This is a genomic window from Pantoea sp. E2023-21 (assembly GCF_051302795.1).
Taxonomy (GTDB): domain Bacteria; phylum Pseudomonadota; class Gammaproteobacteria; order Enterobacterales; family Enterobacteriaceae; genus Pantoea; species Pantoea ludwigii_A.
The window spans coordinates 2233877-2291547 of the sequence record NZ_CP195344.1; the positions used below are offsets into that span (position 1 = coordinate 2233877).

The 57671-nt window shown below is 52.8% G+C and carries 56 protein-coding genes, 5 tRNA genes and 1 other annotated feature (2 of these 62 running past the window's edge); of the genes, 12 read left to right on the forward strand and 49 right to left on the reverse strand.

Annotated elements, in window-relative coordinates; genetic code table 11:
• Window positions 1-881, reverse strand: the 5' portion of a protein-coding gene (gene rluD / locus ACRQ84_RS10515) for a 23S rRNA pseudouridine(1911/1915/1917) synthase RluD (RefSeq protein ID WP_064737987.1). It extends 100 nt beyond the left edge of the window; the window shows 881 of its 981 coding nt (coding positions 1-881); it begins with the start codon at window positions 879-881; its stop codon lies off the left edge, out of view.
• Window positions 882-1011: 130 nt separating this feature from the next.
• Here rluD and bamD point away from each other — a divergent pair, with 130 nt between their 5' ends.
• The 4 genes from bamD (at window position 1012) to pheA (ending at window position 3762) form a co-directional block, all read left to right on the forward strand.
• Window positions 1012-1752, forward strand: a complete 741-nt coding sequence (gene bamD / locus ACRQ84_RS10520) for an outer membrane protein assembly factor BamD (RefSeq protein WP_064737988.1) — start codon at window positions 1012-1014, stop codon at window positions 1750-1752.
• Window positions 1753-2028: 276 nt separating this feature from the next.
• The gene (gene raiA, locus ACRQ84_RS10525) at window positions 2029-2355 is read left to right on the forward strand and encodes a ribosome-associated translation inhibitor RaiA (protein ID WP_007893325.1); all 327 of its coding nucleotides are present in this window, start codon (window positions 2029-2031) and stop codon (window positions 2353-2355) included.
• 96 nt (window positions 2356-2451) lie between these two features.
• Window positions 2452-2576, forward strand: a sequence feature (Phe leader region).
• The gene (pheL, locus tag ACRQ84_RS10530) at window positions 2453-2500 is read left to right on the forward strand and encodes a pheA operon leader peptide PheL (RefSeq protein ID WP_100703679.1); all 48 of its coding nucleotides are present in this window, start codon (window positions 2453-2455) and stop codon (window positions 2498-2500) included. Its footprint overlaps the feature before it by 48 nt.
• Window positions 2577-2598: 22 nt before the next feature.
• Window positions 2599-3762, forward strand: coding sequence for a bifunctional chorismate mutase/prephenate dehydratase (gene pheA, locus ACRQ84_RS10535; protein ID WP_064737989.1), 1164 nt, complete (start codon window positions 2599-2601; stop codon window positions 3760-3762).
• Window positions 3763-3794: 32 nt separating this feature from the next.
• Here the strand turns inward: pheA and tyrA are convergent, their stop codons facing one another.
• The gene (gene tyrA, locus ACRQ84_RS10540; RefSeq protein ID WP_064737990.1) at window positions 3795-4916 is read right to left on the reverse strand and encodes a bifunctional chorismate mutase/prephenate dehydrogenase; all 1122 of its coding nucleotides are present in this window, start codon (window positions 4914-4916) and stop codon (window positions 3795-3797) included.
• A 6-nt stretch (window positions 4917-4922) separates the two neighbouring features.
• Window positions 4923-6002: a 3-deoxy-7-phosphoheptulonate synthase gene (locus ACRQ84_RS10545; RefSeq protein WP_061719955.1), complete on the reverse strand. Its 1080-nt coding sequence runs from the start codon at window positions 6000-6002 to the stop codon at window positions 4923-4925.
• A gap of 287 nt (window positions 6003-6289) precedes the next feature.
• Between ACRQ84_RS10545 and ACRQ84_RS10550 the strand changes: the two genes are divergently transcribed.
• Window positions 6290-6811, forward strand: coding sequence for a GNAT family N-acetyltransferase (locus tag ACRQ84_RS10550; protein WP_483816010.1), 522 nt, complete (start codon window positions 6290-6292; stop codon window positions 6809-6811).
• A 56-nt stretch (window positions 6812-6867) separates the two neighbouring features.
• On the opposite strand, the gene rplS is transcribed toward ACRQ84_RS10550, so the two are convergent.
• The 5 genes from rplS to ffh all read right to left on the reverse strand — a co-directional run bounded on the left by rplS (window position 6868) and on the right by ffh (window position 10380).
• Window positions 6868-7218, reverse strand: a complete 351-nt coding sequence (gene rplS / locus ACRQ84_RS10555) for a 50S ribosomal protein L19 (RefSeq protein ID WP_007893316.1) — start codon at window positions 7216-7218, stop codon at window positions 6868-6870.
• A 42-nt stretch (window positions 7219-7260) separates the two neighbouring features.
• On the reverse strand, window positions 7261-8025 hold the full coding sequence (trmD, locus tag ACRQ84_RS10560) for a tRNA (guanosine(37)-N1)-methyltransferase TrmD (RefSeq protein WP_064737992.1): 765 nt from the start codon (window positions 8023-8025) through the stop codon (window positions 7261-7263).
• A gap of 35 nt (window positions 8026-8060) precedes the next feature.
• Window positions 8061-8609, reverse strand: a complete 549-nt coding sequence (gene rimM, locus ACRQ84_RS10565) for a ribosome maturation factor RimM (RefSeq protein WP_483816011.1) — start codon at window positions 8607-8609, stop codon at window positions 8061-8063.
• An 18-nt stretch (window positions 8610-8627) separates the two neighbouring features.
• On the reverse strand, window positions 8628-8876 hold the full coding sequence (gene rpsP, locus ACRQ84_RS10570; RefSeq protein ID WP_007893313.1) for a 30S ribosomal protein S16: 249 nt from the start codon (window positions 8874-8876) through the stop codon (window positions 8628-8630).
• Between the two features lie 142 nt (window positions 8877-9018).
• Window positions 9019-10380, reverse strand: coding sequence for a signal recognition particle protein (gene ffh, locus ACRQ84_RS10575; protein WP_008108995.1), 1362 nt, complete (start codon window positions 10378-10380; stop codon window positions 9019-9021).
• A gap of 167 nt (window positions 10381-10547) precedes the next feature.
• Between ffh and ACRQ84_RS10580 the strand changes: the two genes are divergently transcribed.
• Both ACRQ84_RS10580 and ACRQ84_RS10585 read left to right on the forward strand, forming a co-directional pair.
• Window positions 10548-11342, forward strand: a complete 795-nt coding sequence (locus tag ACRQ84_RS10580) for a cytochrome C assembly family protein (RefSeq protein ID WP_064737993.1) — start codon at window positions 10548-10550, stop codon at window positions 11340-11342.
• 10 nt (window positions 11343-11352) lie between these two features.
• The gene (locus ACRQ84_RS10585; protein ID WP_064737994.1) at window positions 11353-12639 is read left to right on the forward strand and encodes an HlyC/CorC family transporter; all 1287 of its coding nucleotides are present in this window, start codon (window positions 11353-11355) and stop codon (window positions 12637-12639) included.
• Between the two features lie 53 nt (window positions 12640-12692).
• Here the strand turns inward: ACRQ84_RS10585 and luxS are convergent, their stop codons facing one another.
• The 15 genes from luxS to tam all read right to left on the reverse strand — a co-directional run bounded on the left by luxS (window position 12693) and on the right by tam (window position 23491).
• Complete coding sequence (luxS, locus tag ACRQ84_RS10590; protein ID WP_007893307.1) at window positions 12693-13208, reverse strand: S-ribosylhomocysteine lyase; 516 nt, start codon at window positions 13206-13208, stop codon at window positions 12693-12695.
• A 149-nt stretch (window positions 13209-13357) separates the two neighbouring features.
• The gene (gshA, locus tag ACRQ84_RS10595) at window positions 13358-14962 is read right to left on the reverse strand and encodes a glutamate--cysteine ligase (protein ID WP_483816012.1); all 1605 of its coding nucleotides are present in this window, start codon (window positions 14960-14962) and stop codon (window positions 13358-13360) included.
• Window positions 14963-14993: 31 nt separating this feature from the next.
• A complete protein-coding gene (locus ACRQ84_RS10600; protein WP_064737996.1) occupies window positions 14994-15422 on the reverse strand; it encodes a YqaA family protein in 429 nt (142 codons plus the stop codon).
• Entirely contained in the window at window positions 15419-15985 is a 567-nt protein-coding gene (yqaB, locus tag ACRQ84_RS10605) for a fructose-1-phosphate/6-phosphogluconate phosphatase (RefSeq protein ID WP_483816013.1), read from the reverse strand. Before yqaB ends, ACRQ84_RS10600 begins: the two co-directional genes overlap by 4 nt.
• Before the next feature lie 242 nt (window positions 15986-16227).
• Window positions 16228-16304 (reverse strand) — tRNA-Arg (locus ACRQ84_RS10610).
• Window positions 16305-16348: 44 nt separating this feature from the next.
• Window positions 16349-16425 (reverse strand) — tRNA-Arg (locus ACRQ84_RS10615).
• Between the two features lie 55 nt (window positions 16426-16480).
• Window positions 16481-16557, reverse strand: a tRNA-Arg gene (locus tag ACRQ84_RS10620).
• 85 nt (window positions 16558-16642) lie between these two features.
• Window positions 16643-16719 (reverse strand) — tRNA-Arg (locus tag ACRQ84_RS10625).
• A gap of 8 nt (window positions 16720-16727) precedes the next feature.
• A tRNA-Ser gene (locus ACRQ84_RS10630) sits at window positions 16728-16820 on the reverse strand.
• Between the two features lie 305 nt (window positions 16821-17125).
• The gene (gene csrA / locus ACRQ84_RS10635; protein ID WP_004155916.1) at window positions 17126-17311 is read right to left on the reverse strand and encodes a carbon storage regulator CsrA; all 186 of its coding nucleotides are present in this window, start codon (window positions 17309-17311) and stop codon (window positions 17126-17128) included.
• 249 nt (window positions 17312-17560) lie between these two features.
• Window positions 17561-20188 carry an alanine--tRNA ligase gene (gene alaS / locus ACRQ84_RS10640; RefSeq protein WP_483816014.1) on the reverse strand — a complete coding sequence of 876 codons (2628 nt, stop codon included), beginning with the start codon at window positions 20186-20188 and terminating at the stop codon, window positions 17561-17563.
• Between the two features lie 135 nt (window positions 20189-20323).
• Window positions 20324-20839, reverse strand: coding sequence for a regulatory protein RecX (locus tag ACRQ84_RS10645; protein ID WP_176973523.1), 516 nt, complete (start codon window positions 20837-20839; stop codon window positions 20324-20326).
• A 115-nt stretch (window positions 20840-20954) separates the two neighbouring features.
• Window positions 20955-22025 (reverse strand): recombinase RecA, encoded by a 1071-nt coding sequence (recA, locus tag ACRQ84_RS10650; protein ID WP_064737999.1) that lies wholly within the window; start codon window positions 22023-22025, stop codon window positions 20955-20957.
• A 92-nt stretch (window positions 22026-22117) separates the two neighbouring features.
• Window positions 22118-22612 carry a nicotinamide-nucleotide amidase gene (gene pncC, locus ACRQ84_RS10655; RefSeq protein WP_064738000.1) on the reverse strand — a complete coding sequence of 165 codons (495 nt, stop codon included), beginning with the start codon at window positions 22610-22612 and terminating at the stop codon, window positions 22118-22120.
• Window positions 22613-22714: 102 nt separating this feature from the next.
• Entirely contained in the window at window positions 22715-23491 is a 777-nt protein-coding gene (tam, locus tag ACRQ84_RS10660) for a trans-aconitate 2-methyltransferase (protein ID WP_064738001.1), read from the reverse strand.
• 167 nt (window positions 23492-23658) lie between these two features.
• Between tam and ACRQ84_RS10665 the strand changes: the two genes are divergently transcribed.
• Entirely contained in the window at window positions 23659-24546 is an 888-nt protein-coding gene (locus ACRQ84_RS10665; protein WP_483816015.1) for a dihydrodipicolinate synthase family protein, read from the forward strand.
• Between the two features lie 32 nt (window positions 24547-24578).
• Here ACRQ84_RS10665 and ACRQ84_RS10670 read toward each other — a convergent pair whose 3' ends face one another.
• Together ACRQ84_RS10670 and mltB are read right to left on the reverse strand one after the other, a co-directional pair.
• Window positions 24579-24914, reverse strand: a complete 336-nt coding sequence (locus ACRQ84_RS10670; protein WP_064738003.1) for a zinc ribbon domain-containing protein YjdM — start codon at window positions 24912-24914, stop codon at window positions 24579-24581.
• Between the two features lie 85 nt (window positions 24915-24999).
• Window positions 25000-26082 (reverse strand): lytic murein transglycosylase B, encoded by a 1083-nt coding sequence (gene mltB / locus ACRQ84_RS10675; RefSeq protein WP_483816016.1) that lies wholly within the window; start codon window positions 26080-26082, stop codon window positions 25000-25002.
• A gap of 365 nt (window positions 26083-26447) precedes the next feature.
• On the opposite strand from mltB, the gene mutS reads away from it, so the two are divergent.
• Complete coding sequence (gene mutS, locus ACRQ84_RS10680) at window positions 26448-28991, forward strand: DNA mismatch repair protein MutS (RefSeq protein WP_483816017.1); 2544 nt, start codon at window positions 26448-26450, stop codon at window positions 28989-28991.
• A 110-nt stretch (window positions 28992-29101) separates the two neighbouring features.
• Here the strand turns inward: mutS and ACRQ84_RS10685 are convergent, their stop codons facing one another.
• The 15 genes from ACRQ84_RS10685 to cysG form a co-directional block, all read right to left on the reverse strand.
• Window positions 29102-29848, reverse strand: a complete 747-nt coding sequence (locus ACRQ84_RS10685) for a GolD/DthD family dehydrogenase (RefSeq protein WP_483816018.1) — start codon at window positions 29846-29848, stop codon at window positions 29102-29104.
• Between the two features lie 26 nt (window positions 29849-29874).
• A complete protein-coding gene (locus ACRQ84_RS10690; RefSeq protein WP_483816019.1) occupies window positions 29875-31182 on the reverse strand; it encodes an MFS transporter in 1308 nt (435 codons plus the stop codon).
• A 371-nt stretch (window positions 31183-31553) separates the two neighbouring features.
• The gene (gene rpoS / locus ACRQ84_RS10695) at window positions 31554-32552 is read right to left on the reverse strand and encodes an RNA polymerase sigma factor RpoS (protein ID WP_007893257.1); all 999 of its coding nucleotides are present in this window, start codon (window positions 32550-32552) and stop codon (window positions 31554-31556) included.
• Window positions 32553-32600: 48 nt separating this feature from the next.
• Window positions 32601-33722 carry a murein hydrolase activator NlpD gene (gene nlpD, locus ACRQ84_RS10700; RefSeq protein WP_196762307.1) on the reverse strand — a complete coding sequence of 374 codons (1122 nt, stop codon included), beginning with the start codon at window positions 33720-33722 and terminating at the stop codon, window positions 32601-32603.
• Window positions 33723-33888: 166 nt separating this feature from the next.
• Window positions 33889-34515: a protein-L-isoaspartate(D-aspartate) O-methyltransferase gene (locus ACRQ84_RS10705; protein ID WP_064738009.1), complete on the reverse strand. Its 627-nt coding sequence runs from the start codon at window positions 34513-34515 to the stop codon at window positions 33889-33891.
• Complete coding sequence (surE, locus tag ACRQ84_RS10710; RefSeq protein ID WP_483816020.1) at window positions 34509-35270, reverse strand: 5'/3'-nucleotidase SurE; 762 nt, start codon at window positions 35268-35270, stop codon at window positions 34509-34511. Before surE ends, ACRQ84_RS10705 begins: the two co-directional genes overlap by 7 nt.
• Window positions 35251-36294: a tRNA pseudouridine(13) synthase TruD gene (gene truD / locus ACRQ84_RS10715; RefSeq protein WP_483816021.1), complete on the reverse strand. Its 1044-nt coding sequence runs from the start codon at window positions 36292-36294 to the stop codon at window positions 35251-35253. The genes surE and truD overlap by 20 nt, the downstream gene beginning before the upstream one ends.
• On the reverse strand, window positions 36291-36773 hold the full coding sequence (ispF, locus tag ACRQ84_RS10720) for a 2-C-methyl-D-erythritol 2,4-cyclodiphosphate synthase (protein WP_064738119.1): 483 nt from the start codon (window positions 36771-36773) through the stop codon (window positions 36291-36293). Before ispF ends, truD begins: the two co-directional genes overlap by 4 nt.
• Window positions 36773-37489, reverse strand: a complete 717-nt coding sequence (ispD, locus tag ACRQ84_RS10725; RefSeq protein WP_483816022.1) for a 2-C-methyl-D-erythritol 4-phosphate cytidylyltransferase — start codon at window positions 37487-37489, stop codon at window positions 36773-36775. The genes ispF and ispD overlap by 1 nt, the downstream gene beginning before the upstream one ends.
• Window positions 37490-37492: 3 nt before the next feature.
• The gene (gene ftsB / locus ACRQ84_RS10730; protein ID WP_007893240.1) at window positions 37493-37810 is read right to left on the reverse strand and encodes a cell division protein FtsB; all 318 of its coding nucleotides are present in this window, start codon (window positions 37808-37810) and stop codon (window positions 37493-37495) included.
• 171 nt (window positions 37811-37981) lie between these two features.
• Window positions 37982-38302, reverse strand: coding sequence for a DUF3561 family protein (locus tag ACRQ84_RS10735; RefSeq protein ID WP_008104547.1), 321 nt, complete (start codon window positions 38300-38302; stop codon window positions 37982-37984).
• A 55-nt stretch (window positions 38303-38357) separates the two neighbouring features.
• Window positions 38358-38963, reverse strand: a complete 606-nt coding sequence (gene cysC / locus ACRQ84_RS10740) for an adenylyl-sulfate kinase (protein ID WP_064738013.1) — start codon at window positions 38961-38963, stop codon at window positions 38358-38360.
• The gene (gene cysN / locus ACRQ84_RS10745; protein ID WP_483816023.1) at window positions 38963-40390 is read right to left on the reverse strand and encodes a sulfate adenylyltransferase subunit CysN; all 1428 of its coding nucleotides are present in this window, start codon (window positions 40388-40390) and stop codon (window positions 38963-38965) included. Before cysN ends, cysC begins: the two co-directional genes overlap by 1 nt.
• A 10-nt stretch (window positions 40391-40400) precedes the next feature.
• Window positions 40401-41309: a sulfate adenylyltransferase subunit CysD gene (cysD, locus tag ACRQ84_RS10750; RefSeq protein WP_007893231.1), complete on the reverse strand. Its 909-nt coding sequence runs from the start codon at window positions 41307-41309 to the stop codon at window positions 40401-40403.
• 9 nt (window positions 41310-41318) lie between these two features.
• On the reverse strand, window positions 41319-42734 hold the full coding sequence (cysG, locus tag ACRQ84_RS10755; RefSeq protein ID WP_483816024.1) for a siroheme synthase CysG: 1416 nt from the start codon (window positions 42732-42734) through the stop codon (window positions 41319-41321).
• A gap of 248 nt (window positions 42735-42982) precedes the next feature.
• On the opposite strand from cysG, the gene ACRQ84_RS10760 reads away from it, so the two are divergent.
• A complete protein-coding gene (locus tag ACRQ84_RS10760; RefSeq protein ID WP_064738016.1) occupies window positions 42983-44005 on the forward strand; it encodes an aminopeptidase in 1023 nt (340 codons plus the stop codon).
• Window positions 44006-44014: 9 nt separating this feature from the next.
• The gene (locus ACRQ84_RS10765) at window positions 44015-44299 is read left to right on the forward strand and encodes a YciI family protein (RefSeq protein WP_483816025.1); all 285 of its coding nucleotides are present in this window, start codon (window positions 44015-44017) and stop codon (window positions 44297-44299) included.
• A gap of 64 nt (window positions 44300-44363) precedes the next feature.
• On the opposite strand, the gene ACRQ84_RS10770 is transcribed toward ACRQ84_RS10765, so the two are convergent.
• The 3 genes from ACRQ84_RS10770 to cysJ are packed head-to-tail and all read right to left on the reverse strand — an operon-like array spanning window position 44364 to window position 48621.
• Window positions 44364-45098 (reverse strand): phosphoadenylyl-sulfate reductase, encoded by a 735-nt coding sequence (locus tag ACRQ84_RS10770; protein WP_483816026.1) that lies wholly within the window; start codon window positions 45096-45098, stop codon window positions 44364-44366.
• The gene (cysI, locus tag ACRQ84_RS10775) at window positions 45095-46819 is read right to left on the reverse strand and encodes an assimilatory sulfite reductase (NADPH) hemoprotein subunit (protein WP_483816027.1); all 1725 of its coding nucleotides are present in this window, start codon (window positions 46817-46819) and stop codon (window positions 45095-45097) included. The genes ACRQ84_RS10770 and cysI overlap by 4 nt, the downstream gene beginning before the upstream one ends.
• On the reverse strand, window positions 46819-48621 hold the full coding sequence (cysJ, locus tag ACRQ84_RS10780; RefSeq protein WP_483816028.1) for an NADPH-dependent assimilatory sulfite reductase flavoprotein subunit: 1803 nt from the start codon (window positions 48619-48621) through the stop codon (window positions 46819-46821). Before cysJ ends, cysI begins: the two co-directional genes overlap by 1 nt.
• Before the next feature lie 297 nt (window positions 48622-48918).
• On the opposite strand from cysJ, the gene queD reads away from it, so the two are divergent.
• Window positions 48919-49278 carry a 6-carboxytetrahydropterin synthase QueD gene (gene queD / locus ACRQ84_RS10785; protein ID WP_064738021.1) on the forward strand — a complete coding sequence of 120 codons (360 nt, stop codon included), beginning with the start codon at window positions 48919-48921 and terminating at the stop codon, window positions 49276-49278.
• Window positions 49279-49332: 54 nt separating this feature from the next.
• On the opposite strand, the gene queE is transcribed toward queD, so the two are convergent.
• From queE to rlmD, 6 genes are all read right to left on the reverse strand, one after another.
• Window positions 49333-50004, reverse strand: a complete 672-nt coding sequence (queE, locus tag ACRQ84_RS10790; protein ID WP_483816029.1) for a 7-carboxy-7-deazaguanine synthase QueE — start codon at window positions 50002-50004, stop codon at window positions 49333-49335.
• A 150-nt stretch (window positions 50005-50154) separates the two neighbouring features.
• Entirely contained in the window at window positions 50155-51453 is a 1299-nt protein-coding gene (gene eno / locus ACRQ84_RS10795) for a phosphopyruvate hydratase (RefSeq protein ID WP_064738023.1), read from the reverse strand.
• A gap of 75 nt (window positions 51454-51528) precedes the next feature.
• A complete protein-coding gene (pyrG, locus tag ACRQ84_RS10800; protein WP_064738024.1) occupies window positions 51529-53166 on the reverse strand; it encodes a glutamine hydrolyzing CTP synthase in 1638 nt (545 codons plus the stop codon).
• A 241-nt stretch (window positions 53167-53407) separates the two neighbouring features.
• On the reverse strand, window positions 53408-54199 hold the full coding sequence (mazG, locus tag ACRQ84_RS10805; protein ID WP_483816030.1) for a nucleoside triphosphate pyrophosphohydrolase: 792 nt from the start codon (window positions 54197-54199) through the stop codon (window positions 53408-53410).
• 95 nt (window positions 54200-54294) lie between these two features.
• Window positions 54295-56526 carry a GTP diphosphokinase gene (gene relA, locus ACRQ84_RS10810; RefSeq protein WP_483816031.1) on the reverse strand — a complete coding sequence of 744 codons (2232 nt, stop codon included), beginning with the start codon at window positions 56524-56526 and terminating at the stop codon, window positions 54295-54297.
• Window positions 56527-56558: 32 nt separating this feature from the next.
• Window positions 56559-57671, reverse strand: the 3' portion of a protein-coding gene (gene rlmD, locus ACRQ84_RS10815) for a 23S rRNA (uracil(1939)-C(5))-methyltransferase RlmD (RefSeq protein WP_483816032.1). 204 nt of this gene lie beyond the right edge of the window; the window shows 1113 of its 1317 coding nt (coding positions 205-1317); the start codon falls outside the window, past its right edge — the gene reads right to left on this strand; it ends in the stop codon at window positions 56559-56561.

A 57671-nucleotide genomic window follows, 5' to 3' on the forward strand; every position in this document is an offset into this window, starting at 1 on the left:
TCAATACCGGTAATCGGATGATAGAGACGTAACATCGTGGCATGCAGCGCCTGGCGATCAAAACCACGGAGTGTTGTGATGAAAGCTTCAGATGCCCCTTTTGGCGGACGTGGACGGCCACCGTAAAGCGGATCGCCCACCAGCGGATGATTGATATGGGCCATATGCACACGAATCTGATGCGTACGACCCGTTTCAAGGCGTAAACGCAAACGCGTATGTGCACGGAAGTGCTCCATGATGCGGTAATGCGTAGTCGCCGGTTTACCCATAGGATGTACCGCCATATGCGTGCGTTTGGTTGAATGGCGCGCCATTGGCTGATCCACAGTACCACCCGCAGTCATGGTGCCGATGGCGACCGCTTCATATTCACGCGTAATTTCACGCAGCTGCAGCGATTCAACCAAGTGCGTTTGTGCAGGAACGGTTTTCGCTACCACCATCAAGCCGGTGGTGTCTTTATCCAGACGATGAACAATGCCTGCGCGAGGTACGTCAGAAATCGGTGGATAGTGATAGAGCAGTGCGTTAAGCACTGTGCCATCCGGATTCCCTGCGCCTGGATGTACCACTAAACCACGGGGTTTGTTGATTACCAGAATGTCGTCATCTTCATAAACAATGTTGAGTGGGATGTTTTGCGCTTCCCAGCGTTGCTCTTCTTCGATCTCAGCATCAATCGAAACATGCTCACCGCCAAAAACTTTTTCTTTTGGTTTATCGATGATAGTGCCGTTGACGCTGACTCGGCGCTCAAGAATCCATTCTTTTATGCGAGAACGTGAATAATCAGGGAACAATTCTGCCAAAGTCTGATCTAAGCGTTGTCCAAGCTGTGCTTCGGACACCGTTGCGGTGAGTTGAACTTGTTGTGCCATATACAGCTTCTTCGTTAACGTTGGGTTTTCACGGCGATGCCGTTTAATATAATGTGCTATCGTACCTGGTCATAACTGGGAGCTATACGGACAGCTTCTGCTACAACACTTTGAGGATAATCATTTCGTCATGACGCGTATGAAACATCTGGTGGCTGCTGCCACACTGAGCCTGAGCCTGGCGCTTGTGGGTTGTTCCGGCTCATCGGATCCAGTCCCGGACAGCCCGCCGTCTGAAATTTACGCCACGGCCCAGCAAAAGCTGCAGGACGGTAACTTTAAAGCGGCGATTAAGCAACTGGAAGCACTGGATAACCGCTATCCATTTGGTCCTTACTCACAGCAAGTACAGCTGGATTTGATCTACGCGTATTACAAAAATGCCGATCTGCCACTAGCGCAAGCCGCTATATCTCGCTTTATGCGTCTGAATCCAACCCATCCGAATATCGACTATGTCATCTATATGAAAGGTCTGACGGATATGGCGCTGGATGACTCTGCATTGCAGGGCTTCTTCGGTATCGATCGTTCCGATCGTGATCCGACGCACGCTCGTGATGCTTTCCGTGACTTCTCGCAGTTACTGCGCAGTTATCCAAACAGCCAATATGCTGCGGATGCACAGAAACGTTTAGCATTCTTGAAAGAGCGCCTGGCGAAGTATGAACTCTCGGTGGCGCAATTCTATACCAAGCGCGGTGCTTATGTCGCTGTTGTTAACCGCGTGGAAACGATGATGAAGGATTATCCGGATACTGAGGCGACTCATGAAGCGTTGCCGTTGATGGAAAATGCTTACCGCCAGCTGCAATTGACGGCTGAAGCCGACAAAGTGGCAAAAATCATTGCGGCGAATAATCAGTCCTGATTATTACATCCACAAAAAAGCAGCCTATATGGCTGCTTTTTTTATGTCACTTTGTGGGTAACTCAGTAATTTTACTGATTTATCATCATTATTATCCCATCAATCATGCGCCCTTCCTCTCTCGTCTTCAAGAGTTTCGCACCACTTTCCCAGCCTTTCTCACAATTAAGCGGCATTGACAAAAAGTGACATTTCAATGTGATCTAGATCACACATTTTCTTGATATCCGCGGTATGCTGGTCCTACCCAGACGGAAATGACAGAGAGGTTTAACTATGATTCTGAACATTACCAGCAAACAAATGGAAATCACCGAGGCCATCCGTAACCACGTTGAAGAGCGCCTCGCCAAGCTGGAAAAATGGCAAACACATCTGATAAACCCTCACATTGTGTTATCGAAAGAGCCGAAGGAATTTGTGGCAGACGCCACCATTAATACGCCTAACGGAACGCTGGTTGCCAGCGCGAAACATGATGATATGTATACGGCCATCAATGACTTGATTGCCAAGTTGGAGCGACAACTCAATAAAGCGCAACATAAACCCGAAGCCCGTCGCGCCAACAGTAGTGTTAAAGATTTCATGCCTACGGAATAAACATACATCTTTAGTAACGCGCCTCCGGGCGCGTTTTTTATTGACAGCTTTAAATCACTGCGGTTACTCTCAAGCCACTTCATTTATGGAACCAACCATGAAACATCTACCGTTCTTCTTCGCATTCTTTTTTACCTTCCCCTGATTGGGAGGCGATTCGTCATGTGAAAATGAATGCGAAGACGAACAACAAAGCCTCCCAAATGGGAGGCTTTTTTATTGGACATTTTACAGGTGAGCCCTATGAATCCCGAAAATCCGCTGCTGGCCTTACGCGATAGGATCAGCGCCGTTGATGAAAAACTCTTAGCGCTTTTATCAGAGCGTCGCACACTGGCCGTTGAAGTTGCTCAGGCAAAACTGGCAACGCATCGTCCGATCCGCGACGTTGAGCGCGAACGTGCTCTGCTGGAAAATCTCATTTCTCTGGGTAAAAGGCATCAGCTAGATGCGCACTACATCACGCGTTTATTCCAGTTGGTGATTGAAGATTCGGTTCTTACCCAGCAAGCACTATTGCAAAAAAACCTCAACCATCCGCATGCACATGCACCACGCATTGCATTCCTTGGACCGAAAGGTTCTTATTCACACCTCGCGGCGCGTAAATATGCTACCCGACATTTTGATTCGATGGTTGAGTTAGGCTGTTTGAAATTCCATGACATCATTCATCAGGTTGAGAGCGGCCAAGCGGATTACGCAGTAATGCCCATTGAAAATACCAGCTCGGGTTCGATCAATGACGTTTACGATCTGCTTCAGCAAACCACGCTATCGATTGTGGGTGAACTGACCATTCCGATTGAGCACTGTGTACTGGTAAACGGCAGCACCGACCTACAGCAAATCGACACGGTCTATAGCCATCCACAACCCTTCCAGCAGTGCAGCCAGTTCATTAATCGCTTCCCGCAGTGGAAAATTGAGTACACAGAAAGTACCGCCGCGGCGATGGAAAAGGTAGCAGCGATGAATTCACCAAAGGTTGCCGCATTGGGTAGCGAAGCAGGCGGTGAGCTGTATGGATTGCAAGTGCTAGAACGTAATCTGGCCAATCAACAACAGAACCATACGCGCTTCATTGTGCTGGCCCGTAAAGCGATTGAGGTTTCCAGCCAGGTTCCGGCGAAAACGACTCTGATTATGGCGACTGGCCAACAAGCTGGCGCATTGGTTGAGGCGCTGATGGTATTACGTAACCACGGTCTCATCATGAGTAAATTGGAAAACCGTCCAATCAACGGCAATCCATGGGAAGAGATGTTTTATATTGATGTGCAAGGCAATCTGCAATCAGAGAGCATGCAACTGGCATTAACGGAGTTGAGCGGCTTAACCCGTTCATTAAAAGTTCTTGGCTGCTATCCCGGCGAGAATGTGGTGCCGGTAGAGCCACGCCTCTAAGCAAAAAGGCATCCTCAGGGATGCCTTTTGTTCTATTGCCGGCTGTCGTTCGCCGATCGCAGCATGCTTCTGCTTTCTACCAGGAAGCGCTTAGCGTAATCACCAAACCAATGTTCGACGCGTTCGAAGCTATCGATGAAGGCTTGCTTATCGCCCTGCTCGAGCAGTTTGATCGCATCGCCAAATCGCTGGTAGTAACGTTTGATCAGCGCCAGATTACTCTCTGAGGACATGATGATGTCCGCGTAAAGTTGTGGATCCTGCGCGAACAGGCGCCCAACCATTGCCAGTTCAAGGCGGTAAATTGGTGAAGATAACGCCAGCAGCTGATCCAGATTGACGTTCTCTTCCGCCAAATGCAGTCCGTAAGCGAAAGTCGCAAAGTGACGCAGTGCCTGAATAAATGCCATATTCTGGTCGTGCTCAACGGCACTGATACGATGCAGACGCGCGCCCCAGACCTGAATCTGCTCGAGAAACCATTGATAAGCTTCCGGCTGACGGCCATCACACCAAACTACAACCTGCTTAGCCAGGCTGCCGCTATCCGGACCAAACATCGGGTGCAAGCCCAGAACCGGTCCGGTGTGCGCGGCTAACATCGCCTGCAGAGGGCGATTCTTCACCGAGGCCAAATCGACCAGAATGCAATCCTCTGGCAACTTAGGTAACTCACCGATAATTTGCTCTGTCAGATGGATTGGCACACTGATGATCACCATGCCCGCATCTTTCAACAGTTCGTCTGAGCGATCCCAATCGCCTTTATCCAGAATCCGCACCTGATAACCAGAAAGCGTAAGCATCTTTTCAAACAGACGCCCCATCTGGCCACGACCACCTACAATCACCACCGGACGCAGCGTCGGACAAAGCGTTTTGAAGCCTTTGTCATTTTCATGCGCATAAGATTCACGCATCAAGCGACGCAATACATCTTCAATCAAGTCTGGCGACACGCCAATGGCTTCAGCTTCCTGGCGACGTGAAGCCAACATGCTGGCCTCACGCTCAGGTACGTAAATGGGTAAACCGTAGCGGCTTTTAACTTCACCCACTTCGGCCACTAGCTCAAGTCGTTTTGCCAGTAGCCCAAGCAGGGCTTTATCTACTTCATCTATTTGATCGCGTAGCGCGGTCAGTTCAGCCACCATGACTCATTACACCTCGTGTGACAGACGCGCCGACAGCACTCCCTGCAGATCCTGATGGATTTCACGCAGCAAAGTTTCTGTAGTTTCCCAGTCAATACAGGCATCAGTAACGGATACACCATATTTCATTTCGCTGCGTGGCTGTTCAGAAGACTGGTTGCCTTCATGAATGTTGCTTTCCAACATCAGGCCAATGATGGAACGGTTTCCATCTTTAATCTGCGCGATAGCCGATTCGGCTACGCCAGGCTGGCGGCGATAGTCTTTGTTAGAATTACCATGGCTGCAATCTATCATTAAGGCCGGGCGCAGTCCCGCTTTCAGCATCTCTTTTTCACACTGCGCGACATCTTCAGGACCATAGTTGGGTGCTTTTCCACCGCGTAAAATCACATGTCCATCTGGGTTGCCCTGCGTTTGCAACAGACAAACCTGACCGGCCTGATTGATGCCAACAAAGCGATGTGGCATTGCGGCGGCGCGCATAGCATTGATGGCGGTGCCGAGACTGCCATCGGTGCCATTTTTAAAGCCAACCGGCATTGAAAGACCCGATGCCATTTCACGGTGAGTTTGTGATTCAGTAGTACGTGCACCGATCGCAGACCAGCTAAACAGATCGCCCAGGTATTGTGGACTATTAGGATCCAGCGCTTCGGTCGCCAGCGGTAAACCCATCTCAACAAGATTAACCAGCAGCTGACGCGCGATATGTAGCCCAGCTTCCATATCAAATGAATTATTCATGTAAGGATCATTGATTAACCCCTTCCAGCCGACGGTGGTTCGAGGTTTTTCAAAATAAACGCGCATAACGATGTACAGCTGATCCTTCAACTGTGCAGAGAGTGATTGCAACTGACGGGCATAGGCAAGTGCGGCTTCGGTATCGTGAATCGAACAAGGGCCACAAACCACCAACAGGCGCGGGTCGCGGCCCGCAATAATGTCGGCAATGGTTTGGCGAGAAGACGCAATTTGCGCTTCTTGCGCCGCAGTGAGCGGGAATTTGGCCTTCAGCTCTTGCGGGGTAATTAAAATCTGTTCGTCGGCGATATGCACATTGTTCAGCGCGTCTTTTTGCATGATTGCGATCCTTTTTACTCGTATATGCGGTTTGGGATCCTCACTGAGGATGACGCTTACTTTATCACACCCTGTACAGCTTGCAATCCACATATGTACACTTTTGTTACCATAAGAATAAAAAGGCACTTAATATAATATAATATTGATTAATATCATGATGTTAACAAAATACACCACCACAGCAAAATGTAAACTAATGATTACACCCCATCGCATCTCGCTAATGATTTTTGCCCTCAGTCCAGCTAACATTCTGTTATTCATTATTTTTCAGGGATCGTGCGATGCCTATTCCACTTATAACACTGCGTCCTTTTACATTGCAGGATGTAGATGCTTTTACCCAAGCCGTAAATGAATCAGTGAGCAGCCTACAACCCTGGTTGCCTTGGGCACATGAGAACTATCATCCTGATGAAGCAGCCCGCTGGATCGATTTCACACGTATACAACGCAGTAACGGTGAGGCGGAAGAGTTCGCCATTGTTGATGGTAACGATCGACTATTGGGCGGTGCGGGTATTCGCTTTGCAAAGCAAGCAGACGAATGGAGTGCGTTAGGGTATTGGGTACGCAGCGATACGCAGCGCCAGGGCGTGGCGACGCGCGCAGTCGCGCAGTTGGTCGAATTTGGCTTCAAATATCCACACATTAACCAGCTGGAAATTCTGGCAGCAGAAGAGAATTATGCCAGCCGTGCGGTTGCCTTACGCAGCGGCTTCACGTTGGTTGATTATCGCTATGGACTCATCGTATTGGAAAGCGGAGCGGTAAACACCGCGATCTATCATTTGCAGCATCCATAAAAAAAGGGGCTGGCCAAATGGCCAACCCCTTTTTGCTATTAACTTTGAGAAGTCGCTTACGCGCCAAGACGCTCTTTGATACGAGCTGACTTACCGGTACGCTCACGCAGGTAATACAGTTTGGCTTTACGCACAGCACCACGACGTTTAACAGCAATGCTGTCAATTACTGGAGAGTGAGTCTGGAAGACACGCTCAACACCTTCGCCGTTAGAAATCTTACGAACAGTGAATGCAGAATGCAGACCGCGGTTACGAATAGCGATAACCACGCCCTCGAATGCCTGCAGACGCTTCTTAGAACCTTCTACGACCCATACTTTCACTTCCACGGAATCACCCGGACGGAATGAAGGTACGTCCTGCTTCATCTGCTCTTGTTCAAGTTGCTTGATAATGTTGCTCATAATTAAATCTCTTATCCTGGGTAAACTGATAGTGAGGGAAGATTACTCTCCCGCCTCATCGTTTTGTTGCTGCTGATGTTCCCGTTGGAACTCATTTAGCAACCGTGCTTGCTCTTCAGTCAGAGCCAGGTTTTCCAGAAGTTCAGGTCTTCTTAGCCAGGTACGGCCTAACGACTGTTTCAGGCGCCAGCGGCGAATCTCGGCATGGTTGCCCGACAGCAGAACTGGCGGAACTTCCATCCCTTCTAACACTTCAGGTCGGGTGTAGTGCGGGCAATCCAGCAAACCATCCGAGAACGAATCCTCATCGGCTGACGCCTGTTTACCCAATACGCCTGGAATAAACCGGGCGACTGAGTCAATCAACGTCATGGCTGGCAGCTCACCGCCACTGAGAACGTAATCACCGATTGACCATTCTTCATCAATCTCAGTGTGAATTACGCGCTCATCTATCCCTTCATAGCGACCACAAACCAGAATCAACTTCTGATTGGTTGCTAGTTCGCAAACGCCCTGTTGGTCTAGTTTGCGTCCCTGAGGTGAAAGATAAATCACCTTAGCGCCTTCTCCCGCCGCCGCTTTCGCTGCGGAGATGGCGTCCCGTAAGGGTTGCACCATCATCAACATTCCCGGTCCGCCGCCGTAAGGACGATCGTCCACGGTACGGTGCCGGTCATGCGTGAAGTCACGAGGACTCCAGCTTTGAATGTCGAGCAGGCCATTTTTTACTGCCCGGCCAGTTACCCCGTACTCGGTAATAGCGCGAAACATCTCTGGAAACAGGCTAATAACACCAATCCACATCGCGTTCGCCGTTACGTTACCGGATTGTCCGGAGATCAAAAACCAGGATCCCAATCTACTTCAATAAGGCCAGTAGAGAGATCGACTTTCTTGATAACCTGTTCATCAAGAAACGGAATTAACCGCTCTTGCGCACCGAATGCATCCTTCAGGTTTGCCTTAACGACGAGCACGTCGTTCGAGCCGGTTTCCATCAAATCAATGACTTTGCCCATTTCGTAGCCGTCGAGGTTCACTACTTTCATCCCCATAAGGTCTTTCCAGTAGTAATCGCCTGCTTCCAGCGCTGGCAGCTGCGTGGAGTCAACTGTAATTTCGCAATTGGTTAACTGTGCCGCAGCGTCCCGATCGTCAATGCCTTTGACTTTGATGATCAGGTCCTGATTGTGGTGCTTCCAGCCCTCGAGTTCGACCTGCTGCCATTTACCGGCGCGCTGGATGAACCAAGGTTGGTAGTCGAAGATGCTTTCAGCGTCTTCAGTGGAGGAAAACACTTTGAGCCAACCCCGAATTCCGTAAGCCGCGCCCATTTTTCCCAATACAATCGGGTTAACGGGAGGCTGCCCGGCAGGTTTAATGCTCATGCTCACCACCGTGACAGATTAAGCTGCTTTCTTTGCTTCTTTGATCAGCGCGTTAACGCGATCAGAAAGCGTTGCGCCCTGGCCAACCCAGTGCTCAATACGGTCCAGATCCAGACGCAGACCTTCAGCCTGACCAGAAGCGATCGGGTTGAAGAAACCTACGCGCTCGATGAAACGACCGTTACGAGCATTGCGGCTGTCAGTTACGACGACCTGATAGAACGGACGCTTTTTAGCGCCGTGACGTGCCAAACGAATTGTTACCATAACATCCTCATTAGTTAATAAAGCGCTCGGGCCCCATCGAGGAACGGGGCCCGAGCGCGATATAAAAAGCCCGAAAATTTTACTCATTTTGGCGCAAAAAGCAACCTAAGCGTGCCAAATTTCCGGCTTTTTGACGGCCGCCTTAGCGACCAGGGAATCCAGGTGGCATCATGCCTTTCATGCCACGCATCATTTTGGCCATGCCACCTTTCTTCATTTTCTTCATCATGCGCTGCATATCATCGAACTGTTTCAACAGTCGATTAACGTCTTGCACCTGCATGCCTGAGCCCAGCGCAATACGACGTTTGCGCGAACCCTTGATAATCTCTGGCTTCTCACGCTCTTTACGCGTCATCGAGTTGATGATGGCTTCCATACGAACCAGCACTTTGTCATCCATCTGCGATTTCACGTTGTCGGGCAGTTGCCCCATGCCCGGCAGTTTGCCCATCAGGCTCGCCATGCCGCCCATGTTGCGCATCTGCTTCAACTGCTCAAGGAAGTCGTTGAGGTCGAAACCGTCGCCGGTTTTCAGTTTCTTCGCCAGTTTCTCCGCCTGATCGCGGTCAACTTTGCTCTCGATATCTTCGATCAGCGACAGAACATCGCCCATGCCAAGAATGCGCGATGCGATACGCTCTGGATAGAAAGCTTCCAGCGCTTCGGTCTTCTCGCCCATCCCCATAAATTTGATGGGCTTGCCGGTAATATGACGAATCGACAGTGCCGCACCACCACGCGCATCACCGTCGACTTTGGTCAGGATCACGCCGGTCAGCGGCAGCGCTTCGTTGAAGGCCTTCGCGGTATTAGCGGCATCCTGACCCGTCATGGCATCGACCACAAACAGCGTTTCCACCGGATTAATCGCGGCGTGTACCTGTTTGATTTCGTCCATCATCGCTTCATCGACGTGTAAACGGCCGGCGGTATCCACCAACAGCACATCGTAGAATTGCACTTTGGCTTGTTTCAGCGCGTTCTGAACAATATCGACCGGCTTTTGGCTCAGATCGGACGGACAGAAATCAACGCCGACTTGCTCAGCCAGGGTTTCCAGCTGTTTGATCGCCGCAGGGCGATAAACGTCAGCAGAAACGACCAGAACTTTCTTCTTATGCTTCTCGCGCAAAAATTTACCCAGTTTCGCCACGCTGGTGGTTTTACCGGCACCTTGCAAACCCGCCATCAGCACCACGGCCGGCGGCTGGGCATTCAGATTGAGCGCATTATTTTCGGCGCCCATCGCTGCAACCAGTTCGTTGCGCACGATTTTGATGAACTCCTGGCCTGGCGTCAGGCTTTTGTTCACATCGTGACCAACGGCGGCTTCTTTCACGCGATTAATAAATTCACGCACCACCGGTAGCGCCACGTCGGCTTCCAGCAGCGCCATACGCACTTCACGCAGCGTATCTTTGATGTTGTCTTCGGTCAGCCTTCCGCGGCCGCTGATATTGCGCAGAGTTTGCGACAAACGATCGGTTAAATTATCAAACATGCTCTCTCACTTAGAACCGTAGCGAGGCCGCCATAGGCGACACAATGCGGCGGATTATAACACGAAGAAGAAGCGATCTCTGCAATTGACCGTCAGATCGTTTGGAGCCTGCTGCTGCTGGCGCTATACTGCTTTTTTCCTTATCTGACCGATACCTGAAAGGATCTATGTTCGTTTTCGCGATCGTGGCGCTGTTCGCCTACTCCCTCAGTCTTGCATTGATCATTCCCAGCCTGCTTAAACGCAACGGTGGCTGGCGTCGTTTTGCTGTGCTTTCCGCCTGCGTGGCGCTGATTGCGCACGCCATCGCTCTGCAGCAGCGTATTTTCGCTGTTGATAACGGGCAAAATCTCAGCCTGCTGAATATCGGCTCGCTGGTTAGCCTGCTGATCTGCGCCATCATGACGATTGTCGCCTCGCGCAATCGTGGCTGGCTACTGCTACCGATTGTTTACAGCTTTGCGTTGATAAATTTGGCCTTTGCCACCTTTGTGCCAAATGCCTTTATTACGCATCTGGAAACCACGCCGGGCATGATGGTGCACATCGGCCTGTCGCTGTTTGCCTATGCCACACTGATTATCGCGGCACTGTATGCGCTGCAGCTGGCGTGGATTGATTACCAGTTAAAAAACAAGAAACTGGCTTTTACTCAGGATATGCCGCCGCTGCTCAGCATCGAGCGCAAAATGTTTCACATCACGCAAATCGGTGTGGTGCTGCTGACGCTGGTGCTGTGCACTGGATTGCTCTTCATGCACAACCTGTTTAGTGCTGAGAATTTAGACAAAGCGGTTCTCTCCATCATTGCCTGGTTTGTCTATATCGTTTTGCTGTGGGGACACTATCGTGAAGGCTGGCGCGGACGCCGCGTCGTGTGGTTTAACTGTGGCGGCGCCTTGCTGCTAACGATGGCTTACTTCGGCAGTCGCGTGCTTCAGCACCTGCTCACCTCTCACTAAGGATTTTGTGTTGGAACACGTTTCAACCACCACGTTGATCATTACGCTGGTCATCATGGTGCTGGTCTCTGCGTATTTCTCCGGTTCAGAGACCGGCATGATGACGCTCAATCGTTACAAACTGCGCCATAAAGCCAAAAGCGGTAATCGCGGCGCGCGGCGTGTAGAAAAACTGTTGCGTCGCCCCGATCGCTTAATCAGCCTGGTGTTAATCGGCAACAACCTCGTTAATATTCTCGCTTCCGCGCTCGGCACTATTGTTGGTATGCGCCTGTATGGCGATGCTGGCGTCGCCATTGCCACCGGTATTCTGACGTTTGTGGTGCTGGTATTTGCTGAAGTACTACCGAAAACGGTCGCAGCGCTCTATCCCGAGAAGGTGGCTTATCCCAGCAGCGTGTTACTGGCTCCGCTGCAATATGTGATGTTGCCGCTGGTGTGGCTACTGAACACCATTACGCGCATGTTGATGCGCATGGTCGGCATTAAAACCGATGGTTCAATCAGCTCGGCATTGAGTAAAGAAGAGCTGCGCACCATTGTGCATGAATCACGTTCACTGATGTCGCGGCGCAATCAGGACATGCTTCTCTCGGTGCTCGATCTGGAAAAAGTCAGCGTGGACGACATTATGGTGCCGCGCAATGAAATCGTCGGCATTAACGTTAACGACGACTGGAAATCGATTGAACGCCAGCTCAGCCATTCGCCGCACGGGCGCATCGTGCTGTTCCGCGATTCGCTGGATGACTGTGTCGGTATGCTGCGCGTGCGTGAAGCGTGGCGCATGATGACCGAGAAGAAGGAGTTCAATAAAGATCGTTTGTTGCGTGCCGCTGATGAAATTTACTATGTCCCTGAAGGCACGCCGCTCAACGTGCAACTGGTTAAATTTCAGCGCAATAAAAAGAAAGTCGGCATGGTGGTTGATGAATATGGCGATATCAAAGGATTAGTGACAATCGAGGACATTCTGGAAGAGATCGTTGGCGATTTTACCACCTCAATGTCCCCGTCGCTGGCCGAAGAAGTGATGCCGCAAAATGACGGTTCAGTCTTGATCGAAGGCAGCGCCAATGTGCGTGAAATTAACAAAGCCTTTAACTGGACACTGCCGGAAGATGATGCGCGCACCGTTAACGGCATGCTGCTGGAAGCGCTGGAAGAGATTCCGCTGGTCGATACCCGCGTCACGATTGGTGCCTACGATATCGATATTCTCGATGTACAGGACAATATGGTGAAGCAGGTGCGCATCACGCCGCATCATGCACTGAAATCCTCCATCGGCTCCTGACGCTTGCAAACAAAAACGCCGCGATAATCGCGGCGTTTTTCATTGTGTCTCAACTAGATATGCAGCTCTTTCAGCTTTTCAGCTGGCAGCTTCAAATCTTCGTTGCGGTTCACGCCGATGTCGTGAGCCAGCACATTGCGCGCGATCTGCTGCGCTTCATCCAGTGAGTGCAACTTGTAGCTACCGCACTGATATTCGTTCAGCTCTGGAATCTGGCCCTGTTCTTTTACTTTCAGGACATCTTCCATCGCGCCTTTCCACGCTTTCGCCACACGTTGCTCGTCAGGCGTACCGATCAAACTCATGTAGAAGCCGGTGCGGCAACCCATCGGTGAGATGTCGACGATTTCTACGCCATCGCCATTCAGGTGATTACGCATGAAGCCGGCAAACAGGTGCTCCAGCGTATGAATGCCACGCTCAGTCAGAATCTCAATATTCGGACGGCAAAAACGCAGGTCGAAAACGGTGATGGTATCGCCATGCGGAGTTTTCATGGTTTTTGCTACGCGTACTGCAGGTGCGCCCATGATGGTGTGATCAACAGTAAAACTATCCAGTAGTGGCATACGTCACCTCCTGTTTTGGAATTTTTTTAAAACGATGAAACTTTTCTGTTCGTCCAACGTCTGAATATATGAAAGACGCGCATTTGTTATCATCATCCCTGACAACAGAGATGTTTATTTTGGCCACATTGATGTGGCCATTTTCTTTTCTAGCCTTCGCGACCCGCAAGGTAGCTTTCGAAATCCAGCGTATCGCTCTGTTCCAGCTTCTCTTGTGCCTGAACCGACTCTCGCGCCTGACGACTAAAATCATCCTCAGTCAGAATCTCTAACGACTCTTCGCACAACAGATGACGATATTGCTCTGCCAGGGCCACGCCAGCGCCAGTTAAACCGTTTTCTTTGATCGCATGAAGAATGCGCGCCGAATAGGTTAGCTCAGGATCGTCGAAAGATGCCACCAGTTGATCGCAAACCTGCTGATATTGCGTGTTGCCGTGATTGCTGTCGAGCACTTCCGCCACGCGACGGAGATCGGCAAACAGCGCTTTACCCACTTCTACCAACGTATGTTCAGTTTCGCTACAGCCGACAGCGATGACCTGGCCGGGCTTACGCCCTTCCATTACCACGCGGTTCCAGTTCTTACGTGTACACAGCAATTCATCGGCGCTCATTTCCGGCGCATCTGCCAGCGTACACCAAATCAGGAACAGGTCGAGGAAGCGTGCCTGGTCGGCATCTACGCCGATGGCGGAGAATGGGTTGATATCCAGCGAACGCACTTCAATGTATTCAATACCGCCGCGTAGCAGCGCATCAGATGGCGCTTCGCCTGAACGCGTAACGCGTTTCGGCCGAATGGGCGCATACAGCTCGTTTTCAATCTGCAGCACGTTGGTGTTCAGCTGTAGCCAGTTGCCATCGGCATCTTTGGTGCCCATTTCGGCATACTCTTCCGACGGCGTCTTGATCGCGGCTTTCAGTGCTGCAACGTAACCTTCCAGCGAGTTAAAAGTGATACCCAACCCGCTCTGCGATTTGTTGGTGTAACCGAGGTCGCTCAGGCGCAGTGAGGTCGCATGTGGCAGCCACAGCGTGCCCTTGCCGTCAGTCTCAAACGGTAGATTGCTCTCGCGCCCTTGCAGGAAAGAGGAGCAGATCGCCGGCGATGCACCGAACAGATACGGAATGACCCAGCCAAAACGATAATAGTTGCGAATCAAACGCAAATAGCCGGCAGAGATGGTCTCTTTGCCGCTTTCTGCATCTTTTACATCCGCCCACTCCTGCCAAAACGACAGCGGCAGCGAGAAGTTATAGTGCACGCCAGAGATAATCTGCATCAGCGCGCTATAGCGATTCTTCAGTCCCTGACGATACAACGTTTTCATTTTGCCGATGTTGGAGTTGCCATATTGCGCCAACTCAATGCTATCAACGTCATCAATCAAGCCAGGCATGCTGAAAGGCCACAAGCGCTCTTCGCCCAACTCACGCGCCACATGGCGGTGAATATCGCGCAGGAACGCCAGTGAACGATCGATGCTCTGATCAACCGGCGTGATGAACTCCATCAGCGTTTCGGCAAAATCGGTGGTGATCCAATCGTGCTTAAGCGCCGAACCGAGTGACTCAGGATGTCCTGTGGTTGCCAGGTGACCATCGGGTTTTACGCGTAATGATTCGCGCTCAATACCACGGCCGATACCCTTTAACGCGTCAGGATGCGCTTCCAGCCAGGAAAGTGCCTTAGATACGTCCGGGATCACATTAACCTCCCGCTGTGTGAATAATTTATTTTTGTTCAGCATAATGTTAACCGTAGCCTCGAATCTGTGCGAATCAATGCCACCATTGCATTGTTTGTAATGTGGCGGTCGCGATAACGATATAACGCAGCGTTTTACCGATGGCGAGGAACAGTACCGAAGGCAGCCAGGCAAAGCGCAACCAACCTGCAAGTACGCAGAGTAAGTCGCCCACTACCGGCAGCCAGCTAAAAATCAGTGCTGCAGGTCCCAATCGGTGTAACCACGTCATTGCTGTGTCGTGCCATCGCCCTTGCCCTTTAAGCGGCATCAGGCGACCAAGAAGAATGTTGGTCAGGCCACCCAGCGTGTTTCCCACTGATGCAGCCAATAACAATCCATAAACCGAACCCTTTTGAGCGATCAGCAGTGCAACAAGCACCGCTTCCGAGCTCCCCGGTAACAGGGTTGCACTCAGAAAGCTGCTGCCGAATAACGATCCATAGGTCAGAAATTCATTCACAGTAAACGGACATCAACCACGTCCATGCCTGCTGCTTTGGCAGCTTGTACGCCAAAGTCAGCATCCTCAAACACCACACAGCGCTCGGGGGCGATACCCATTAATTCAGCGCAGCGTAAAAAGGTATCCGGTTGCGGTTTGTGGCGTTGTACGTCATCAGCCCCGATAACCGCATCAAAGAAATGGTACACACCTAATTCTTCGAGCAAGGCTTTCGCCAGGCTGTGTTCACTGCCGGTGCCCACCGCCATTGGACGGCGACCATGATAGGCTTTGACCACCTCCATCAACGGAAGCGGGCGCACGTCATCCAGCAACATCGCCTTCAGGGCAACGGTTTTTTCCGCCGCTAAGAGGTGCGGATCGTGCTTAGCATTGTTCTGATCAAGAATGAACTGCGCCAGTTGCCAGGTTGGGGCACCATTGAAGCCCACCATTTTTTCTTCATCCATGGTGAAACCGTAGCGGCTAAGCACCTGCTGCCAGGCTTTTCGATGTGTCGGCTCAGTATCGAGAATTGTGCCGTCCATATCGAAAATCAGGGCATCATATTGGTCGTACATTGTCACTCCATCGAGTACCACAAAATGAGCCATTACTTTAGCGTAATGCGCTCAGGTTGTCGCCAGGCGCGCTTAACCGCAAATGCTTTGAAAGCATTAGCATTTTTCGTTTTAGGAAAAAGGTCAGAGTGCAATGCCGGGGATAAACGACGGTTAATTCAGCGATTTTTTTGCAAGCGACGATTACGACGTAAAGATTTAGAAAGCGAGTGTCAAAAAAAAGAGGGATTACGAAGAAGAGATGGTGCATCCAGGAGGATTCGAACCTCCGACCGCTCGGTTCGTAGCCGAGTACTCTATCCAGCTGAGCTATGGATGCATCGAGTTACTGCTGAAGTAAATTTTGAGAAGCTTAAAGATGAATGGTGCATCCAGGAGGATTCGAACCTCCGACCGCTCGGTTCGTAGCCGAGTACTCTATCCAGCTGAGCTATGGATGCATTGAGATTTTCTTTCGAGGAACTAACTGAAACAACCTGAGGATGATACGAAGAATGGTGCATCCAGGAGGATTCGAACCTCCGACCGCTCGGTTCGTAGCCGAGTACTCTATCCAGCTGAGCTATGGATGCATCGAGTTAATTCTTGTACAGCGCAGGGTGCAAACAACTCACCATGAAAGGAACTGCTCGTTCACTCTTACTTCATCTTTCCGAATGGTGCATCCAGGAGGATTCGAACCTCCGACCGCTCGGTTCGTAGCCGAGTACTCTATCCAGCTGAGCTATGGATGCATCGGAAATGGCGGTGAGGCGGGGATTCGAACCCCGGATGCAGCTTTTGACCGCATACTCCCTTAGCAGGGGAGCGCCTTCAGCCTCTCGGCCACCTCACCTTACGCGTTCTTCCGAACCGTGCTTCTGAACTTGTTTCTGCTCATCGGCACTGCGTGGCGCACATATTACTTTCCCGGACTTATAAGTCAAACATTTATTTTCAGCCATTTGTTTGATTGCACAAATGACGCTCAATTCGGATGCTTTAGCGACAAAAAGAGTGATTTATCAACAAAGAAAGCCTGCAGGAGAACACAAATGGGCGTTAAAAGGATTGAGCGAATGAGAAAGAAAAGCGGGAGAGGTGCAAGACTTGAGGAGAAAAACCGGTAGCGCCTCGCTCATGAGCGAGGCGCTGAATCCGTTAGTAACTCGTTTGCTGAGTTTTTTCGGCTTGAATACGCTGATAGATCTCTTCGCGATGTACCGAAACTTCTTTAGGCGCGTTAACACCAATGCGGACCTGGTTACCTTTAACACCCAGCACCGTTACAGTCACCTCATCGCCAATCATGAGGGTTTCACCAACTCGACGAGTTAGAATAAGCATTCTTTGCTCCTTGAAAGATTAAAAGAGTCGGGCTTGTTCGGTCTCCCGGCCGTATCCATCATATAACGCTGAACAATGCCTATGACAAATACACCATTGTGCTTCGCCATGCCAATACATTCTGCTGATAGTTAGTTTAGCCGAAATACACTACATCAACCGGACTTTGTCATTACCTGGTGTGCACTGCGCTAAAAAAGCGCCAGAAAACGGGCTTCTGGCGCTTATCACAATGCGAAGTATTATACGTTACAGTCGGTTACTGACCCATTCCTGCACGCCAGCCAGCGCGCCAGCCAGCGCCTGCGGGTCTGTCCCGCCGGCCTGGGCCATATCTGGGCGACCACCGCCTTTACCGCCAACCTGAGAGGCAAGTTCGCCAATCAGTTCGCCGGCTTTAACGCGGTCCGTGAGATCTTTGGTCACACCAGCAATCAGTGAAACTTTGCCGTCATCAACCGTTGCCAGCACGATGATGGCAGACGTTAACTGGTTCTTCAGATCGTCAACCATGGTACGCAACATTTTTGGCTCAACGTTGCTCAGTTCACTGACCAGCAACTTCGTGCCTTTAACGTCAACCGCCTTGCTGCTCAGTGAAGCGCTTTCCTGCGCAGCTTGCTGATCGCGCAGTTGTTGCAACTCTTTCTCCAGCGCGCGGACGTGATCAACCAAGCCACGCACTTTCTCATTTAGGTTGCTGCTATTGGCTTTCACCAATTGCGCCACATCAAGCAGCTGCTGACTCTGCGCATTAACTTGTGCCAACGCACCTTCGCCCGTTACGGCTTCAATACGGCGTACACCTGCTGCAGTGCCCGATTCAGACTGAATACGGAATAGGCCAATATCACCGGTACGCTGCGCGTGAATACCCCCACACAGCTCGGTAGAGAAATCACCCATAGTCAGCACGCGTACGCGCTGATCGTATTTCTCGCCAAACAGGGCCATTGCGCCCTTCTGTTTTGCATCATCGAGATCCATGATTTCGGTCTCAACGGCAAGGTTACGACGAATCTGCGCGTTAACAATATCCTCAACTTGACGGATTTCTTGTGGCTTCATGGCTTCAAAATGTGAGAAATCGAAGCGCAGATATTTATCATTAACCAGCGAGCCTTTCTGTCCTACATGATCACCCAGAACCTGACGCAGTGCTGCATGCAGTAAGTGCGTGGCAGAGTGATTCAGACGGATGCGCGCACGACGAGTTTCATCGACCTGGGCATGCAAACGATCGCCAACGTGTAACTGGCCGCTGCTTAGCTTACCGATATGACCAATCGCTTTACCATACTTCTGTGTATCCTGAACGCTAAATTCAGCATTCTGCCCAGCCAGCACGCCGGTGTCGCCAACCTGTCCACCTGATTCGCCGTAGAATGGCGTTTCGTCAAGCACGACAACCGCGTCCTGTCCCGCACTGATCTGCTCAACTTGCTGACCGTCCACAAACAGCGCCTTCACAACAGCGTTCAGTTCCAGATGGTCATAGCCTTTAAAGTCGGTGGCGGCATCAATGCGAATAACATTGTTATAGTCGGCACCAAACCCACTGGCTTCACGCGCGCGCTGGCGCTGCTGCTCCATCGCGGCTTCAAAACCGCTTTCATCAATCTTCAGATTACGCTCACGGCACACATCGGCGGTCAAATCCGCCGGGAAACCGAAGGTGTCGTACAGACGGAATACTGTTTCGCCATCAAGTGTATCGCCTTGCAGTTTCGCCAGTTCTTCATCCAATAGCGCAAGTCCACGCTCCAGAGTTTTAGCAAACTGCTCTTCTTCGTTCTTCAGCGCATTTTCTACATGCTTCTGCTGACGCTTCAGATCTTCGCCTGCAGCACCCATCACATCAATCAATGGCGCAACCAGCTTGTAGAAGAATGCTTCTTTCGCACCCAGCATATTGCCGTGACGCACCGCGCGACGAATGATGCGGCGCAATACATAACCGCGGTTTTCATTTGATGGGATTACGCCATCGGCGATCAGGAAGGCACAAGAGCGAATATGGTCAGCAATAACGCGCAGTGACTTGTTATCCAAATCGGTTGCACCGGTTACCTGCGCAACAGACTTGATTAATTTGGCAAAGAGATCGATTTCATAGTTGGAGTTAACGTGTTGCAACACGGCAGCAATACGCTCCAGACCCATGCCGGTATCCACTGACGGTTTCGGCAGCGGATCCATCGTGCCGTCGGCCTGACGGTTGAACTGCATGAAGACGATGTTCCAGATCTCGATGTAACGATCGCCATCTTCTTCCGGGCTGCCCGGCGGGCCACCCCAGATATGGTCACCATGATCGAAGAAAATTTCGGTGCATGGACCGCAAGGACCTGTGTCGCCCATCTGCCAGAAGTTGTCTGATGCGTAGGCGCTGCCTTTGTTGTCACCGATACGGATAATGCGCTCACGCGGCACACCAATATCGTTGGCCCAAATTTCGAAGGCCTCGTCGTCTGTTTCATAGACGGTCACCCACAGGCGCTCTTTAGGCAGCTTAAACCACTGCTCACCCGTCAGCAGTTCCCATGCATAAGCGATTGCTTCTTTTTTGAAGTAATCACCAAAGCTGAAGTTGCCCAACATTTCAAAGAAGGTGTGGTGACGTGCCGTGTAGCCCACGTTTTCGAGGTCGTTATGCTTGCCGCCAGCACGCACACAACGCTGAGACGTCGTTGCGCGAGCATAGTCACGCTTATCCTGACCGAGGAAAACGTCTTTAAACTGGACCATCCCGGCATTAGTAAACAGTAACGTCGGGTCGTTGTTCGGTACGAGGGAGCTGCTGGCTACAACCTGATGTCCCTTGCTATGAAAAAAGTCGAGAAACGCTTGACGGATCTCAGCAGTGCTCTTGCTCATAAAATTCCTGGAATCACGCTAACGAACGTTCCCTTTCGCTGGCAAACCCTATCCATCCGGCCTGCCGCTGACTAAGGAACAAAAAGTGGGAATAAGATAAATTTTCTTCAGTGGGAAGTAAAATCACATCGCCTTTCAGTCGTCACTATTTCTGAAAACGGCCTGAATATCTTCCATCATAAAGCCTTTCGACATTAAAAAACGCTGTACCTTACTTTTCTCGGCCCAGGTTTGCGGCAAGGGCTCGCCAAATTTGCGTTTGGCAAGATCGGCTGCACACTGGCTCCAGTCCACTTCGGTATCGAATAGCGCCTGATTGATCTCATCGCGGCCAATGCCTTTTTGCTGCAACTCCATGCGTACGCGCTGTGGACCATATCCCTTTCGGGCTCGGCTCTGAATAAAGCGTTCGGTAAAGCGTTCATCGTTAAGCCAACCACTCTCCTGACACCAGTCGAGCACTTTTTCCAATAACTCATCTGGAATGGGCGTGTTTTCCTGCTGCTGCAGATAGGCCGCACGTTGGGAAGAGAGCTGCAACTTACGCTTCAGCTCTTCACGGCTATGATCGCGCTGCGAAAGGATGCGCATCGCGCGGTCTAGCAAACGGGAATATGTTGGCACAGGTGCCGCAGATGGTGACGATGACATATGATCAACCTTGTTCTAACAGTCGTGCAGGGTCGCAGGGTAAAGCAAGAAGGCAGAGAGGAAAAGCGCTGGCGGGGAAAAGCAAAACGGGAGCATCTCTGCTCCCGTTAATATTTTAGAAATCTTCGTTGGTTTCGCTGGCTTCTTCGCGATCATCAGCTGGGATTTTCGCGGTGTCTGCGGCAGCGGCATCACCACTTAGCAGCAAGTCACGCAGCTTCTTGTCGATTTCATTCGCAATCGCTGGGTTCTCTTTAAGGAAGTTGGTTGAGTTCGCTTTCCCCTGACCAATCTTCTCACCGTTGTAGCTGTACCACGCACCGGCTTTCTCAACCAGCTTGTGCTTCACGCCAAGGTCCACCAGCTCGCCAAAGGTGTTGATACCTTCGCCGTACATGATCTGGAATTCAGCCTGCTTAAACGGCGCGGCAATTTTGTTCTTCACGACTTTAACGCGGGTTTCGCTACCCACCACCTCGTCGCCTTCTTTAATCGCACCGATACGGCGGATGTCCAGACGAACAGAAGCGTAAAATTTCAATGCGTTACCGCCGGTTGTGGTTTCCGGGTTACCGAACATCACACCAATCTTCATACGAATCTGGTTGATGAAAATCAGCAGCGTGTTGGACTGCTTCAGGTTACCTGCCAGCTTACGCATTGCCTGGCTCATCATACGAGCGGCCAGACCCATGTGTGAATCGCCGATCTCGCCTTCGATTTCTGCTTTCGGCGTCAGCGCCGCCACGGAGTCGACGATGATGACGTCAACAGCACCTGAGCGCGCCAGCGCATCACAAATTTCCAGTGCTTGCTCACCGGTATCCGGCTGTGAACACAGCAGGTTATCGATATCAACGCCCAGTTTTTTCGCGTACACCGGATCCAGTGCATGCTCAGCATCGATAAAGGCGCAGGTCTTGCCTTTACGCTGTGCAGAGGCAATAACCTGCAGGGTCAGCGTGGTTTTACCCGAAGATTCCGGTCCGTAAATCTCAACAATACGGCCCATCGGCAAGCCACCCGCGCCGAGCGCAATATCCAGTGACAGTGAGCCGGTAGAGATGGTTTCGACATCCATTGAGCGGTCTTCACCCAAGCGCATGATGGAGCCTTTACCAAATTGCTTCTCAATCTGGCCCAGTGCGGCAGCTAAAGCCTTCTGTTTGTTCTCGTCGATCGCCATTTCCACTCCTAATCATGCTGGGTGAGTCGACATCAAGTATGTCGCTCGTTCTGTTGCCGCTAATTATACTGTATGGTCATACAGTATCAAGTTTAATTTATCAGAAATTCATCAAGCAGCGTTTGCAGTGCCCAAGCCACTGATTGACGGCGCACCGCGTCCCGGTCGCCAGAAAAAATCTGGCGCTGCGCTAATACGCGCCCCTCCGGACCTACAATCGCAAACCACACGGTGCCCACCGGTTTATCGGGCGTGCCACCATCCGGACCGGCAATACCGCTTACGGCGATAGCGTATTCTGCCGCCGCAGCTTTAGCCGCACCGGTAGCCATCTCACGCACCGTTTGTTCACTTACGGCGCCATGCTGCTGCAGCGTTGTGTCCTGTACGCCCACCATCTGCTGCTTAGCTTCATTGCTGTAAGTCACGAAACCGCGCTCAAACCAGGCAGAGCTTCCGCTGATATCGGTAAATACTTTCGCAATCCAGCCACCGGTGCAGGATTCTGCCGCGGTCACCGTTGCCTGCTGTTTCTTCAGCTGTTCGCCAATGCGGCGACTTAGCTGCTGTAACTGTTCATCGTTCATCGCCTTCTCCCGTTGTGGCGCTTCACGTTAGCAGTAAATGGTGCACTGAAAAGCCCTTTTCAACCTTTGGCCATCATTTCTGCGTACTGGCTTCCAGTTAGCTCAACCTGTTTTCACTGCAACCATAAACAGCCGCGGGAACGCTAACAAAACCTGGCCATTGCTGCGTGCGGGATAAGCCGGAATGAGTTTCTGATGGTAATCATGGAGAAATGCCGCTTGCTGCGTTTCATCAAGTCCGGCGAGGAAAGGACGCAGTCCGGTGGCGCGCAACCAGGTAATGATGCCCTGCGCATCAGCCATTGGGTGATAATAAGTGGTGCGCCAGATATCAACCTGGCAACCCGCATCGGTCAACAGATCGTAATAGTGATCGGTGGTCAGCAGACGTTTGCGATCCGCCGCCTGTGACGAAATTAGCGCCTGCCATTTTTCAGTCGCTGCCACTTCACGCATTAAGCGGTGCGACGGTTCTTCAAGATTATCGGGCATCTGAATCGCTAATGCGCCCCCGATGGCCAATTGATCAACCAGATGCGGTAGCAATGTGTGATGTTCAGTCAACCACTGCAGCGAGGCGTTAGCATAGATGACTTGCTGCGGCTGTTCGGCCTGCCAGCGACGAATATCGGCCTGTTGAAAATGGCCGCTGGGAAGACGTTCGCGCGCCTGCTCTAACATTGCAGCGGAGCTATCAATGCCGGTTATCTGCGCCTCCGGCCACGCCTGTGCCAGTAGCTCAGTGCTGTTGCCGGGCCCGCAGCCAAGATCAGTGGCAAAGCGCACATCATGGTGCGGAATACGCTCCAATAGCTCACGCGCCGGGCGGGTGCGCTCTGATTCGAATTGGCGATATAGCTGTGGATTCCAGTCTTGCATAGCAAAGCTCCTGTCTGGGCTGAAGGGCTAAACACTACCTGCTTTTCTCATCTTGATAGAAAGAGAAAAGTGCGATATCTCACCTTTTTGCCCTCGCTAGCTGGTTAGGATGCGCAGATGCCATTAAGTTAAAACGATGTTTCATTTTTCAACCTAAGGAATCTGTTATGTCTGCACAACCCGCATTGCCCGGCGTATGGTGTCCGTCAGTGACGCCCTTCGACAGCACAAATAATCTGGATATTGATGCACTTGGACGCCATTTTTCGCGTTTAAACCAATCGGGTATTGATACCTTGCTTTTGATGGGCAGCATTGGCGAATTTGCATCGCTCACTCAACAGGAGCGGCTGCTGTTGATTCGCGAGGCGCGCCAACTCTCGCCACTGAGCATGGTGGCCAACGTCTCCAGCACCTGCATTGCGGATATGCTGCAACTGGCCGACGCGGCCTGGCAGAATGGATTTGATGCGGTAATGCTACTGCCTCCCTACTATTACGGGCAGACACAGAAACAGCTGCTGAGCTATTTCAAAACGCTGGATAAACAGCTGGGTGGTCAGTGGTTTGCCTACAATTTTCCCGCGCGTACCGGCTGTGATTTAACGCCTGCCTTGGTGGCAGAACTGGCCGCGGAGTTGCCCAATTTTATGGGTATCAAAGACACCATGGATTGTTTGTCGCACAACCGCGCGATGATTGATGAAACCAGAAAAGTGCGCAGCGATTTCACTGTGCTTTCTGGCTATGACGAATATCTACTGCCCAATCTACTGGCTGGCGGTTCAGGTGTGATTTCAGGCTTGAACAATATTGTGCCTGAGTTATTTGCGCGCGCGATGCAGGCCTGGCGGGCTGGCGATGTAGCGCAACTCAGTGAGATTCAACAACGCATTGGTCAATTAATGGCGATTTACACCATCGGCGATGATTTTGTTACCACCATAAAAACGGCTGTTGCGCGCCGATTTGACTCAATGAGCAGCTACTCGCGCAATTATGGTGGCGAGCTAACAGCAGAACAGTGCGAGGAAGTGGATCGTTTGCTGAGTTGAAACAAACAGGACGGCGCTAAGCCGTCCGGTGATTAATTCTTTTTTACGAACTCAGATTTGAGTTTCATCGGACCAAAGCCATCAATCTTGCAATCAATGTTGTGATCGCCTTCGACTAAGCGAATGCTTTTGACTTTGGTACCCATTTTCAGCGGAGAGGAACTGCCTTTAACCTTAAGATCTTTGACCACGGTAACGCTATCGCCATCAACTAACAGATTGCCGTTAGCATCACGTACCACTAAACCGTCCGCTGCATCATCGGCGCTTGCTGTCCAGATATGACCGCAAGAGGGGCAATTCAGATTGTCGCCATCTTGCCAGGTGTAATCGGCCTGGCACACAGGACAGGCAGGTAAGGTACTCATTAGCGCTCCTCAGAAGTAGGATGCGGTGAAGATGGCACCGCAAAAGGGGCGCCATCTTATACCCTCACACTTTATATGGACAGCATTAAAAGAGGCTGCCCTGACGTGCTTTAGCGACGGCTTCACCTAATTGCCACACTGCCATTGCATAGTGCGTGCTGTGGTTATAGCGGGTGATCGCGTAGAAGTTCGGCAGACCGTACCAATATTGATAGCTAGTGCCAAGATCCAGTCGCAGCAAACTGACCTGAGTATTACCGTCCAGCGATCCCTGTGGCGTTAAACCGCTCGCGGCTAACGTGCTAACCGGATACTTGGTTTTGAAGCCATTTTCCAGCGCTGGAGCCTGACCGCTGGCGGGCACCGCAACGTTTTCACCCGCGCGCCAGCCGTGTTCCTTGAAATAATTGGCTACGCTGCCAATCGCATCAACCGGATCCCAAAGGTTGATATGACCATCACCGTTAAAATCGACCGCATATTGCTTATAGGAGGATGGCATGAACTGCCCATAACCCATCGCACCGGCAAAGGAGCCGCGCAGGTCCAGCGGATCGTCTTGTTCTGTGCGCGCCATCAGTAAGAAAGTCTCTAGTTCACCACTGAAATAGGTTGCACGACGCGGATAGCTAAATGACAACGTTGCCAGCGCATCCAGCAAGCGCGTTTTGCCCATTACCCGGCCCCAACGCGTTTCGACGCCGATAATACCCACTATGATTTCCGGCGGCACGCCATAAACCTGCTGCGCACGCTGCAGCGCATCCTGATACTGATTCCAGAATGCCACGCCATTCTGCACGTTATCCGGCGTGATGAACTTATTGCGATAGCGGATCCACGCACCGTTCGGGCCGGTTGGCGGCGTATAGCTCGGCGCTTGCTGGTCCATCAGGCGCAGCACGTAATCCAGACGCTTTGCCTGGCCAATCACCGCATGCAGCTGTTCACGGTTAAAACCATGTTTTTCCACCATTTGATCAATAAACTGCTCAGCCGCAGGATTACCGGCAAAATCGCCAAACATCGGCTGAACCGCGTGCGAGGGCTCCAGTAAAAAACCACCTTTAGGTGCAGGCACAACGGCGGGCTGCTGATGGGATGCGGGCTTACTGCTGCAGGCAGCAAGCAGAGTAATAAGCGGAAGAAGAGCAACCTTAAAACGCATTGGATATCCATAAGCCAGGTGAAAACATAAGCACTTATGGTAATCGTTCATTGCAGCGACATACAGAGCAATATCTTAAAATTTAGCCCTTTCCAGCTGGCTTCAGTCGCTTACAACGCCAATTTGCGAAGCAGCTCCACACTTAACCATTATCATTAAATTTTGCTTTTTACCGTTTGCGGCAATTTGTTATGGTCGGCAGCCATAAAGCCCCGTTGGCGGATGAAGGCCACATGGCAAAATGGTAACATCCGGCTTTCGTTATCCGTTCACACGATAACGACACTTCCAGGCTGTATTGACCCAGCCTCAGGTAATTAAAAGAATGAATGTTGAGTGAGAATGAGATGAAAGGAGCAGAGCAAATGGACTTTAGTGGCCATACGCCCATGATGCAGCAGTACCTGCGCCTGAAGGCCGATCATCCTGACATCCTGCTGTTTTATCGCATGGGCGATTTCTACGAGCTGTTTTACGATGACGCAAAACGCGCTTCGCAGTTGCTGGAAATCTCGCTGACTAAACGTGGCGCCTCTGCCGGTGAACCGATCCCGATGGCGGGCGTACCTTACCATGCGGTTGAAGGCTATCTGGCGAAACTGGTGCAACTCGGCGAATCGGTGGCGATCTGTGAGCAGATTGGCGACCCGGCTTTAAGCAAAGGCCCGGTTGAGCGAAAAGTGGTGCGTATTGTTACGCCCGGCACCATCAGCGACGAAGCGTTGCTGCAAGAGCGTCAGGATAATCTGCTCGCCGCCATTTTCCAAAGCCAGCGCGGTTTTGGTTATGCGACGCTGGATATTAGTTCTGGTCGCTTCCGCCTGAGTGAGCCCGCCGATCTGGAAACGATGGCAGCAGAACTGCAACGCACCAATCCTGCTGAACTGCTCTATCCCGAAGATTTCCAGACGATGTCGTTGATCGATCAACGCCGTGGCCTGCGCCGCCGTCCGCTGTGGGAATATGAAATTGATACAGCGCGTCAGCAGCTTAATCTGCAATTTGGCACCCGCGACTTAAGTGGTTTTGGCGTCGAGCAGGCGCATCTGGCGCTACGCGCTGCAGGGTGCTTGCTGCAATATGTCAAAGACACACAACGCACCTCGCTGCCCCATATTCGCTCGCTGAGTATGGAACGTCAGCAGGATAGCGTGATTATGGATGCGGCTACGCGCCGCAACCTGGAAATTACGCAAAACCTGGCCGGCGGCATTGAGAACACGCTGGCGGCGATACTGGATAAAACCGTCACGCCGATGGGTAGCCGTATGCTGAAACGCTGGCTGCATATGCCGCTGCGCGATGTCACTGCCATTGCACGTCGCCAGGAATCTATCGCTGAGCTGCAATCGCTCAGCCAGGAGTTGCAGCCAGTGCTGCGGCAGGTAGGCGATCTGGAACGCATTCTGGCGCGCCTGGCCTTACGCACCGCGCGTCCACGCGATTTGGCTCGTATGCGTCATGCATTCCAGCAACTGCCAGAGTTAAACCAGCTGCTGGAAGGTGTAGAAGCGACCCAATTAATCCATCTGCGCTCTCAGATGGGCGAATTCACCGAACTGCGTGAGTTGCTGGAACAAGCGATCATTGAATCACCGCCGGTGCTGGTACGCGACGGTGGTGTGATTGCTCCGGGATACAACGCCGAACTTGATGAATGGCGTGCGCTGGCCGATGGCGCTACCGATTATCTTGATCGTCTGGAGATTCGTGAGCGTGAAAAACTTGGACTAGACACGCTAAAAGTCGGTTTCAATGCGATTCACGGCTATTACATTCAGGTGAGTCGTGGTCAAAGCCATCAGGTGCCGATTCATTATGTTCGCCGCCAGACGCTGAAGAATGCTGAACGCTATATCATTCCTGAACTGAAAGAGTATGAAGACAAGGTTCTGACGTCTAAAGGCAAAGCGCTGGCGCTGGAGAAGGGTCTCTACGATGAGTTGTTCGATCGCTTATTGCCGCATCTCGAAGCGTTGCAAATCAGTGCAGCTGCCCTCTCTGAACTGGACGTGTTAGCGAACCTGGCCGAACGCGCCTGGACACTTAACTATTGCCGCCCGGTGCTGCAAGAAAAAGCAGGCATCCGCATCACCGCTGGCCGCCATCCAGTGGTTGAACAGGTTCTGAAAGAGCCTTTTATCGCTAACCCGCTTTCACTCTCACCGCAGCGCCGGATGCTGATCATTACCGGCCCCAATATGGGCGGTAAAAGTACCTACATGCGCCAGACTGCATTGATTGCACTGATGGCGTGGATTGGTAGCTATGTGCCAGCAGAAGAGACAGTCATCGGTCCCATCGATCGTATCTTCACGCGCGTCGGTGCTGCCGATGACTTGGCTTCCGGACGCTCAACCTTTATGGTTGAGATGACGGAAACCGCCAACATTCTGCATAACGCTACCGAAAATAGTCTGGTACTGATGGATGAAATCGGGCGTGGCACCTCAACTTACGATGGTTTGTCGCTGGCATGGGCCTGCGCCGAAAGTCTGGCGAATCGCATTAAGGCCATGACGCTGTTCGCCACCCACTATTTCGAACTGACCACGCTACCGGAAAAAATGGAAGGCGTAGTGAATGTGCATCTGGATGCTGTCGAACACGGTGACACCATCGCCTTTATGCACAGCGTGCAGGACGGTGCCGCAAGCAAAAGCTATGGTCTCGCCGTAGCGGCATTGGCAGGCGTGCCGAAGGAAGTGATTAAACGCGCGCGTAATAAACTAAAGGAGCTGGAAGCGTTGTCTGGCAGTTCTGCCGCTTCCACGGTGGAAGGTTCTCAAATGCAGTTGCTGGTGACAGAAACCTCACCGGCGTTAGATGCTCTTGAGGCATTGGATCCCGATAGCCTAACGCCTAAGCAAGCGCTGGAATGGATTTATCGCTTGAAAACCTTGGTTTAGTTAATCGCCCGCACAGAAGCCAAGTTCTGTGCGGGTCATTTTTTTGCTAACTTACATTTCTCTGGTATTGAGCAAAATCAGTGGCCTGATCGCAATGAAAGGGCCCTGACTTAAATTACGCTATAACCTCCATCAAGCACTAAGTTCTCACCATTGACCATTGCCGCTTCGTTGCTGCTGAGATAAAGCACCGTGCTCGCAACTTCGTCAGGCGTGGCAAAGCGCCGCGAAGGTATTTTTAACTTCATCTGTTCGGCACGCTCACCATGCCAGTAACGCTTACCCAACTCTGTTTCAACCACCGTGGGTGAAACAGCATTAGCGGTAATGCCAAACGGCCCCAACTCTGCTGCTAACACGCGCGTGAAAGAAACCATGCCTGATTTGCTGGTGCAGTATGCTGCGTGCTCATTGAGTGCAATGACACTAGCCTGTGAGGATATGTTGATAAGGCGGCCAAATCCTTGCGCCTTCATAAAGCGGGCACAATGTTGAGCAAGGAAGAATGGTGCCGTCATATTAATCAACATCGTGGTATTCCAGCTTGAGAGTTGCACTTCGCCCACAGGTTCCAGCATGCCAATACCAGCGTTATTCACCAGAATGTCGATTTGGCCAAAATCATCGTGAATTTGCTCTACCAACTCGCCAAGCGCCTCGACGTTAGCCAGATCGAAAACGTAACCTTGCGAAGGGCTGTCCATCTTGCTGGCAACCGATTTAACCTCTTCTGCACGATCAATCATCGCCACCTGCGCGCCCGCAGCACTTAAACAGCGGGCAATAGCGTGACCAATTCCTGATGCGGCACCAGTGACTATCGCTACCTTATTTTGCAGTGAAAATGGTGTTGTCATGTTTCTCTCCTTTTGATGAAGGGTATTTATTCGGATTTGTTAGCTGCTGAATGTAATGACGCTTTACGCTCAATTTTTGGTTGGGGATTACGGATAAAGAACGTCATCACGCCGCCGGCAAAATAGAGCAGTGAGAATGTAATAATGACATGCTCTATTTCAAATGACAGACCGAACATTAATGCGGCAACAGCCGGCCCAATAAGATTGCCGAAGCCGCCACCCAAATTCTGCACCGAAACGGCAGCACCTTTATGCTGCGGCGCCAGCATCGGAAAAATAGCACCCATCGGCACAAATGAAGTAAGTGTTAAGGCTAATAACAGCGCGCAGACGATTGCTAATACTAGATTGCCGGGGAAAAATGAAGGTAAATAATAGAATGCCGCAGTGGTAATAGTACATCCAAAGAAACCGAACCAGCGCATTTGAAAAATCCAGCCAATACGATCACCGATTATTCCCCAAAGCACATTGGTTATCGGTTGCACCAGAAAAAACACGCCCCAGATAGTGGCCCATTCTTTCGTTGAAAAACCTAATTCTCGAGTGAAATAAATCGGCATGAATACGGGCAAACCAAACAGTGCCACATTACACAATATGCGTGTTATCAATGCAAAGAACATACTTCGGTCTTCAAAGATCAGCGTTATTCCGCGTGATATTTCGCGCAGTTTCTCTTTGCGGTTCACGCCCTCACTATTTAGATTATGTTCACTCTGATTTTTAACCGTAATGAATATAATCACGCCACCTACCGCAGCGAACAGCAGTGAAAGCCATAAGGTATTGATGAAGCCTATCTCAGGTACCAGAAGACCAGAAAGGAAGGAAGCAGTGATGCCATAACCAATGGTAAACATCGACCAAATCCAACCTTTCGCGGAGGCGAGTCGATGTTCAGGCGTGCGCTGCACCACTAATACATAGAACCCATAAAAGAACAGCGGATAAGCGAAGCCACGCAACGTATAACTGACCAGCATCCAGACAAAGTTATTTTCACTCACGCCAAAATAAACGAAGATGGCATGTAAAATAATCCACCAAATAGCGCCGGTAAGCATGATCTTCTTAGGGCCATAAATTTCACTGACTGCTCCAGAAAGCCAACTTGAGACAGCAGCAGTTAATGCATAAACAGTAAAAACTAAGGAAACTTGTTTTTCTCCATAACCGAGATCATAAAGATATCGGGAGAGATGAGCGAGTTCAATACCATCGCCGGTCATAAATATGGCCATTGCAATATATCCCCACAGCAGGGATATTGGCATACCGAAAACCACTCTGGAGTATTGCGAATTTGCACTGCTGCTTTGCACACTCATTGTTTTAGCCACTCCCTTTTAATTTTTCATTATCCGAATAACCTGTGATACGGCGAACAAGAAAATGGCATAGCATCAGGCGTAAAACTTCTATCCGAATGACATAGGGGATGGAACTAAGGCAATATTACAAAGAAAGTCATGCGCAGCATTACATTTTATTAAATGAGAACAAAAATAAACAAACCATTTATTAGCTGATTCACTAATATCCATTGGCGTTATTTTAGGTTTATCGCTATAGAATAGAATCTAAGACTTAGCTTTACGAACGCATTATTGTTGACATCAAAGATTCTTAGACTTTATTTTTACCCAATAAAAAAGCGGTGGTTTTCACCACCGCTTTTATTTATTACCAACGTATTCTGTTACTCGCGAAACAGTGCTTCGATGTTCAAACCTTGAGTCTGCAGAATCTCACGCAGACGACGCAGTCCTTCCACCTGGATCTGACGTACGCGTTCACGGGTCAACCCGATTTCACGGCCTACATCTTCCAGCGTTGCCGCTTCATAGCCTAACAGGCCGAAACGACGTGCTAACACTTCACGCTGCTTGGCATTCAATTCAAACAACCACTTAACGATGCTTTGTTTCATATCATCGTCTTGCGTGGTGTCTTCCGGACCGTTGTCTTTCTCATCGGCCAGGATATCCAGCAGCGCTTTTTCGGAATCACCACCCAAAGGTGTATCGACCGAGGTAATGCGCTCATTGAGACGCAGCATACGGCTCACGTCATCAACAGGCTTGTCTAGCTGCTCGGCAATCTCTTCAGCACTAGGCTCATGGTCAAGCTTGTGCGAAAGTTCACGCGCGGTACGCAGGTAAACATTCAACTCTTTAACGATGTGAATCGGCAGACGGATAGTACGGGTTTGATTCATGATCGCCCGTTCAATTGTCTGACGAATCCACCACGTGGCGTAAGTTGAGAAACGGAACCCACGTTCTGGGTCAAACTTCTCTACGGCGCGAATCAAGCCGAGATTACCCTCTTCAATCAGATCCAGCAGTGCCAGACCACGATTGCTATAACGACGGGCAATCTTTACTACCAAACGTAAGTTACTTTCAATCATGCGGCGGCGAGAAGGAATGTCACCCCGCAGTGCACGGCGCGCAAAGAAGACTTCTTCTTCTGCCGTCAGCAGTGGTGAATAACCAATCTCTCCGAGGTAAAGCTGCGTCGCATCCAAAACGCGTTGCGTCGCACCCTGTGACAACAGCTCTTCTTCCGCTACGTCGTTGTTATCACCAGGTTCGTTCTCAACGAGAGCCTTCTCATCAAAAACCTCAGCTCCGTTGTTTTCCTCGAATTCCGCATCTTCATGTAAATCGTTAACTTTCAGCGTATTCTGGTTCATTAGCGGCTCCTACCCGTGATCCAAGGGCAGAACCAAGGTTCTGCCGGATTATCGCTGCGGTAAATAACGCAACGGGTTTACGGATTTCCCCTTGTAACGAATTTCAAAGTGCAATCGTACTGAACTGGTACCGGTGCTACCCATGGTAGCGATTTTTTGCCCCGCCTTAACTTCCTGTTGTTCCCGGACCAGCATAGAGTCGTTGTGGGCGTAGGCGCTCAGGTAGTCATCATTGTGTTTGATGATGATTAAATTACCGTACCCACGGAGCGCGTTGCCTGCGTACACCACTCTTCCCGAAGCTGTGGCGACAACAGGTTGTCCACGCGAACCGGCGATATCGACACCTTTGTTTCCGCCTTCCGCAGCGGAGAAGTTATCGATGATCTTCCCATCAGTCGGCCAACGCCAGCTTCCCACTGGGGTTGTGCTATTTGTCGTGCTGCTGACTGTAGGCGGTGCGACAACCGGAGCTGTGGTCGTTGCCACATTATTTGCTCCTTTCGACGGCAGCAATTTGCTTCCCGACGAATTACCCGAATCATCAGAATACGTAATAACAGGTTGCTGTGCAACAGGGGTCGATTTAATTTGCGTCTGACTCGGTGTAACAGGTACGCCGCCCTGCGTGGCATCCGCTACGGTTATCGCGTTTCCACCGGTAATCGTTTGGCCGTTACCATTGCCAACCTGCAGCGTTTGCCCGGCATTCAAGCCGTACGGGGCGGCGATATTATTGCGCTGCGCCAAATCACGGAAATCGTTGCCGGTAATCCAGGCAATATAGAACAAGGTATCGCCACGTTTTACGGTATAAGTTTCGCCACCGTAGCTACCTTTCGGAATATTCCCATAGTTGCGATTGTACACAATACGGCCATTTTCGGTGGCCACATTATTATTATCACTAACCATTCCAGAGGAGGGCTGTGTAGATGGAGTGCTGCTGCTTAACATTCCGCCACGCGGCATCGCAGGCACAGCGCTGTTTTGCGCAGAGATCATGCCGCCGCTCGGGGCTGAAGCCATACCGCTATCGCCGTTATTACTACCAATCTGGCTAATGGGTGCCTGGGTATTGTCGCCAGAACTACAGCCCGCCAGCCAAAAACCTACCAAAGAAAGTGCCGCCAAACGGCGTAATTGAAATGCTGTGCTTCCCATGCTCACTGATCCCCCGTGATGGCAACCCTGAATATAAATGTGTAACGGCGTTAACCGCATTATCCACTGCGCGTAACGTTAAAAACGGTTTTTAGCATTGATAAACAAGGATAGTAACAATATCAACTGTGCCGTGCCATGTAACAGTTGTGAAGAATTGCGTAAGGACGGTTCAGGCCAGATCACCCTGAACCAACGGCACAAAGCGTACGGGCTCGATGATTTCTTCAATCAATTCACCCCCCTGACGACGCAAACGCTTCAACACCTGTTGATCCTCGCCAACCGGCAGCACCATTTTGCCGCCCTCGCCTAATTGCGCTATCAGCAAAGTCGGAATTTCAGGTGGTGCGGCGGTCACGATGATGGCATCAAACGGGCCGCGCGTCGCCCAGCCCTGCCAGCCATCGCCATGACGGGTTGATATATTGTGCAGATCGAGTTGCTTAAGGCGGCGTTTGGCTTGCCACTGCAAACCTTTGATACGTTCTACGGAGTAAACATGATTGACCAGATGCGCCAGAATGGCGGTCTGATAACCAGAACCCGTGCCGATTTCCAGCACGCGTGATTCGGGCGTGAGCTCCAACAAGGCGGTCATGCGCGCCACCATGTAGGGCTGTGAAATGGTCTGGCCCATGCCAATCGGCAGCGCGACGTTTTCCCATGCTTTGTGCTCGAAAGCCTCATCGATAAAACGCTCACGCGGCACATCGGCAATGGCTTTCAGCAGGTGTTCATCATGAATGCCCTGCGCGCGCAACTGATCCAATAGCGTTTCGATGCGGCGATTCACCATGCCAGCTTCACCTCAGCCTGGACCAGCCAGTCACTTAACACCTCTTGTGCCGCATGTGCTGTCAAATCGACATGCAGCGCGGTGAGAGAGACATAACCCGCATCAACGGCGGCGAAATCGGTATCTGGGCCTGCATCCAGTTTGAGGCCCGGCGGACCAATCCAGTAGAGCGGCTGCCCGCGTGGATCCTCGGTGCATATGACCTGATCAGCGGGATGACGGCTGCCGCAACGCGTAACGCGAAAACCTTTTATTTCCGCTAACGGCAAGTCAGGGACGTTGATATTGAGAATGCGGCCAGTGCGCAGCGGGGCACGTGATAGGGCACGCAGCAGCGTGCAGGTAACAGCGGCAGCGGTATCGTAATGCTGATGTCCATTGAGTGAAACGGCGAGCGCGGGCAGTCCAAGATGACGTCCTTCCATCGCCGCAGCGACCGTACCCGAGTAGATCACATCATCGCCAAGGTTTGGCCCGGCGTTGATACCGGACACCACGATGTCAGGGCGCGGTTGCATCAACTTATTGACGCCAAGGAACACGCAGTCGGTTGGCGTGCCCATTTGCACCGCGATGTCGCCATTTTCATGCGTAAAGGTACGCAGCGGCGTCTCCAGGGTTAGCGAGTTAGATGCGCCGCTACGATTACGATCGGGCGCGACCACCTGCACCTCGGCAAACTCACGTAAAGCACGCGCCAGCGTCTGAATACCCGGCGCATGGATTCCGTCATCGTTACTCAGCAATATCCGCATCGTTACCTTCTTGTTGGAGAAGCTCACGCACCACGCTGGTGGCAAAACTGCCGGCGGGCAGCCAGAACTGCATCTCCAGCGTTACCTCATCCCACCACTCCCAGCGCAGATCCTTTGGCACAACCAGCATCGCGCGCCGAGCGGCATCAACGCGCTCGCGCTCAAGCAGTGTAATCAATTCTTCTGCGCCTGCCAGGCTCTGCTGCTCAAAAAGCAGCGCGTCGCCTTGCGGTCCGGGTTCACCGCGACCGGGCAGCGGCGCAGTGATGCGCAGTTGATGACTATCGACGCGCTGCTGCACATCAGGCAACTCTTCAGCTTGTGCTACGAACCAACTGCCGCGTCCCGCCAGCTGCACCGCATCGCCCACCTGCACCACATCCAGTGCACTATCGCGCTGCAAACGGGCGCTGGTAACCTGATTAAACAGATAACTGCGGGTAGCCGACAACAACAAACCTTTCATATTGCGATCGCGCGGACGGAATGTCTCTTTCGCCCACTGTTTCGCCTGCGTCAGGTTGTTGCCGCCGCGACCAAAGCGCTGCTCACCAAAGTAGTTCGGCACGCCGCGCTGTTGAATCTGCTGCAAACGCGCGTCGACTTCGCTGCGATCGGAAATCTGACGCACGACTAAGCGGAACGCATTGCCCGCCAGCGCCCCGGTACGCAGTTTGCGCTTATGACGAATCACCTGCAGGATTTCAACGCCTTCTAGCTGAAATCCGGCCAGATTCGGCATGCCATTGCCCGGCACGCGGAAACAGAGCGTTTGCTCGGTGACCGCATGACGATCTTTCATGCCAGCATAGCTGAGATCGCGCACCGGCACTTTGAGAAATTTGGCGATGGCTTCGGCAACAAAGCGCGTGTTGCAGCCAATTTTGCGGATGCGCACCAACAGTTGCTCGCCCTCACCATCATAGGGATAGCCGAGATCTTCAATCACCACGAAATCTTCGGGATTGGCTTTGATCACGCCAGTGGCTGTGGGCACGCCATGCAGGTAATGCAGCTCACTCATGCCGCATCGACCTTCAGCAGCAGCGCCACCGCTTCACAGGCAATGCCTTCGCCACGACCGGTAAAGCCAAGCTTTTCGGTCGTTGTGGCTTTAACGTTGACCTCGTCCATATGACAGCCGAGATCTTCGGCAATATTGACGCGCATCTGCGGCACATGCGGCAACATTTTCGGCGCCTGCGCAATGATGGTCACATCAACATTCCCGATGCGATAGCCTTTCAACTGAATACGTCGCCAGGCTTCGCGCAGCAACCCGCGACTGTCGGCGCCTTTAAAGGCCGGGTCGGTATCCGGGAATAACTTGCCGATATCCCCCATCGCCACTGCACCAAGCAAGGCATCGGTCAATGCATGCAGCGCCACATCGCCATCTGAATGTGCGACGAAACCGTGTTCGAAGGGAATACGCACCCCACCAATCACTAACGGACCTTCGCCGCCAAAAGCGTGAACGTCAAAACCGTGACCGATACGCATCATGCGCTCTCCTGTAACTGAATCTGGGTAAGAAAGAAGGCCGCCAGTGCCAGATCTTCTGGCCGCGTCACCTTTATATTGTCGCTGCGCCCGCTCACCAACTCTGGATGATAACCGCAATATTCCAGCGCTGACGCTTCATCAGTAATGGTAGCGCCTTCGTGAAGTGCGCGGGTCAGGCAAGCGGTGAGCAGTTGATGAGGGAAAAATTGCGGCGTTAACGCATGCCATAAATCTTCGCGATCCACGGTATGCGCAATAGCGGTTTTGCCCGGTTCGGCGCGCTTCATGGTATCGCGCACCGGCGCGGCTAAAATCCCGCCAACCTTGCTGTATTCACGTACCGCCAGCAATCGCGCTAAATCATCGGGATGCAGGCAAGGACGTGCGGCGTCATGCACCAGCACCCATTCGCTGTGATGAATGGCGTTCAAGCCGGCCAGCACCGATTCGGCGCGCGTGTCGCCACCCGTCACTCTGAGAATGCGGGAGTCTTGCGCCAGCGGCAGGGAATCGAACCAGCCATCGTCATTGCTAACCGGCACGATCACCTGTTTTACTGCAGGATGTGCCAGCAGGCGTGCAACGCTGTGTTCAAGAAGGGTGAATTGACCAATGGTCAGATACTGTTTTGGGCAGGCAGCCTGCATACGGCTGCCCACACCTGCGGCGGGCACCACGGCAATCACATCCGCAAGGATCGGGCGCTTGTTCATGGCTTATCGTTGTTGATTTTGCGCAGCTTGTTGCGCGTTGCGTTTATTCTGGTCTGGCACCAGACGATAGAAGGTCTCACCGGGCTTAATCATGCCCAGTTCATTGCGTGCGCGTTCCTCGATCGCTTCCGAGCCGCCATTGAGATCGTCAATTTCGGCGAAAAGCTGATCGTTACGCGCTTTAAGCTTGGCGTTATTCGCCTGTTGTGACGCGACGTCTTCGTTGACGCGCGTATAATCATGTATACCGTTCTTACCCAGCCACAGGGAATATTGAAGCCATCCCAGCAGCACGAGTAGCAGTAACGTCAGTTTTCCCATCCCCGCCCCCTGAAAAACGGCCCAATCATCCCATAACTTGACGCTGGACTCCACTGCGGCGGCGAAAATGCCGCGCACGGGCGTTTGTCAGTACAAATAATGACAGAGAGCGGCGCGAGACGGCAGGTAAAGTTTTGTAACCAGCCGATGCGTTTGCACATCAGGTGGGCGTTACCAACCCGAGAGAAAGGAGAACAGTAGCCAGAACAAACATATCACCACCATCGCCGTCGCGATGCCGCTCCAGAACAAATGGGTACGGATCATCAGACTCAGGACAATGCCAATCAGCACCGAAACCGGCAACAGCGCGAGAAAAAACGGCCAAGTGTAGAGGAAGAAGAACAGCGTATTGGAGCCGTAAAGCATGAAGGGAATCGCCAGCGCGCACCAGTACGAGAGAAAGCCAAACACGCCGCCCGGCAATGATGAGCGAGGCTCATCCGGGGTGCGTTCATCTTTGCGGGCTAGCATTGGCGTTACGTTCTGCATAGAGATCCTGTTGACGCTAAGCGCGGCAAATCCAGGGGGATTTGCCGCTGTCGGTTCAGGATTTGATGATATCGCGGTGGCGCAGTAGGTCTAACAATTGGCCGGTCAGTTTTGTAACCAATTGTTCGCCATTAAGATGGATTTCAGGGGCTTCTGGCGCTTCATACACGCTGTCGATGCCGGTGAAATTACGCAGCTCACCGGCGCGGGCTTTTTTATACAAACCTTTGGGATCGCGCGCTTCGCACACCGCCAACGGCGTATCGACAAACACTTCGATAAACTGCCCCGATTTAAGCAGATCGCGCACCATTTGGCGTTCAACGCGATGCGGCGAGATAAAGGCAGTCAATACCACTAAACCGGCATCGACCATCAATTTCGCCACTTCGCCGACACGACGGATGTTCTCTTTACGATCGTCATCACTGAAGCCGAGGTCACGGCACAGGCCGTGACGCACGTTGTCGCCATCCAGCAGATAGGTATTCACACCCGCACGATGCAGCGCCTGCTCCAGCGCGCCGGCCACGGTGGATTTCCCCGAGCCGGAAAGCCCGGTGAACCACAGCACCACGCCTTGATGGCCGTGACGCTGTTCACGCTCCTCACGTGTTACCGGATGATCGTGCCACACCACGTTTTCATCGTGTTGCGCCATTACTTGCCACCCAGCAGATCGCGCGCGTTCCAGTGTGGGAAGTGGCGACGCACCAGCGCGTTCAGTTCCAGCTCGAAATCGCTGAACTGGCCTGCTTGCGCACGCACATCAGTAAGTGGCTGATTGATCATGCCAGCCCCCACCGTCACGTTGCTCAGGCGATCGATAAAGATCATGCCGCCGGTGACCGGATTCTGGCGATAAGCGTCCAGTACCATCGGCTCATCAAAGGTCAGCTCGACCAGGCCGATGCCGTTAAGCGGCAGGCTGTCCACCGTGCGCTTCTCCAGCGAGTTGATCTCCACCTGATGGATCACTTTTTCAACGCGCGCGCGGGTTTTCTTCCCGGCAATCTTCACTTCGTAACTTTGACCCGGCTGCAGCGGCTGTTCGGCCATCCACACCACATCAACGGTGGCGGATTGCACCGCCTGCAGATCGGCTTCAACATCCACCAGCAGATCGCCACGGCTAATGTCGATCTCATCATTTAGCACCAGCGTTATCGCTTCACCGGCGCCCGCTTCTGGTAAGTCACCATCAAAAGTGACGATGCGCGAGATGGTCGATTCCACGCCTGATGGCAGCACTTTCACACGCTGGCCGACTTTCACCACGCCCGAGGCCAGCGTACCGGCATAACCGCGGAAATCGAGGTTAGGACGGTTCACATACTGCACCGGGAAACGCATTGGCTGGTGATCCACCACGCGGTTCAGTTCAACGGTTTCCAGCACGTCGAGCAGCGTTGGACCGCTGTACCACGGCATAGTCACGCCTGGCGTCGCCACGTTATCGCCTTCCAGCGCTGACATCGGCACAAAGCGAATATCGAGATCGTCCGGCAGCTGCGCGGCGAAATCGAGGTAATCCTGTTTGATCTGTTCGAAGGTCTCTTGCTTGTACTCCACCAGATCCATCTTGTTGATGGCGACCACCAGATGTTTGATGCCCAGCAGCGTGGAGATAAAGCTGTGCCGACGCGTTTGATCCAGCACGCCTTTACGCGCATCAATCAGCAGGATGGCTAAATCGCAAGTGGACGCACCTGTCGCCATGTTGCGCGTGTACTGCTCGTGTCCCGGCGTATCGGCGATGATGAATTTGCGCTTCTCGGTGGAGAAGTAGCGATACGCTACATCGATGGTGATGCCCTGCTCGCGCTCGGCCTGCAAGCCATCTACCAGCAATGCCAGATCGAGCTTTTCGCCCTGCGTGCCGTGACGTTTGCTGTCATTGTGCAGCGATGAAAGCTGGTCTTCATAAATTTGACGCGTGTCGTGCAGCAAGCGACCAATCAGCGTACTTTTGCCGTCGTCGACGCTACCGCAGGTGAGGAAACGCAGCAGGCTTTTATGTTGTTGCGCGGTCAGCCAGGCTTCTACGCCGCCCTGATCGGCAATCTGTTGTGCAATAACGGTATTCATCTGCGTCTCCTTAGAAATAACCCTGACGTTTCTTCATTTCCATCGAACCGGCCTGGTCGCGGTCAATCACGCGTCCCTGGCGTTCACTGGTGGTGGAGACCAGCATCTCTTCAATAATTTCTGGCAGCGTCTGCGCTTCAGATTCCACTGCGCCGGTTAGCGGCCAGCAGCCGAGCGTACGGAAACGCACCATACGCTGTTTGATCACTTCACCTGGCTGCAGATCGATACGGTCGTCATCGATCATCATCAGCATGCCGTCACGCTCCAGCACCGGACGCGGTGCGGCGAGGTACAGCGGCACAATTTCGATATTTTCCAGGAAAATGTACTGCCAGATATCCAGCTCGGTCCAGTTCGAGAGCGGGAACACGCGGATGCTTTCACCTTTGTTAATCTGGCCGTTGTAGTTGTGCCACAGCTCAGGACGCTGGTTTTTCGGGTCCCAGCGGTGGAAGCGATCGCGGAATGAGTAGATACGCTCTTTCGCACGCGATTTCTCTTCGTCACGACGTGCGCCGCCAAAGGCCGCATCAAAGCCGTATTTGTTCAGCGCTTGCTTCAGGCCTTCGGTTTTCATGATGTCGGTATGTTTGGCGCTGCCGTGGACGAACGGGTTGATGCCCATCGCCACACCTTCCGGGTTACGATGCACCAGCAGCTCCGCGCCCATCGCTTTTACGGTGCGATCGCGGAACTCGTACATCTCACGGAATTTCCAGCCGGTATCAACGTGCAGCAGCGGAAACGGCAGCGTGCCCGGATAGAAGGCTTTGCGCGCCAGATGCAGCATTACCGAGGAGTCTTTACCGATGGAGTACATCATCACCGGATTGCTGAACTCGGCCGCCACCTCGCGGATGATATGGATACTCTCTGCCTCCAGCTGGCGCAGATGAGTAAGACGATTTTGGTCCATAATTTTTCCTCAAGCCAAATTGACAACGGCGGACTCGCGAGCCCCCTGCTGTGCCGAATGTTGGAACCAGGCCAATTGCCCGTGCAAATTTACTACTTCGCCAATCACTAACAGTGCTGGCGTGGGCGCGGCCGCAGCCAGCGCCTCCAGTTGATCTAATGTGCCGGTCAGCACCTGCTGATCCTGACGCGTGCCGCGGCCAATCACCGCCACCGGCGTGGAAGCCGCACGCCCATGCTCGATAAGCCCAGCAGCGATTTCCGCCGCTTTCACCGTGCCCATATAAATCGCTAACGTTTGACGCGCGCGCGCCAGCGACGGCCAATCGATGTCGTCGCCATCCGCGCGACAGTGACCGGTAATAAACAGCACGCTCTGGGCGTGATCGCGATGGGTGAGCGGAATGCCCGCATACGCCGTCGCGCCTGCCGCTGCGGTAATCCCCGGCACCACCTGGAATGGAATGCCTGCCGCCTGCGCCGCCTGCAACTCTTCGCCACCGCGACCAAAAATAAACGGATCGCCGCCTTTCAGACGCACCACGCGTTTACCTTGCTGCGCCAGCGTCACCAGCATCTGATTGGTCTCTTCCTGCGGCACCGAATGGGCACCGGCGCGTTTACCCACGCAGATCCGATCGGCATCGCGGCGCACCAGCTCTAATACTTCGTCGCTAACCAGATGGTCATACAGCACCACATCGGCCAGCTGCATCACCTGCAGGCCACGCAGCGTCAGCAAACCGCTGTCGCCCGGCCCGGCGCCCACCAGCGTGATTTCACCCTGATTGTCACTGTCGTTATCCAGCTCACGATCGAGCGTGCGGCGCGCCTCATTAATGTTGCCCGCCGCCATCTGGCTGGCGAACAGTCCATTAAAGGCGCGTTCCCAGAAACGACGACGCTCAGACATGCGGTGATAGCGTTGTTTCACCTTGTCGCGCCACTGTCCGGCCACTTCGGCCATCTGTCCGAGATTAACGGGCAGTAACGCTTCGATTTTTTCACGCAGCAGACGCGCTAACACCGGCGCAGTGCCGCTGGAGGAGATCGCCACCACCAGCGGCGAGCGGTCAACAATCGACGGGAAGATAAAGCTGCATTTCGGCTGATCGTCCACCACGTTCACCAGCTTGTGGCGCGCATTCGCCGCATCGAATACCTGTGCGTTGAGTACGTTGTCATCGGTGGCGGCAATCACCAGGAAAACGCCATCCAACTGCGCCGGATCGAAGCGGTGGGCAATCCATTCAATTGCCGCAATGTCCAGCAGCGCCTGCAGCTCATGGCCGAGTTCGCGCGCGGCGACCAATATGCGCGCACCGGCACGTCGCAGCAGTTCTATTTTGCGCGCAGCAATCTCGCCACCGCCGACAACTAACACCGGGCGGCTTTTGAGATCGGCAAAGAGAGGCAGATAATCCACGTTAACCTTGCTAGTTTTACAATAAGTTAACGCGACTATACGTCCCGCCCTTCCGACAGATGAAATTACGAATTGGAATGAGTAGTTACCGAATGGAATAACGACCCAGGATTGCTGATAACATTTTGTGCTTAACAAATGATATTGCTGGTGTTTCGGAGCAAATCAAATTGTGCCAGCGCCGTCACAGTTTCATACTAAGTCGGAATTTTTTTAGCATGACCGGATGTCAGAAAAGGACAAAAATTATGTTTGCCACTTTCCGCCGCACGGTGCTGGCTGCACTGCTCGCGGGCGGTTTGCCTTTCTTTGTTCAGGCTGCGAGCAACAGCGCGCCAGGACACTTTGCTGAACAGCAACTTCGCCACATTGCCACCTATTTCCCCGGCCGCATGAGCGGCAGTCCCGCCGAGTTGCTGACTGCCGATTATCTGCAGCAGCAGTTCAGCCAACTGGGATATCAAAGTAATACCCGCCAGTTCAAAACTCGCTATGACTGGCTAGAGAAAAAAGGTGAGATCCGAACACATAAAGTCACCGCTACCTCGGTGATTGCTGCGCGTGCGGGTGCGGTACCGCAGGAGATCCTGATTGTCACGCATCTGGATACCTGGACACCGCTCAGCCGCCACGAAGCCGATAACAATCTCGGCGGCCTGCGCTTGCAGGGCGTGGATGACAACGCCTCCGGGCTTGGTGTAATGCTGGAACTGGCGCAGGCGCTGAGCAAAACGCCGCTGCACTATGGCGTGCGCTTTGTGGCGCTAAGCGCCGGTGAAGCGGGTTTGCACGGCATGGATGACTACCTGGCGCGCATGAGCGCGCAGGAGAAGAAGAATACGCTGCTGGTGATCGATCTCAACAGCCTGATCGTCGGCGATCATCTCTACTTTAATAGCGGCATCAATACACCCTCGGCGGTGCGCAAGCAGACCAGTGCGCGCGCCGTACAACTGGCGCACCGTTACGGTATCTCAGCGGCGAGTCACGCGATGACCGCCCGCGATTATCCCGGCGTAAATCCGTTTGATAAAGCCGGCATGCCCTTAATGGATGTCACCGCTGCCAATTGGGCGCTGGGCAACAAAGATGGACAGCAGCAACGCGCGCATTCCCGCCATTTCCCGGACGGCAATGTACGCCACCAAACCGAACGCGATAACCTGAATTATCTTGACCGCTGGCTGCCTGGCCGTATAACCCAACGCACGCATGACAGCGTGAAGATCTTACTGCCGCTGTTAACCGAGCTCGCTAATCCGACAACCTGAGGATTCACTATGTACGTGGTATATCTGAACTATTTTCGTCCGGTAGAAGAAGTGGAAGCGTTGCTGGCGCCGCATATCGAGTGGCTGGATCGCTATTTCGCCAATGGCGTGTTTATTGCGGCGGGACGTAAAGATCCGCGTACCGGCGGCATGATCATGGTGAAAGATATCGATCGCGCGCGGCTGGATACCCTCCTGGCGGAAGATCCGTTTGTCGCGGTAGCGCATTATGAGGTGACGAAGGTGAATGTGACGCGTGCGGCGGAGGAGTTTGCGGGGTTGCAAGAGGGGTGAATAAAAAGGAGCGCATGAATGCGCTCCCTACGTTGTAGGGTCGGCATTTATGCCGACCTGCTAATCAACCTTCATGCAATCCGCACTCACGCTTCAGGCCGAAGAAACGCGTCTCTTCTTCTGCCATGCCCGGCTCCCACTTTTTGGTGGTGTGCGTATCGCCCACTGACAGATAACCTTCATCCCACAGCGGATGGTATTTCAATCCGTGCTGCTTCAGATACTGATGCACCTGACGGTTATCCCAATCAATAATCGGCAGAATCTTGAACACGCCGCGCTGTACCGCCAGCACCGGCAAACTGGCACGACTGCCAGATTGATCGCGGCGCAAGCCAGCAAACCAGGTTTGCGCCTCCAACGTTTCCAGCGCGCGATTCATCGGTTCCACTTTGTTGATCTGGTTATACTGCTCAATCCCTTCGACGCCCTGCTCCCACAGTTTGCCGTAACGCGCTTCCTGCCATGCCGCTGACGTCTCAGCACGGAAGATCTGCAGGTTAAGATTGAGCTTGTCGGTCAGCTCATCAATAAAGCGATAGGTTTCCGGGAACAGATAACCGGTATCGGTGAGGATCACCGGAATGTCCGGCTTCTGCTGCGTCACCATATGCAGCAGAACCGCCGCCTGAATACCAAAACTGGATGACAGCACAAACGCGCCTGGCAAATGTTCCAACGCCCAGCTTACGCGCTCTTCAGCCGAGCGCTTCTCCAGCTGCACGTTGCTTTCGGCCAACGCCATGATGCGGTCAACTTTTGATGAACCATTCAGTGCTGCGAGATCGAGTACCGTCATACTGCCTCCGAGTCCCAAAAATCACGGGCGGGATCAACCACGGCTTTGATAATGCCTGCGCGAATCACGAAGTCACCGAAGCCCTCATCGGCCTGACGCTCGGTTGCCCAGCGCCCTACCAGCTCATCGATGCTGGCGAGGATTTCGCCTTCGTTGATGTTTTCGCGATACATGCGCGGAATGCGTGTGCCTTCACGGTTGCCGCCAATATGTAAGTTGTAACGGCCCGGCGCTTTCCCCACCAGACCCAACTCCGCCAGCAAAGCACGTCCGCAACCGTTCGGGCAACCGGTAACGCGTAGCACAATGTGCTCTTGGCCAACGCCATGCTGATGCATGATCGCTTCCACTTTGGTGACGAACGACGGCAGGAAGCGCTCGGCTTCGGCCATCGCCAGCGGGCAGGTCGGGAACGCCACGCATGCCATTGAGTTCTCACGCTGCGCCGTCACCGCTTCCATCAAACCGTGTTCACGGGCGATGGCTTCAATCTGCGCCTTTTGCTCCTCAGATACGCCCGCCACAATCAGGTTCTGGTTAGCGGTGAGACGAAAATCGCCCTGATGGATTTTGGCGATTTCGGCAATACCGCGCTTCAGCGGACGACCTGGATAATCGAGCAAGCGACCGTTCTCAATAAACAGCGTCAGGTGCCATTTTTTATCGATGCCCTTCACCCAGCCAATGCGGTCGCCGCGTGTGGTGAACGCATACGGACGAATCGGTTCGAAAGTCAGGCCAGCACGTTTTTCCACTTCCGCTTTGAAGGTGTCAACGCCGACGCGTTCCAGCGTGTACTTAGTCTTGGCATTTTTACGATCGGTACGGTTGCCCCAATCGCGCTGCGTGGTGACAACCGCAGCCGCCACGTCGAGAATCTTCTCGACCGGCAGGAAGCCGAACTCACTCGCGGTGCGCGCATAGGTGGCTTTGTTACCGTGATCGATCGACAATCCGCCGCCGACCAGCAGGTTAAAGCCAATCAGCTTGCCGTTCTCAGCAATAGCGATAAAGTTCAAATCATTAGCGTGCAGATCGACATCGTTATGCGGCGGCACTACAACCGTGGTTTTGAATTTACGCGGCAGATAGGTTTCACCGAGAATCGGCTCTTTATCGGTGGTCGCGACCTTCTCTTTGTCCCACCAGATTTCAGCGTAAGCACGGGTTTGCGGCAGCAGATGCTCTGAGAGCTTTTTCGCCCACTCGTACGCTTCCTGATGCAGCTCTGATTCCACCGGGTTCGAGGTGCATAACACGTTACGGTTCACGTCGTTGGCGGTTGCCAGTGCGTCCAGTCCAACTTCGTGCAGCATCTGGTGCGTCGGCTTGACGTTCTTCTTCAAAATGCCGTGAAACTGGAAGGTCTGACGGTTGGTCAAACGGATGCTGCCGTAAATGGTTTTATCGGTGGCGAATTTATCAATCGCCAGCCACTGCGTTGGCGTGATGATGCCGCCCGGCAGACGGCAACGCAGCATCATGGCGTGACGCGGTTCCAGTTTCTGCGCCGCGCGCTCGGCACGGATATCACGGTCATCCTGCTGGTACATGCCGTGAAAACGGATCAGCAGGAAGTTATCGCCGGTGAAGCCACCGGTCAGGCCATCGTCGAGATCGTCGAGGATGGTGCCGCGCAGGTAGTTACTCTGTTTTTTCAGACGCTCAGCGTCGACCAGCTTGCCTTCAACGACCAGCGGTCCAGGATGTTTTTCGCTCATTAGTAAACGTCTCGCTGATAACGGCGCTCAATGCGCAGCTCACTTAAAAATTCGTCAGCCGTTTCACGATCCATAGCGCCGTGTTCGACCACCACATCCAGTAATGCCTGCTCAACGTCTTTCGCCATGCGATTAGCGTCGCCGCAGACGTAAAGGTGCGCGCCTTCCTGTAACCAGCTCCACACCTCCGCCCCTTTGGCGCGGATTTTATCTTGTACGTAAATTTTCTCAGCCTGATCGCGCGACCATGCCAGATCAATATTAGTCAGCAGGCCATCTTTGACATACTTCTGCCACTCCACCTGATAAAGGAAATCATCGGTGAAGTGCGGGTTGCCAAAGAACAGCCAGTTTTTGCCGCCTGCGCCATCGTTATCGCGCTGCTGCATAAAGGCGCGGAACGGTGCGATGCCGGTGCCCGGACCAATCATGATCACTGGCGTTTCCGGATTAGCCGGTAAGCGGAAGTTGTCGTTGTGCTCGATGAACACGCGGATTTCGCCCTCTTCCTCGATGCGATCCGCTAACCACGTTGAGGCTCCGCCGCCACGCTGGCGACCGTCGATTTCAAAGCGCACCGCACCCACAGTGATGTGCACTTCGGTTTCGTTCTCCGCCTGCGATGAGGCGATGGAGTAAAGGCGCGGCGTCAGCGGACGCAGCAGGCCGGCTAATTGTTCAGCATTCAGTTCAGTCGGTGCCTGACGAACCATATCGACAATCGGGAAGCTCTGCGCATAGCTCTGCAGCTTCGGCTTGTCACCGGCCAGCGCCAACAGCGCGTCATTGCGGGACAGCGCCGCGTACTGCTCGACGATTTGTGGCGTGTTAACCGTCAGTTCGAAATGCGTTTTCAGCGCTTCAGCCAGCGGCAGCGTTTTGCCCTGCACCACAACTTGCTCGTCACCTTTCAGCCATACCAGCTGCAGCAGTTCCTGCACCAGTTCGGCATCGTTTTCAAACCACACGCCCAGCGCATCGCCCGGCTGATAGCGCAGGCCAGAATCGCCAAGGTCGATCTCAATGTGACGAACATCTTTATCCGAATCGCGTCCGGTGATCTTCTGATTAGCCGCAAAGCTGGCGACCAGCGGCTCTTCTTTGCTGTATGGGCTGCTGTCGATCAGATTGACGCTGCCCGCCGCAGTGACGGCGGCCTGTGCGGGCGATTCGCTCGGCACACGCGCTTTCAAAATTTCAGTGATCTGCTGACGCCACGCGTTCGCCTGATCTTTGTATTCCACATCGGCATCGACGCGATCCAGCAGACGTTCTGCACCCAGCTCCGCCAGACGCTCATCGAAGTCTTTACCGGCTTTGCTGAAAAACTCATAAGAGGTGTCGCCAAGGCCGAACACTGCAAACGCCGTGCCCTCAAACTTCGGCGCTTTCTTTGACAGCAAGAACTTGTGCAGCGCCACCGCTTCTTCCGGTGGCTCGCCTTCGCCTTGCGTGGAGGTCACCACCACCAGCAGTTTTTCCTGGCCGATCTGCTTGAATTTGTAATCACCAGCGTTAACCAGATTGACGTTCAGCTTCGCCGCCAGCAGGTCATCACGCAGCTGCTCGGCCAGGCGGCGCGCGTTACCGGTTTGCGAGGCGGAGATCAGTGTGATGGTCGGGGTTTCAGCCTGAACAGGCGCTGGCGCGGCAACCGCACCCGGCGTTTGATTGACCATGCCCCAGAAATAGCCGGAGAGCCAGGCCATCTGAGTGGTGTTGAAATCCGTGGTCGCCGCCTGTAAGCGCGCGAGTTGCTCCGGTGATAACGGAAGCAGTGAACCTGGTGCCTGAGTCGTCATTGCGTTAAAAATTCCAGTGTCAGAAGTCCGGATCAATATGCTGCGAAAGAATGCGTAGGTTACCGGGCTGTATATTAACGATTAAATACGCCTTCGACATATTAAATAACCAAAATGACTAAGTGGTTTTTCGGGTAAAGTTAACCAGCAAAAGTGGTAAATGAAGACGATATGATTCAATGAGTTAATTAGTCGTTTAGATGTTGAAAAGCCGCAAAATGCCCTTTTCACTGCCAGCGGGTGCGAAAAATCTGCAATTCAGGTAGACTTCAGCGGTTTTTAAGTCTGAGAGCCATTATGTCTACCACGTTATTTAAAGAGTTCCAGTTTGAATCTGCTCATCGCTTACCGCATGTGCCAGAAGGCCACAAGTGTGGCCGTTTGCACGGCCATTCATTCCTGGTGCGATTAGAAATCACCGGTGAAGTGGATGCGCATACCGGTTGGGTGATGGATTTTGCCGAACTGAAGGCGGCGTTTAACCCCCTCTACGAACGCCTCGATCATCACTATCTGAATGACATTCCAGGTCTGGAAAATCCCACCAGTGAAGTGCTGGCAAAGTGGATTTGGGATCAGATGAAGCCGATTCTGCCAGAGTTGAGCGCGGTGATGATAAAAGAGACCTGTACCGCTGGCTGCGTGTATCGCGGTTGAGGTCAGTAAAGCAGTAACCGTTGAGTGAGGTCGCCTGAATGGCGACCCTACAACTCAGGCGATATTCAGATATTTGTGCGTCTGCATGGAAAGCCGCCAGTTGCGGGCGATGCAGGTCTCGATACAGAGTTTAGTGGCCGCATCGCCACGGCTGATCGGTTGCAGCGCGACAATGCGCTTTTTATCGTCGTGCAATCCTGCCAGCAACGCATCTAACGCTTCAACATCGCGCTCACGCGCCACCGGATGTTTGATTTCATCTGCACGTTGCAATGCCTGCGGCAATACGTCGTAACCGCCGCGCATATTTACCTTTGGTGAAACTGTCACCCAGGTTGCATCAGAACACTGCACGTCGTGCGTGCCGCTGGTTTCGATCTGGCACGCAAAGCCTGCCGCTTCTAAGGCTTCCGTCAGTGGACGCAGATCAAAAATCGCCGGTTCACCGCCGGTAATCACTACGTGACGTGCGGTCCAGCCCTGGCGCTGAATAGTGTCGATCAGCATCGCGGCATCGGCGTTGCCCCAGGCATCGCTTTCGACGGTTTTCACCAGAATATCGCCCAGCGAGGTCTCCCGATCTGCACGCGTTTCCCAGGTATGTTTGGTATCACACCAGCTACAGCCCACCGGACATCCTTGTAAGCGGATGAACAGCGCCGGAACACCGGTATAAAAACCTTCGCCCTGCAGCGTCTGGAACATTTCGTTAATCGGGTAGAACATTTTTTACTCACGTCTAAAAATTTGAGGCGCAGATTATGGCAGATCTTTTGCGCCGAGTAACAGCTGCTTCGTGCCAAATAAAAGCAAAAGCCCCGCACAAGGCGGGGCTTAATTCAGACGATGCTGCCCGCAGGCAGCATACTCAGACGATTACGCCTGGCCTTTAACTTCTTTCAGACCGTTGAACGGTGCTTTGCTGCCCAGCGCTTCTTCGATACGAATCAGCTGGTTGTACTTAGCAACACGGTCAGAACGGCTCATAGAACCGGTTTTGATCTGGCCAGCCGCAGTACCTACCGCCAGGTCAGCGATGGTTGCGTCTTCGGTTTCACCTGAACGGTGTGAAATCACCGCGGTGTAACCAGCATCTTTCGCCATCTTGATTGCAGCCAGAGTTTCGGTCAGTGAACCGATCTGGTTGAATTTGATCAGGATGGAGTTAGCAATGCCTTTATCGATACCTTCTTTCAGGATTTTGGTGTTGGTTACGAACAGATCGTCACCCACCAGCTGGATTTTATCGCCCAGCACTTTGGTCTGGTATGCGAAACCAGCCCAGTCAGATTCGTCCAGACCATCTTCGATAGAAACGATTGGGTACTGTTTGGTCAGGTCTTCCAGGAAGTGAGTGAACTCTTCTGAAGTGAAGGCTTTGTTGCCTTCGCCAGCCAGCACATATTTGCCGTCTTTGTAGAATTCAGATGCTGCGCAGTCCATCGCCAGGGTGATGTCTTTGCCCAGCTCGTAGCCTGCAGCTTTTACCGCTTCAGCGATAACAGCCAGCGCTTCGGCGTTAGAACCCAGGTTTGGCGCGTAGCCACCTTCGTCACCCACTGCGGTGCTCATGCCTTTAGACTTCAGCACTTTCGCCAGGTGATGGAAGACTTCAGAACCCATGCGAATCGCTTCTTTCAGGGTTGGCGCGCCAACGGGCTGAATCATGAATTCCTGGATGTCGACGTTGTTGTCGGCGTGCTCACCACCGTTGATGATGTTCATCATTGGCAGCGGCATAGAGTATTTGCCCGGGGTGCCGTTCAGTTCAGCGATGTGTGCGTACAGCGGCAGGCCTTTAGAGGCAGCAGCGGCTTTAGCAGCAGCCAGTGAAACCGCCAGAATGGCGTTAGCACCGAAGTTAGATTTGTTCTCAGTACCGTCCAGCTCGATCATGATCTTATCGATGTTCGCCTGGTCTTTGGCATCCTTACCGGTTACCGCGTTAGCGATAGGACCGTTAACAGCCGCAACCGCTTTGGTTACGCCTTTGCCCAGGAAACGAGATTTGTCACCGTCACGCAGTTCCAGTGCTTCGCGAGAACCGGTAGATGCACCTGATGGCGCAGCAGCCAGACCAACGAAACCGCCTTCCAGATGCACTTCTGCTTCTACAGTTGGGTTGCCACGGGAGTCGATGATTTCGCGACCGATGACTTTTACGATTTTGGACATTCGATTTTCCTCAGTACAAGTTAGTCAATCCTAAGACAAGCAACGCGCGAAAAGTTCGCGCGTTGCTCGTGAAACTTACTTCGCTAAACGCTTCTGGTGCTCCTGCGCGGCTTTCACAAAGCCAGCGAACAGCGGATGACCATCGCGTGGGGTCGACGTGAATTCCGGGTGGAACTGACAGGCAACAAACCACGGATGATTCGGGATCTCAATGATCTCAACAAGCTGATCGTCGCCAGAACGACCTGCAATATGCAGACCCGCCGCTTCAATCGGCTTCAGCAACATATTGTTTACTTCGTAACGATGACGGTGGCGTTCGGTAATGATTTCAGAACCGTACAACTGACGCACTTTGCTTTCCGGCGTCAACTGGCACTGCTGGCTGCCCAGACGCATGGTGCCGCCCAAATCGCTCTGCTCAGTACGTTGTTCAACGTTGCCCTCTTCGTCACGCCATTCGGTGATAAGCGCAACCACCGGATACTTACAGTCTGGCACAAATTCAGTAGAGTTCGCGCCTTCCATACCGGCAACGTTGCGGGCAAATTCCATCAGCGCAACCTGCATGCCCAGGCAAATACCCAGGTAAGGCACGTTGTTCTCACGGGCGTATTGCGCCGTCATCATCTTGCCTTCCACACCGCGGTAGCCGAAGCCGCCAGGGATCAGAATAGCATCGAGATCTTTCAGTAATTCGACACCACGCGTTTCAACATCCTGTGAGTCGATCAGCTTGATATTCACGGTGACGCGATTTTTCAGGCCGCCGTGTTTCAACGCTTCAATCACTGATTTGTACGCATCCGGCAGCTCGACATATTTGCCGACCATACCGATGGTAACTTCGCCGCCCGGATTGGCTTCTTCGTAAATAACCTGTTCCCATTCGGCCAGGTTCGCTTCCGGTGCGTTCAGATTGAAACGCTTGCAGATGTAATCATCCAGACCCTGCGATTTCAGCATGCCTGGAATTTTGTAGATGGAATCCACATCTTTCAGGGAAATAACCGCTTTTTCCGGCACGTTACAGAACAGCGCAATTTTGGCGCGTTCGTTAGCCGGCACAGCGCGGTCAGAACGGCAAATCAGCACGTCTGGCTGAATGCCAATCGACAATAGCTCTTTCACTGAATGCTGGGTTGGCTTGGTTTTCACTTCGCCTGCGGCCGCCATATACGGCACCAGCGTCAGGTGCATATACATGGTGTGTTCACGACCGACATCGACCGCCATCTGGCGAATCGCTTCGAGGAACGGCAGCGATTCGATATCACCCACGGTTCCGCCAATCTCAACCAGAACGACGTCATGGCCTTCGCCGCCTTCAATGATGCGTTCTTTGATGGCATTGGTGATGTGCGGGATAACCTGAATCGTGGCGCCCAGATAGTCACCGCGACGCTCTTTGCGCAGCACTTCTGAGTAAATACGACCGGTCGTAAAGTTGTTACGGCGCGACATTTTAGTGCGGATGAAGCGCTCGTAGTGACCTAAATCCAGATCGGTTTCGGCCCCATCATCGGTGACATACACTTCACCATGTTGCGTTGGGCTCATGGTACCCGGATCGACGTTGATGTACGGATCGAGTTTCATGATGGTCACATTAAGACCACGTGCTTCAAGGATGGCTGCGAGGGAGGCTGCGGCAATGCCTTTGCCCAGAGAGGAAACGACCCCGCCGGTCACAAAAATATAATTCGTTGTCATGCTGAACCTGAGAGTTTAGGTTTAAAGACGGTGGAATAACCAAGACGGGAAAATAGTATACTTGAAGTCGTCTTAAGCCACAATTGATGAATCACACCATCGTCCTCCACAGGTAAGCCGGTAACATAGCGGATAGCATGGTGTGAAATGTTGATGTACGTCACAAAGTCGCTGCAAGGCTGAATCGAGTAAGCTCAAGCGGCGAATTTATGCGCAGCGCTGGAATAATCGCCAGATTCGCTTACTGCTTGTTCTCATTCACTTTCACCTGCTGCCAGGCTGTTTCCATTTGATCCAACGTGGCATCGCTCATCGCCAACCCCTGTGAGGCAATGATGGCTTCAACCTCGCGGAAGCGGCGCTCAAATTTATCGTTAGCTTTCTGCAAAGCGACTTCAGCTTTGCTGCCTAAATGACGCGACAAATTGACGGTGGCAAACAGCAAATCACCGATTTCCTCTTCCAGCTTGTCATTATCCACCACCGCTTGTTGCGCTTCGTGCATCACTTCATCGATCTCTTCATGCACTTTATCCAGCACCGGGCCGAGATTATTCCAGTCAAATCCCACCGTGCTGCAACGCTTCTGAATTTTGTGCGCACGCATTAATGCCGGCAGCGCTTTGGGGATGTCATCCAGCGCGGAATGCTGCGATTTTTCCGCGCGCTCGCTGTGCTTAATCGCTTCCCAGTTTTTCAGCACGTCTTCGCTGGTTTCGGCCTGAACATCGCCAAAAATGTGCGGATGACGGCGCTCAAGTTTGTCGCTGATGGCGTTACAGATGTCGTCGAAGTTAAAGCGCTGCTGCTCATCCGCCATCTGCGCATAGAACACCACCTGAAACAGCAGATCGCCGAGTTCACCACGCAGATCGGCAAAATCTTCACGCTGAATGGCATCGATCACTTCGTAGGTTTCTTCCAGCGTGTAGGGCGCGATCGAGGTAAAGGTTTGCTGACGATCCCACGGGCAGCCGCGCTCCGGGTCGCGCAAGGTTTGCATGATGGTGAGCAGGCGGTTTAAGGGCGTCATGAGAGGATCCTTTGGGGCTGGTATGTAAAAAGGTCGCCATGAATGGCGACCCTACGGCGTAATTTGTAGGGTCGCCATTCATGGCGACCTGGAAATCAGTGCAAACGGCGCGCGTCGATAATATCCGGCACCTGATTGAGACGCGCCAGAACGCGTCCGAGTACTTGCTGGTTATAGATCTCAATATCCATATCAATCGTCGCCAGCTGTTTTTTGGTATCGCTGCGGCTGGAGACGCCAAGTACATTGACCTTCTCGTTAGCCAGAATAGTGGTGATATCGCGCAGCAGGCCGCTACGATCGTTGGCAGTGACGCGCACCACCAGCGAGTAACCGCTGGAGTAATCCTCGCCCCACACGGCATCCACGATACGTTCCGGCGCGTGCGAAATCAGCTCAGTTAACTGGTCACAGTCGGCGCGGTGAATAGAGATGCCGCGTCCCTGGGTAATAAAGCCAACAATATCGTCGCCGGGAATCGGCTGGCAGCAGCGTGCGATGTGGTGCAGCAGATTGCCCACCCCTTCCACCACCACGCGACCGCTCTCTTTGCGTGAAGACGGCGCATGCGACTTCTGCGTCAGTTGGCGCAACGCCTCGCGATCTTCCTCTTCAGCGCTCGGCTTGTTGAGCCTGGCCTGCAGGAAATTCACCATCTGATTGAGGCGAATATCGCCGCCGCCAATCATCGCCAGCAGCTCATCCTGTGAACTGACGTTATAGCGCGGCAGCAACAGTTTTTCCGCCTCGCGCATGCTGATATCCATCTGGTTCAGTTCGCTTTCCAGAATCTGGCGACCAGCAATAATATTTTTGTCACGATCCTGCTTGCGGAACCAGGCGTGAATCTTCGAGCGACCGCGGCTGGTGGTGATGTAGCCTAGGTTCGGATTCAGCCAGTCGCGGCTGGGGTTCGGCTGTTTCTGGGTGATCACTTCAATCTGATCGCCCATCTGCAGCTGATAGGTAAACGGCACGATGCGCCCGCTGATTTTGGCGCCAATGCAGCGGTGACCGATATCGCTGTGAATGTGGTAGGCGAAGTCGAGCGGCGTTGAGCCCGCCGGCAGATCGACCACATCACCTTTCGGGGTAAATACATAGACGCGGTCGTCAAATACCTGACTGCGCACCTCCTCCAGCATCTCGCCAGAATCAGCCATCTCTTCCTGCCAGGTGATCAGCTTACGCAGCCAGGCGATGCGCCCTTCATGTCCTGCTGCGCCGCGCGCATTGCTGGACGTTGGGCCTTCTTTGTACTTCCAGTGTGCCGCCACGCCCAATTCAGCATCTTCGTGCATCTGACGCGTACGAATCTGAATCTCCACCGTTTTGCCCTGCGGCCCCAGCACCACGGTATGAATCGATTGATAACCGTTGGGCTTCGGATTAGCGACGTAGTCGTCAAACTCGCTCGGCAGATGGCGAAACAGCGTATGCACCGTACCGAGCGCGCCGTAGCAATCCTGCAGACGCTCAGCCACGATACGCACCGCGCGCACGTCAAACAGCTCGTCGAACGCTAACGATTTCTTCTGCATCTTGCGCCAGATGCTGTAGATATGTTTTGGGCGGCCATAAACTTCGGCACGCACACCTTCTTTCTTCATTTCTGCGCGCAGATTTTCCACGAAGCTTTCGATATAGCCTTCGCGATCGATACGGCGTTCATGCAGCAGCTTAGCAATGCGTTTGTATTCGTCGGGATGCAGATAGCGGAAGCAGTAATCTTCCAGCTCCCATTTGAGTTGGCCGATACCCAGGCGGTTGGCCAGCGGCGCGTAAATATTGGTGCTCTCTTTGGCGGCGAGCACGCGCTCATCTTCAGGCGCATCTTTCATTTCGCGCAGATGGGCGATACGTTCCGCCAGCTTGATGACCACGCAGCGGAAATCTTCCACCATCGCCAGCAGCATGCGGCGCACGTTATCCACCTGCTCGGAGGCCATCGAATCGTTGTGAATGGCTTTCAGCTGGCGAATGGCATCCATGTCGCGCACGCCGTGCACCAACATCACAATCTCTTTGCCAAACGCTTTCTCAAGATCCTCTTCGCTCACCACATCGGCATTGGCAAGGGGGAACAGCAGTGCGGCGCGCAGACTGTCGATATCCATGCTGAGCATGGTAAGAATTTCCACCATCTCAATGCCACGCCACAGCAGCAGAGCTTGATCAGGATGGTTGTGCGTTTCGGCTTCACAGTAGCGCCATGCATCCGCCAGTCGCTGACAGGATTGCGGATTATTGATACTTAAACTGGCGATCCACTGGTCGAGGGCAAATTCGCCCGCCGTATTTAAATGCGCACTTCTAACCGCAACCATATCCTCTCCTGCCACAGCGATGTGGACACCGCTTATGCTTTGCTAAATAGCACCATGGATTCGAGATGACTGGTATGGGGGAACATATCCAGCATCGCGACCCTTTCCAAATGGTAGCCCGCTGACAGCAATGTTTGACTGTCACGCGCCAGCGTTGTCGGGTTACAGGAAACATAGACCACACGTTCCGGCGCAAGTTTAACCACATGCGCCATTACGCCCGCGGCCCCAGCACGCGCTGGATCCAGTAACACCTTATTAAATCCCTGCGTAGCCCACGGCTGACGCGTTACATCTTCCTCCAGGTTGTGCTGGAAGAAGCGAACATTCCCAAGATTATTCTGCTCAGCATTATACGCTGCCTGCTGCACTAATGCTGCAACACCCTCCACACCTACAGCATTTTGTACGAATTTTCCTAGCGGCAAAGTGAAGTTTCCCATGCCACAGAACAAATCCAGCACACGATCCTCTGGCTGCAAATCCAGCCATTCGATGGCGGTGGCGACCATCTGCTGATTCACGCCATCGTTGACCTGAATAAAATTCTGCGGGCTAAAGGATAGCGGTAAATTCAACGAGTGATAAAAAGGTTCGCGCGCATTGAGCGCCTGCAAACTTTCACTGCCATCAGCCAGATAGAGCGACAGTTGCTGCTCATGCGAAAAGCGTTCCAGTTTTGCGCGGTCGCCTGCAGATAATGCATCAAGATGACGCAACACCATCAGCGGGCCATTATCGGCCAGCACCAATTCGACGTGGCCCAAACGTCTGACCGCCTGCAAATCGCTGAGACAGTGGTGCAATGGCTGGAGTAACGCCTCAAGTTCGGGCACCAAAACCGGGCATTGCTTCAGTTCAATCAGATCGTTGCTCGCCGCCTGACGAAACCCCATTTGCAGGCGCTGCTGTTTCGCCTGCCACTGCAGGCCTAAACGCGCCCGACGACGATAACCCCACGCGCTGCCGCTAATGATCTCATCAACCTTGACCGGCAGCGGCGCTTCTCGGCTTAACATGCGGCTTAATGCGCGCGCTTTGCTCTCTTGCTGCAAGGCCACCGCAGCATGTTGCTGCTGGCAACCGCCGCATACACCGAAATGGACACAGCGCGGTTTTTCCCGCTGTGGGCTGGGATTAAGAAT

Coding starts and splice junctions, on each gene's coding strand:
- bamD (WP_064737988.1), top strand. CDS start 1,012: ATGACGCGTATGAAACATCTGGTGGCTGCTGCCACACTGAGCCTGAGC.
- raiA (WP_007893325.1), top strand. CDS start 2,029: ATGATTCTGAACATTACCAGCAAACAAATGGAAATCACCGAGGCCATC.
- pheA (WP_064737989.1), top strand. CDS start 2,599: ATGAATCCCGAAAATCCGCTGCTGGCCTTACGCGATAGGATCAGCGCC.
- tyrA (WP_064737990.1), bottom strand. CDS start 4,916: ATGGTGGCTGAACTGACCGCGCTACGCGATCAAATAGATGAAGTAGAT.
- ACRQ84_RS10545 (WP_061719955.1), bottom strand. CDS start 6,002: ATGCAAAAAGACGCGCTGAACAATGTGCATATCGCCGACGAACAGATT.
- ACRQ84_RS10550 (WP_483816010.1), top strand. CDS start 6,290: ATGCCTATTCCACTTATAACACTGCGTCCTTTTACATTGCAGGATGTA.
- rplS (WP_007893316.1), bottom strand. CDS start 7,218: ATGAGCAACATTATCAAGCAACTTGAACAAGAGCAGATGAAGCAGGAC.
- trmD (WP_064737992.1), bottom strand. CDS start 8,025: ATGTGGATTGGTGTTATTAGCCTGTTTCCAGAGATGTTTCGCGCTATT.
- rimM (WP_483816011.1), bottom strand. CDS start 8,609: ATGAGCATTAAACCTGCCGGGCAGCCTCCCGTTAACCCGATTGTATTG.
- rpsP (WP_007893313.1), bottom strand. CDS start 8,876: ATGGTAACAATTCGTTTGGCACGTCACGGCGCTAAAAAGCGTCCGTTC.
- ffh (WP_008108995.1), bottom strand. CDS start 10,380: ATGTTTGATAATTTAACCGATCGTTTGTCGCAAACTCTGCGCAATATC.
- ACRQ84_RS10580 (WP_064737993.1), top strand. CDS start 10,548: ATGTTCGTTTTCGCGATCGTGGCGCTGTTCGCCTACTCCCTCAGTCTT.
- luxS (WP_007893307.1), bottom strand. CDS start 13,208: ATGCCACTACTGGATAGTTTTACTGTTGATCACACCATCATGGGCGCA.
- gshA (WP_483816012.1), bottom strand. CDS start 14,962: ATGCTGAACAAAAATAAATTATTCACACAGCGGGAGGTTAATGTGATC.
- yqaB (WP_483816013.1), bottom strand. CDS start 15,985: ATGTACGACCAATATGATGCCCTGATTTTCGATATGGACGGCACAATT.
- csrA (WP_004155916.1), bottom strand. CDS start 17,311: ATGCTTATTCTAACTCGTCGAGTTGGTGAAACCCTCATGATTGGCGAT.
- alaS (WP_483816014.1), bottom strand. CDS start 20,188: ATGAGCAAGAGCACTGCTGAGATCCGTCAAGCGTTTCTCGACTTTTTT.
- ACRQ84_RS10645 (WP_176973523.1), bottom strand. CDS start 20,839: ATGTCATCGTCACCATCTGCGGCACCTGTGCCAACATATTCCCGTTTG.
- recA (WP_064737999.1), bottom strand. CDS start 22,025: ATGGCGATCGACGAGAACAAACAGAAGGCTTTAGCTGCCGCACTGGGC.
- pncC (WP_064738000.1), bottom strand. CDS start 22,612: ATGAACGATGAACAGTTACAGCAGCTAAGTCGCCGCATTGGCGAACAG.
- tam (WP_064738001.1), bottom strand. CDS start 23,491: ATGCAAGACTGGAATCCACAGCTATATCGCCAATTCGAATCAGAGCGC.
- ACRQ84_RS10665 (WP_483816015.1), top strand. CDS start 23,659: ATGTCTGCACAACCCGCATTGCCCGGCGTATGGTGTCCGTCAGTGACG.
- ACRQ84_RS10670 (WP_064738003.1), bottom strand. CDS start 24,914: ATGAGTACCTTACCTGCCTGTCCTGTGTGCCAGGCCGATTACACCTGG.
- mltB (WP_483816016.1), bottom strand. CDS start 26,082: ATGCGTTTTAAGGTTGCTCTTCTTCCGCTTATTACTCTGCTTGCTGCC.
- mutS (WP_483816017.1), top strand. CDS start 26,448: ATGGACTTTAGTGGCCATACGCCCATGATGCAGCAGTACCTGCGCCTG.
- ACRQ84_RS10685 (WP_483816018.1), bottom strand. CDS start 29,848: ATGACAACACCATTTTCACTGCAAAATAAGGTAGCGATAGTCACTGGT.
- ACRQ84_RS10690 (WP_483816019.1), bottom strand. CDS start 31,182: ATGAGTGTGCAAAGCAGCAGTGCAAATTCGCAATACTCCAGAGTGGTT.
- rpoS (WP_007893257.1), bottom strand. CDS start 32,552: ATGAACCAGAATACGCTGAAAGTTAACGATTTACATGAAGATGCGGAA.
- ACRQ84_RS10705 (WP_064738009.1), bottom strand. CDS start 34,515: ATGGTGAATCGCCGCATCGAAACGCTATTGGATCAGTTGCGCGCGCAG.
- surE (WP_483816020.1), bottom strand. CDS start 35,270: ATGCGGATATTGCTGAGTAACGATGACGGAATCCATGCGCCGGGTATT.
- truD (WP_483816021.1), bottom strand. CDS start 36,294: ATGAGTGAGCTGCATTACCTGCATGGCGTGCCCACAGCCACTGGCGTG.
- ispF (WP_064738119.1), bottom strand. CDS start 36,773: ATGCGTATCGGTCACGGTTTTGACGTTCACGCTTTTGGCGGCGAAGGT.
- ispD (WP_483816022.1), bottom strand. CDS start 37,489: ATGAACAAGCGCCCGATCCTTGCGGATGTGATTGCCGTGGTGCCCGCC.
- ftsB (WP_007893240.1), bottom strand. CDS start 37,810: ATGGGAAAACTGACGTTACTGCTACTCGTGCTGCTGGGATGGCTTCAA.
- ACRQ84_RS10735 (WP_008104547.1), bottom strand. CDS start 38,302: ATGCAGAACGTAACGCCAATGCTAGCCCGCAAAGATGAACGCACCCCG.
- cysC (WP_064738013.1), bottom strand. CDS start 38,963: ATGGCGCAACACGATGAAAACGTGGTGTGGCACGATCATCCGGTAACA.
- cysN (WP_483816023.1), bottom strand. CDS start 40,390: ATGAATACCGTTATTGCACAACAGATTGCCGATCAGGGCGGCGTAGAA.
- cysD (WP_007893231.1), bottom strand. CDS start 41,309: ATGGACCAAAATCGTCTTACTCATCTGCGCCAGCTGGAGGCAGAGAGT.
- ACRQ84_RS10760 (WP_064738016.1), top strand. CDS start 42,983: ATGTTTGCCACTTTCCGCCGCACGGTGCTGGCTGCACTGCTCGCGGGC.
- ACRQ84_RS10765 (WP_483816025.1), top strand. CDS start 44,015: ATGTACGTGGTATATCTGAACTATTTTCGTCCGGTAGAAGAAGTGGAA.
- ACRQ84_RS10770 (WP_483816026.1), bottom strand. CDS start 45,098: ATGACGGTACTCGATCTCGCAGCACTGAATGGTTCATCAAAAGTTGAC.
- cysI (WP_483816027.1), bottom strand. CDS start 46,819: ATGAGCGAAAAACATCCTGGACCGCTGGTCGTTGAAGGCAAGCTGGTC.
- cysJ (WP_483816028.1), bottom strand. CDS start 48,621: ATGACGACTCAGGCACCAGGTTCACTGCTTCCGTTATCACCGGAGCAA.
- queD (WP_064738021.1), top strand. CDS start 48,919: ATGTCTACCACGTTATTTAAAGAGTTCCAGTTTGAATCTGCTCATCGC.
- queE (WP_483816029.1), bottom strand. CDS start 50,004: ATGTTCTACCCGATTAACGAAATGTTCCAGACGCTGCAGGGCGAAGGT.
- eno (WP_064738023.1), bottom strand. CDS start 51,453: ATGTCCAAAATCGTAAAAGTCATCGGTCGCGAAATCATCGACTCCCGT.
- pyrG (WP_064738024.1), bottom strand. CDS start 53,166: ATGACAACGAATTATATTTTTGTGACCGGCGGGGTCGTTTCCTCTCTG.
- mazG (WP_483816030.1), bottom strand. CDS start 54,199: ATGACGCCCTTAAACCGCCTGCTCACCATCATGCAAACCTTGCGCGAC.
- relA (WP_483816031.1), bottom strand. CDS start 56,526: ATGGTTGCGGTTAGAAGTGCGCATTTAAATACGGCGGGCGAATTTGCC.